The sequence below is a fragment of the Pseudomonas sp. Eth.TT006 genome, assembly GCF_054456575.1.
Genome location: NZ_JBTJEN010000025.1, coordinates 1 through 55,307 on the forward strand (window position 1 = coordinate 1; position 55,307 = coordinate 55,307).

Here is a 55,307-nt window from a genome sequence, read left to right on the forward strand (position 1 = left end):
AAACAAGATCAAAAGATCGCAGCGTGCCGCAGCTCCTACAGGGATTTGTGGTTAGAAGGCTTCCGGTTCGATGCCGGTGAAGCTGTCGACGGTGACGTGGCCTACCAGTTCGCCACCTTCGCGGGCCAGGCCGCAGGTTTGCAGGCCGGCCGATTGAGCGGCATCCAGCTCTTCGACGATGTCGGAGAGGAACAGAATTTCCCCGGGTTCAACGCCGATGGCTTGCTGGATATTGGTATAAGACTGTGCCTCACGCTTCGGCCCCGACGTGGTATCGAAGTAGCCGCTGAACAGCGGCGTCAGATCCCCCGCCTCGGAGCAACCGAAGATCAGCTTCTGCGCCTGGATCGAACCCGACGAGTACACAAACAGTTGATAACCGGCCTGATGCCAGCGCTGGAGTGCTTCAACGGCATCCGGGTACACGTGGCCCTTCAACTGCCCGGCCTGATAACCCTGCTCCCAGACCATGCCTTGCAGCGCTTTGAGCGGTGTGGCCTTGCGGTCTTCGGCGATCCAGTTCAGGAGGATTGCAACCACCCGTTCCACATCGGCCTGCGGCTCGTTGCTGTCGCGGCGCACGGCGGCGAGCTGCTCGGCAACATCGGCGCGCTCGGCGTTGTGCCGCACGAAGTCGGGCAGGTGTTTGGCCGCATACGGAAACAGCACGTCAAACACGAAACTCACCGCGCTGGTGGTGCCTTCGATATCAGTAAGGATGACTTTGATCGACATCGACTCAGTCCTCCAGACGCGGGAAGCGCCCGGCGATGTCTTCGCCGGTGAAGTTCGCAACCCAGCCTTCCGGGTTGTTGAACAGGCGGATCGCCACGAAGTGCGGGTTTTCGCCCATGTCGAACCAGTGTTTGGTACCGGCCGGCACCGAGATCAGGTCGTTCTTCTCGCACAGGACCGCGTAGACGTAATCGTCGATGTGCAGGGTGAACAGACCACGACCGGCGACGAAAAAGCGCACTTCGTCTTCGCCGTGGCGGTGTTCTTCGAGGAACTTGGCGCGCAGTTCGGCTTTTTGCGGATGATTGCTGTTGAGGCTGATCACGTCGACGGTGATGTAGCCGCGCTCAGTCATCAGCTGGTCGATCTGCGTTTGATAGGCGCTGATCACTTCTTCCTGGCTGGCACCGGGCTGGATCTTCGCTGCGGCTTGCCAGCGGTCGAAACGCACGCCCTGCTCGGCGAGCGTCGAGGCGATGTCTTCGAAATGGGTCAGCACCTTGTTCGGCAGGTCAGGGCTGGAAACGTGATATACGGACAGGCTGCTCATGGGCAATTCCTCGGTATCGGCCTTGCCGTCCGGCTCTTGCAGACCGGTCGGGCAGTGCATTTCATCAGGCGAATAGGCTGCTTCTGTTGAAGTCAGCCCTGGCGGTTCATGACGCTGCGGGTTTTCAACTCGCATTCAAACAGAAATTCGAAGGCCTCGATCTGCCGCAAGGCGTCGCTCATCTGCGCGCCCCAGGTGTAGAGGCCGTGGCCGCGAATCAGATATCCGACGCAATCGGGATGGGTGTCGAGCCAAGGCTGCACCTTGGCGGCGAGGCGCGCAATGTCCTGATCGTTGTCGAAAATCGGCACGCGCACCCGGGATTCGTGGGTCGAGATGCCGCTGAAGGCTTTCTGCAGTTCGTAATCTTCGAACTCGATAAAGTCTTCCGCAGTCAGGCGCGACAGCACCGTGGCGTTGACCGAATGGGTGTGCAGCACCGCGCCAATCTCTGCGCGCCAGCTGTAAAGCTGGGTGTGCAGCAGGGTTTCGGCGGACGGCTTTTTGCCCGGTTCCAGGCTGTTGCCGGACAGGTCGGTGACGAGCACATCGTCCAGACCCAACTGGCCCTTGTGCTTGCCGGACACCGTCAGAAGCGCTGCGCTCGGCGACAGGCGTGTCGAGTAGTTGCTGCTGGTGGCCGGCGACCAGCCGCGACCATAAAGGAAACGCCCGGCGTCGACGATTTGCTGGGCGAGCTGTTCACGGGTAAGGCTCATGGCCTGTCCTCTTGCATACGTGTGGCAATGATAACGGCCGCAGCGAGCGCTGCGAGACTGGCAATACTAAAGGTCAATGTGGCGCCGAGGGCATTCCAGCTGTAACCGGCATATAACGCCCCCATCGCGCCGCCGGTGCCGGCCAGCGCGGCGTACAGCGCCTGGCCTTGCCCTTGCTGGCGCGCGCCGAAGCTACGTTGCACGAACGCGATGGCAGCCGCATGAAAGCTGCCGAAAGTCGCCGCGTGCAGCACTTGGGCGAACAACAGCACCCAGAGGAATTCGGCGAACGAACCCAGCAACACCCAGCGCAGCGCCGCCAGCAGAAAACTCGCTATCAGCACCCGGCGCAGGGAAAAGCGCGTGAGGATCCGGCTCATGAACATGAACATCAGCACTTCGGCGACCACCCCCACCGCCCAGAGCAAGCCGATCACCCCACGGCTGTAACCGAGGCGTTCGAGGTGCAGGGTCAGAAAGGTGTAATACGGGCCGTGGCTCATCTGCATCAGCGCGACGCAGCCATAAAACGCCAGCACCCCGGGGTTGCGCAGTTGCTTGAGGAAGCCCTCGCCGCTCGGCCGATTGCCTTGCGGCGGCTGCGCATTCGGCACCCACAAACTGCTCAGGACGATACCGGCCATGATCAGTACCAGCGCCGCCGGGTAGATATCCAGGCTCAGCCATTCGAACAGGCGGCCCAGCGCGACCACGGTGATGATGAAACCGATCGAGCCCCACAGGCGGATCTGGCTGTAGCGCGAAGTCTGCCCCTGCAAGTGCGCGAGGGTGATGACTTCGAACTGCGGCAGCACCGCGTGCCAGAAGAACGCATGCAGGGCCATGACCATCGCCAGCCAGGCGTAGGTCTTGCTGACGAAAATCAGCGAAAAGGTCAGCAGCGTGCACACCGCGCCGAAACGCACGATGGCCAGGCGTTTGCCGGTGTAGTCGCCGAGCCAGCCCCAGATGTTCGGCGCCACGCAGCGCATCAGCATCGGGATCGCCACCAGTTCGCCGATACGCGCGGCACTGAATCCGAGGTGATCGAAGTACAGCGCCAGAAACGGCGCGGTCGACCCGAGCAAGGCGAAATAGAAAAGATAGAAACTGGACAGCCGCCAGTACGGGAGCGCCGCCACGCCCGTTATGCCGCGACGGCTTGGCGAGCAACCATCAAAGCTGACCCAGCACCGGAGTGCTGACGCGCACGTCGGCGTTCTGCCCACGGTGACGCAGCAGGTGGTCCATCAGCACGATGGCCATCATCGCTTCGGCAATCGGCGTGGCGCGGATGCCGACGCACGGGTCATGCCGGCCCTTGGTGATCACATCCACCGGGTTGCCATTGACGTCGATCGAACGGCCCGGGGTGGTGATGCTCGAGGTCGGCTTCAGCGCCAGATGCGCGACGATCGGCTGGCCGGACGAAATGCCACCGAGAATGCCGCCGGCGTTGTTGCTGAGGAAACCTTCCGGGGTCAGCTCATCGCGGTGCTCGGTGCCGCGCTGCGCCACGCAGGCGAAACCGGCACCGATTTCCACGCCTTTCACCGCGTTGATGCTCATCAGCGCATGCGCCAGCTCGGCGTCGAGACGGTCGAAAATCGGCTCGCCGAGGCCGGGCATCACGCCTTCGGCCACCACGGTGATCTTCGCTCCCACCGAGTCCTGATCGCGGCGCAACTGGTCCATGTAGGCTTCCAGCTCCGGCACCTTGTCCGGATCCGGGCTGAAAAAGGCGTTCTCTTCCACCGAATCCCAAGTCTTGAACGGGATTTCGATCGGCCCGAGCTGGCTCATGTAGCCACGGATGACGATGCCTTGGGTGGCGAGGAATTTCTTCGCGATCGCCCCGGCCGCCACGCGCATCGCGGTTTCCCGCGCCGAGCTGCGGCCGCCGCCACGGTAATCGCGCTCGCCGTATTTGTGGTGGTAGGTGTAGTCGGCGTGGGCCGGGCGGAACAGGTCCTTGATCGCCGAGTAGTCCTTGGACTTCTGGTCGGTGTTGCGGATCAACAGGCCAATGGAGCAACCGGTGGTGCGGCCTTCGAACACGCCGGAAAGGATTTCGACTTCATCGGCTTCCTGGCGTTGGGTGGTGTGGCGGCTGGTGCCCGGCTTGCGGCGATCGAGGTCGCGCTGCAGGTCTTCGAGGGAAATTTCCAGGCCCGGCGGGCAGCCGTCGACAATGGCGACCAACGCCGGACCATGGCTTTCGCCCGCGGTGGTGACAGTGAACAACTTGCCGTAGGTATTGCCGGACATGCAGGACGCTCCGTGAAATCAAACCCGAATTCGTGATGCGCGCCAGTATACGCAGGCTAACCGAGTAGTTCATCCTCGAACCTTAGTGGTGTGGGTGAGTCCAACCGGCACCTTGGCGAATGATGGCGTGATGATGCTGCGAGTTCTGATCTTGAGTCTTACCCTGTTTACCGGCTTTGCCCACGCGACTGTTCTGCAGCGCCCGATCTCTCTGGACACCGGTCACGGTGAACTATTCGGCTCGTTGTTGCTGCCAAAATCCGACAACCCGGTGCCGGTTGTCCTGATCCTGGCGGGCTCCGGTCCTACCGACCGTGACGGCAATAACCCCGATGGCGGGCGCAACGACAGCCTCAAGCGCCTGGCCTGGGTGCTGGCCAAACACAACATCGCCAGCGTGCGTTACGACAAGCGCGGGGTGGCCGCGAGCCTCGCCGCCACGCCCGACGAGCGCAATCTGTCGGTGGAGGCCTACGTCGATGATGCCGTGGCCTGGAGCCAGAAGTTGAAAAGCGACCCGCGTTTCGGCCCGTTGATTCTGCTCGGTCACAGTGAGGGCGCGCTGATTGCCACCCTCGCCGCCCCGCGCACCGACGCCGCGGCGTTGATTTCCCTGTCCGGCAGCGCACGACCCGTCGATCAGGTGATCCGCGAGCAACTGGCGCGCAGCCTGCCACCGCCGTTGATGCTGCGCAGCAACGAACTGCTCGACAGCCTCAAGGCCGGCCACACCGATGCCAACGTGCCGGCGCCGCTGCAGCCGATTTTCCGCCCGAGCGTGCAGCCGTACCTGATTTCGCTGTTCCGCCAGGACCCGGCCAAAGCCTTTGCCCAAGTGCAGATACCCACGCTGATCGTTCAGGGCAGCAACGACATGCAGGTCGGCGTCGGCGATGCCCAAGCATTGAAAGCCGCCAAACCGGACGCCCACCTGGCGGTGATCGACGGCATGAACCATGTCATGCGCATCGTCCCTGCCGACGTGAAACGGCAATTGGCCTCCTACAAGGACCCGCAATTGCCACTGGCGGCCGAGCTGGGCAGCACGCTCATCGCCTTTATTGACGGACTTCGCACCCGTTGAAGGCATTTTGCCCTCCAGTCCTGACAGAAACGGCCGATAAGCCTTTGTCGCCCGCGTACCGGCTGGCGACAAGCAGCGCATGGACAGGATCTCGCCGTTATGACTGATACCCAGAATTCACCCGACACCACCGCTGAAAAAGACGCACCGCCAGCGGTCGAGCTGCCTTGGGCGGACGTCAGCGCCGAACACCACAAGATGCTCCGTCTGGCGCCGCTGCAGACGGACCGTAACACCGGTGGCCGGCCGCTGCGCTTTGTCGAATTCGGCTACGCCGAGCGCAACGGTAAAGAACACAGCCTGATGCGCATGGCGATCAAACTGCCCGGCCAGCGCGTACGCAAAGAGCAGAATCATCTCGATGTGTGGGTCAATCACACCACCAGGCGCGTGCACTTCGGCCCCGACAGCGGCTTGCAGATCGAACCGCTGAACCGTGGCATCGGACGTTTCATGGCGGCGCAAGGCATCAATTGGGCAAAGAAACGCTGGCCCGCCTACACCGTCGACGGCATGGACCTGAACAACAAGGACGCGCTGAACGAAGACACCCGCCTGCGTCGCGATCACTTCTTGCGCGTGCATGGGTTTGATGTGGCGTACGCCGATGCCCAGCATTTGAAGGGCAGCGTCAAAGAAGTGCAGGTCGGTGACTTGCTCGGCGACTGGAACAGCGAAAAGTTGCAGATCGTTGAAATCCTCGAAGCGGCGCAGATGCTGCAACAGGCCGAGCAGAATCTGGCCGAGCAGGAAGTGAAACTGAAGAAGCAGGAAGAGAAAGTCAGCAAGTTCAAGCGTGAAGACGCCGGGCTGCGTTTCACCATTACTTGCCTAGTGGCGTTTGCGGTGTTTCAGGCGGGGTTGTTGATCTGGATTGCGACGCACCGGTAACAGATTGAGACCGAGGCGCCCCCATCGCGGGCAAGCCACGCTCCCACAGAATTTTTGTGTCGTACACGAAACCTGTGGGAGCGGGCTTGCTCGCGAAGCTTTTAAGACTTAAACGCGGGAAGCGAACAGCGCCTGATGCGCGCGGCACTGCTCCGCGGTCAACATGAACACGCCATGCCCGCCGCGCGCGAAATCGAGCCAGGCGAAATCGACTTCCGGGTACAGCGCTTCGACGTGTACCTGGCTGTTGCCCACCTCGACGATCAACAAGCCCTTCTCGGTCAGATGATCCGCCGCTTCGGCAAGCATCCGGCGCACCAGGTTCAGACCATCCTCACCGCAAGCCAGGCCCAGCTCCGGTTCGTGCTGGTATTCGTCCGGCATGTCGGCGAAATCTTCCGCGTCGACGTAGGGCGGGTTCGAAACGATCAGGTCGAAGCGCTGCCCCGGCAAGCCATCGAAACCATCGCCCTGCACGGTATACACGCGCTCGTCGACGCCGTGGCGCTCGATGTTCTGGTTGGCGACTTCCAGCGCTTCGAACGACAGATCCGCCAGCACCACTTCGGCGTTCTGAAACTCGTAGGCGCAGGCGATGCCGATGCAGCCGGAGCCGGTGCACAGGTCGAGAATGCGTGCCGGCTCGTCGCCGATCCACGGCGCAAAGCGGTTCTCGATCAGCTCGCCGATCGGCGAACGCGGGATCAGCACGCGCTCATCGACGATGAACGACATGCCGCAGAACCACGCCTCGCCCAGCAGGTAGGCTGTCGGAATGCGTTCTTCGATGCGGCGCTTGAGCATCCGTTGCAGATTGACCAGCTCGTCGTCTTCCAGCGCGCAATCGAGGTAGCTGTCGGCGATTTCCCATGGCAGGTGCAACGCACCGAGCACCAGTTGCCGGGCTTCATCCCAGGCGTTGTCGGTGCCATGGCCGAAAAACAGATCCTCCCCATGGAAGCGGCTGACGGCCCAACGGATGTGGTCGCGCAGGGTACGAAGTCGGGAAGTGATCACGGGGCAGAACTCCAGAAAAAACGACTGGCGATTCTAGCAGCCAAAACGCGCGCCGACGACGCAGGAAAATCAGCCGGGCGACGGTAGGACCTTTCTGTTTTTTGCATCAGCCATTGAACAGAACGTGTAACTTGACAAGGCTGCAGGCCAATAACGACGGCCCCTGCGATGGTAGCGATTCACAGAAGCGCTCAGCCAGAGGAGAATGTCGCAAAAGCCCCACTCCAAGGAGCCCCAGAATGTCCGTTCCAAAAACGATGTTTCAACTCAGCGGCCGCGGTTACGCAGCGGCCACACTGAGCCATGCCACCGTGGTCATCATCGATGCCCAGAAGGAATACCTCAGTGGCCCGCTGGCCCTGAGCGGCATGGACGCGGCCGTCGCGAACATCAAACAATTGGTCGCTGCGGCCCGTGCAGCCGGTCGGCCGATCGTGCACGTGCGTCATCTCGGCACCGTCGGTGGCCTGTTCGATCCGCAGGGCGAGCGTGGCGAGTTCATTCCCGGCCTGGAGCCGCAGGGTGACGAGACCATCATCGGCAAACTGCTGCCGAGCGCCTTTCATGGCACCGAACTACTCGACCGCCTGCAGAACCTCGGCTCGCTGGACCTGATCGTCTGCGGCTTCATGAGCCATTCCAGCGTCAGCACCACCGTGCGCGCGGCGAAGAACCTGGGCTTCCGTTGCACTCTGGTCGAAGACGCCTGCGCTACCCGTGACCTGCCGTTCAAGGGCCGCGTGCTCAGCGCCGCCGTGGTGCAGGAAGCGGAGATGGCAATCATGGCCGACAACTTCGCCACCCTCGCGCTGACCCAAGACCTGATCTGATTGGCGTCGGTGAGCGGCTTGCGGCGCCGCTCATCTGCAAAAGCCTCGCATTTGCTGCAATTGCCTTAGCCTCAGGAACAACCCGGTCAACTCCCGGTCGAAGGGCCGATACCCATTGAGGAAGGTCGGAATGAAGTTATCCGATGGATTTGACGCACGCCGCTTGCGGCCCAAAGGCCAAAGCAACTGGCGTTTTCGATTCGGCGCAGCGATCGCCGCCATTCTGGCGACGTTCGGGGTGCTGCTGGCGATGGCCGGAGCCGCCAGCCTGCTCGGGCGCCCACCGGCGCTCGGCGATTTGAATGCCACACCGATGGGTTCAGCGATCATACTGGCCGTCGGCTTGTTGTTCCTGTACTTCGGCGTGGCGCTGTGGCGTCGTTGCCGGCGCCGCGCACGGCAATCGCGGGAACTGAACATGTCCCCGCATCTGATGAAAAAACACGACTGACACGACGGCCTGGCTTTTAGCCGGGCCGTTTTGTTTCGACTTGGGTAAACTGGCCGCCCTTCGCGGAGGCTGACATGCAAGACGACGATTTTTCCCTGTTCAAAAGTGCGATCCAAGGCGTCAAGCCGATCAAGCACGACCGCGCCGACACCGGCAAACCCAAGGCTGACCGCGCGCAGATCGCCAAGCTGCGCCAGTCCGCCACCGTGCGCACCGATGCCACGACCGTCGATGGCCTGTCCGATCAGTTTGTGATCGACGTCGGCCCGGAAGACGAGTTGATGTGGGCGCGCGACGGGGTGCAGGAAAGCCAGATGCGCAAGCTCAAGATCGGTCAGATCCCGTTCGAAGGCAGCCTCGACCTGCACGGCATGAGCGTGGAAAAAGCCCGCGAAACCCTGTGGGCGTTTCTCGCCGAAGCGACCAAATTCGAAATCCGCTGCGTGCGCGTCACCCACGGCAAGGCCGTGCGCCTGGACGGCAAGCGGCCGATGATCAAAAGCCACGTCAACACCTGGCTGCGCCAGCATGCGCAAGTGCTGGGTTTCTGCTCATGTCAGGCGAAACACGGCGGCGCCGGCGCGGTGTACGTGATGCTCAAACGCACCATGATGGAAGGTCGCGACGAATAATCGCGTTACATCGAACTGGCAGGGTGGTGTCCGCCCTCGCGCCTTTACGATGGCTTGAGCACGACTCGAATGGCAACCGTCGGCCCTGTCTGCCCGTTTTGCCGACGGCGCTCGAAGTCTGGCCACTGATCCGCCACGCGTCCCTCACCGCACTTTACGCAATAATACAGGTCGGGCTGTTTACCCAAGTAATAACCTCTTCGTATATACACGTGGATGCATCGTGAGGATTTCGAATGATCGATATTTTCTTCAGGCACGAGACAGCACTCCAAAAAAATCCCGCACAGAGTGCGGGCAACCTGGAAACATCTATACCGACTTAACGCCCGACGTTTTTTATTGAGATGGCTTGCAAAAGCGTCAGTTTTATTTAGTTCTGGCGCACCGACAAACGGTGACGTTATTTCGAAGACAGTCCTGCATGGCTCGTACCACTATTAAGCTGTCGCAGTTAATAACAAACTTATACCAAAGTCCGGTATAACTTTTCAGTCTGATAGTGACTTTAGAAGCAGGATGAAATACCCAGCAACTTCCAATCCTTGGGCCTTCGTACTGTTTACACTTATTGAGGCAATTACAATATGCCATCATTTACAACGCGTACAAAGCAACTAGCCTAAGCATCTGTCATTCAGTTGGGGCTTGCCCCGACGTCGAGGACAAAGCTGGCATCCGCTTGCCGGATGCAGACATTAGCGCTATCGCGCTGACACGATGACTTTTACAATCCTGCCCAATGGGAACGCAAGTCAGACGATCAAACAGGATTTAGAGATGAAACCGACACCGAAGCGCCAACCGTCACTGCCTCAGCGGGCCGGTGTAACGCCTAGTCATTTATCCTTCCCGGTCGTCGGAATCGGCGCTTCAGCAGGTGGCCTGGATGCGCTGAAAACCTTTTTCGAACAGATGCCAGCCGACAGCGGCATGGCATTTGTGATTGTGCTGCACCTGTCACCGGATCATGAAAGTGTCGCCGACAAGATTCTCCAGGACTGCACCGCAATGCCGGTCCGGCAGGTGACGGATGCCTGCCCTATCGAGCGCAATCATGTCTATGTCATATCACCCGCCAGCCAGCTATCGATGAATGATGGTTACCTACGGGTTATCCCTGCCAGCCGTCCCGTCGGTAGCCACATTGCCATCGACTTGTTCTTCCGCGACTTGGCAGATGTGCACAAGGAGCATGCTTTCTGCATCGTGTTGTCGGGCACCGGCAGCGACGGTGCGGTCGGACTGTCGAGAATCAAGGAACAAGGAGGCGTGACGATCGTGCAGGCACCATCGGACGCCGAGTTCGATGGCATGCCACAAGCGGCGATCGCCACCTCGATGGTCGACGTGGTGTTGCCCGTTGCTGAAATTCCGCAGAAGCTCCTCGAACTGTGGCGAAACTCGCAAAGCATCACTTTGCCCGAACCCAACGACATGCAGGTGCCTTCGGATACACCGGAGCGGGAGCGGGTCGTGGCGGAGCAGACCTTGCAAGACATCCTGCTGCTTTTGCGCAATCGCACAGGGCACGATTTCAAACACTACAAACGCGCAACGGTCTTGCGCCGTATCGAGCGCCGTCTGCAGGTAACCGCGCAACCGGATCTGCCCACTTATTTCAGTTATCTGGAAAACACCCCCGAAGAACCCAGCAACCTGCTCGGCGACATGTTGATCGGTGTCACTAACTTCTTTCGTGACCGCGAAGCGTTCGAGGCACTTGAGCGACACGTGCTGACACCGCTGATGGGTAACGAGCAGGAAAAACCCAAGCGTGAAGAAGTGCGCATCTGGTCGGCAGGCTGCTCCACCGGCGAAGAAGCCTACAGCCTGACCATCCTCTGCACCGAGCATCAGAAACTTGAATCCAATCCGGTCAAGGTGCAGGTGTTCGCCACCGACATCGATGAGCGAGCCATTGCCACCGGACGCGCCGGGCAGTACCCGGAAGCCATCCTTACGGATGTGCCGCCGACACGACTGCGTCAGTACTTCGTGAAAGAAGGCGAACGTTACAAGGTACGCAAGGAGATCCGCGAAAAAGTCCTGTTCGCCAATCACAGCCTGTTGTCTGATCCGCCGTTCTCGCAGATTGACCTGATCGTCTGCCGTAATCTGCTGATCTACCTTGAGCGCGAGATTCAGCGCGACATTCTGCAAATGTTCCACTTCGCCTTGCGTCCCGGTGGCTACTTGTTCCTCGGCTCATCGGAGTCGGCGGATGCCTGTCCGGATCTGTTCACCCCGGTGGACAAACGCAACCGTATTTTCCGCGCCAAGGCGGGCACCGCCAACCGCCGCACGCCGACCATGCCGCGAGGCGGATTCACGTCATTCAATATGTCAGTGCCGCCGCCCATGGTGCCAGTGACGCGCAAAGTGGCTTACGCGGATATCCATCAGCGCGCCCTCGAGCAGCGCCTGCCGCCGAGCCTGATCGTCGACGGCAATGCCGACATTCTCCACATGAGTGAGGGTGCGGGTCGCTTCCTGCGCTATATCGGCGGCGAAATGAGCCGCAACGTGCTAGGGCTGGTCATGCCGCCCTTGCGCCTTGAGTTGCGTACTACCCTGTTCCAGGCGCAACAGAGCGGTAAAGCGACCCTTTCGAGAAAAATCCGTATTCAGGACTCCCAGGGCGATTACTACGTCGATATCACGGTTCAGCCCTACAAGGACGAGATGTCCGAGCAGGACGTGCGCCTGATTGTGTTTGGTGTGTCGCCCATCGAAACCGGGCCGGACAACGAATTGAGCCTGCAAACCGAAAACCAGGTGCTCGCCAGCCTGGAAAACGAGCTGCAGCGCACTAAAGAACATCTGCAGGAAACCATCGAGCATTCCGAGACGTCCAGCGAAGAACTCAAGGCGTCCAACGAAGAAATGCACGCGATCAACGAGGAGTTGCGCTCGGCGACCGAGGAGCTGGAAACCAGCAAGGAAGAGTTGCAATCGATCAACGAGGAACTGTTGACGGTCAACTACGAGCTGAAAACGAAAGTCGAAGAAACTGACAAGATCAACGACTATCTGGCCAACCTGATCGCCTCCACGGATATCGCCACGGTCTTCGTGGATCGCAACATGCACATCCGCTGGTTCACCCCGCGTGCGACCGATATTTTCAGCATGTTGCCGGTAGACACCGGGCGCTCGTTACTCGACATCACTCATCGTCTCAACTATCCACAACTGGCGGATGACGCGACCTCGGTATTCGAATCATTGAACATGATGGAGCGCGAAGTCAGCAGCATTGATCACCGCTGGTACATCGCCCGGCTGCTGCCTTATCGCTCCAGTGAGAGCCATATCGACGGCACGGTGCTGACCTTCATCGACATCACCAAACGCCGTGAAGCCGAGGAAGATTTGCGTCTGGGCCAGGAACGCATGCGCCTGGTGGCGGAAAGCACCCATGATTTTGCGATCATCATCCTCGACGAGCAGGGCCTCATCACTGACTGGAACACCGGTGCCGAGCTGATCTTTGGCTACAAGAGCACTGAGGTCATGGGCGTCTATTACGACTTGCTGTTCTCGCCTGAAGACCGCAAAGCCGGCGTTCCGGAAAAAGAGCTGCGTCAGGCCCGGGAACATGGACGGGGTGAGGACGAACGCTGGCATGTGCGCAAGGACGGCAGCCGTTTTTATTGCAGCGGCGAAGTCACGTTGTTGCGCGCGGAGACGGATGTGGGCTACGTCAAGATCGCCCGCGACCTGACCGGTCACAAACGCTTGCACGAAGAGCAGAGCAAGAAACTGGCGGAGACTCAGGTCAGCAGTCACATGAAAGACGAGTTTTTCGCCGTCATGTCGCACGAGTTGAAGCATCCGCTCAATCTGATCCAGCTGAACACGGAAATCCTTCGTCGCCTGCCCTCGGTACGCAGTGCAGAGAAGGCCAGCAAAGCGGTTGCAACCATCAGCGAAGCGGTCGCCAGCCAGGCACGTATCATCGATGATCTTCTGGACGTGGCGCGGATCCGCACCGGCAAATTGAAACTCAAGACCCGCTTGCTTGATCTGGGCGTCCTGGTTCGCGACATTCACGCGGTCGTCACTGAAGAATACCCGGACGCCGAAATCATCCTTGATGCGCCTGCAGCCGATGTATCCGTTCCGGTCGATGGTGATCCGACGCGCCTGGAACAGATCATCTGGAATCTGTTGCATAACGCGCTGAAGTTCAGCCACGCATCCGCGCGGGTGCAGATCATTTTGGGTACGAACGACGGTCACGCCCGGCTGCAGATCATCGACAACGGCATCGGTCTGGCACCTGCGGACATCGAACATGTTTTTGACCTGTTCAGCCAGGCTAAACCGAGAAACGGCATCCACCAGCGTGATGGTTTGGGAATTGGATTGTCGCTGGTCCGGCAACTCGCCCAGGCCCATGGTGGCACGGTCAGCGTCAAGTCGGCGGGACTTGGCCACGGCTGTGCATTTACCGTGCTGCTACCGCTTTCCGATCAGGTGCTCGACACCGATCAGGATGAACCAAAAGCGCAGCAGAAAGGCCGGCTCAAGGGATTGAAAGTATTGCTGGTAGACGACTCCGCCGAGGTCGTTGACGTCATGCGCATGCTTCTGGAGATGGAAGATGCACTTGTGAAGTCTTTCATCGAACCAGTGCTCGCCCTGCAAAATGCTACGACCGAACATTACGATATTATCCTGTCGGATATCAGCATGCCGGTAATGGACGGGCATGAGCTGATTCAATCACTGCGCCAGACCAAACTGCACAAGTTCACACCGGCCATCGCATTGACCGGGTACGGCGTCGCCATCGAAGCACAGAAAGCGAAAAACGCCGGCTTTGATCGCCATATATGCAAGCCTGTCCAATACGAGGAACTGGTGGATACCATAGAAACCCTGTGCAGCAGCATGCTCGAAGGAAACGATTGAGGGGGGCGCAAAATTCGGTGGAAAACCGGCCCGGATGCACAGTGCTTTGGGCCATCATTCATCGACGCAGGCCCGAACGCGGGGTGTTCCTCGGTCCATCGCAGATTGATCCCGTACAGGAAATGCGAAGCGCCGATCGATAAGCCGAAGCTTCATGTATTTCTATGATCAAGTGCGCCAGACCTCGCGAAAAGGCGAGGCCTGGCGGCTTACGCTGCTTTACGATTTATGATTCCCCCCGTGGCTGTGCTGACCGCCTTTTTTGCCGGCTTCTGACGCTTTTTCCGGGTCATTGGCAAAATTCCCGCCCTGACCAGATCCGCGACTTTGCTCTCCCGATGCAGACTCGCTGGCCTGTCGGCCACCGCCATGGCTGTTCTCGCCACCTTTCTTGCCCGCTTCGGACGCGCGTTCCGGATCGTTGGCAAAATTTCCGCCAGAGGCGTGACCTCCTTTGCGTCCTGCCTCGGACGCTTTTTCAGGGTCGTTTGCGAAATTGCCCGGATTGTTATTTCCGCTATTAGCCATTTTATTTCTCCTGGAAATAGGATCGCAGACTTTATTGCCCGCCAGATTACGAAACGCAAACACGAGCCAAAGTTGTAAAAAAAAGCGGGCATCACGACCGGCGGATCAGGGAAATTAGTTCAAAAACTTAGCCGAACCTCCGACCATTGGAAAACATTCACGTTAATTTTCTAAAGACTTCGCGCTATAACTTTTTACTCTATTACATATAAGTTGCAATCAAGCCACGCAATACTGGAATGACGCAAAAGCGCCAGGAACTCGGCATCCTCAGCCCATAACTTTATGATTGTCAGAATTGACATTAATGCAGCAGTTGATAAAGAGTAATCAGCGCGACGTTTCCGGTGGCAACTTTCAACGGATCGTCGCCGTTTCAGGCCAGATTGAATCCTTCGTAAAAGTAATTCCTGGATTTGAACGATTAAAAGCTGTTGATGATCACCAGTCCCACAAACCGGCTTGGCCCTGACCTGCTTGTGCGGGTCACCTGAGAACGGCCATCCGGAACCCCAAAGCATGCGCCCCCGGCACCGCGATTTGCGTTGGGTGGCGCCGTCAAATAAAGGATTCACCTCTCGCCCAATACAACTGCCGACACACATACGCTACCATGTGCCCCATGGCGGGTCTGAACCCTGCGTTTATTGCCACTCAACTGCGTCATAGCATTCAGATTTTGCTATCGACCTGCGCCCGATGGGTCAACCAGCACCAGCGGTTGACGTCGGTAGCCCGAAAACAGCTTGATTGGTTCAACATTGGTACGGACAGAACCAGTACCCTTCTGAAACCCTTATGGAATCAGCCCCTGTGACACTGGAACAGAATTACACCGCGATTCTCGGCCAATTGGGCGAGGACGTGTCCCGCGAGGGCCTGCTCGACACGCCAAAGCGTGCCGCCAAAGCCATGCAGTACCTCTGCCGCGGTTATGAACAGACGCTCGAAGAGGTCACCAACGGTGCCCTGTTCAGCTCCGACAACAGCGAAATGGTGCTGGTCAAGGACATCGAGCTGTACTCGTTGTGCGAACACCACCTGCTGCCGTTTATCGGCAAGGCGCATGTTGCCTACATCCCGAGCGGCAAGGTGCTGGGGCTGTCCAAGGTCGCGCGGATCGTCGACATGTACGCCCGCCGCCTGCAGATCCAGGAAAACCTCAGCCGCCAGATCGCCGATGCTGTGATGCAAGTCACCGGCGCGCTGGGCGTGGCTGTGGTGATCGAGGCCAAGCACATGTGCATGATGATGCGCGGTGTCGAGAAGCAGAATTCGTCGATGATCACTTCGGTGATGCTTGGTGAGTTCCGCGAAAACGCGGCGACGCGCAGCGAGTTCCTCAGCCTGATCAAGTAATCGGCTGCAGAAAAGAACCGGCGTTGATCGCCGGTTTTTTTTGCCCGTGAAAAATCGGGTAAGCTGCGCGCCTTTCTCCATTTGTACCGTGAGGCTTTCAACGTGTTCGTAAAAGCGCTTCGTGTCGGCCTTGGCCAACTGATCATCTTCATCGACTTCATCACCCGCCCGAGCAAGAAACAGCGCCCCGCCGCTGCCCAGGCTCAAGTGGATGCGGCCGCGAAGGAGTTGACGCTGTATCAGTTCCACGCCTGCCCATTCTGCGTGAAAACCCGCCGCACCCTGCGCCGCCTGAACGTACCGGTGGCGCTGAAGGACGCGAAGAACAACGCACAGGATCGCCAGACCCTGCTGGATCAGGGCGGCAAAATCAAAGTGCCGTGCCTGCGGATTGAAGAGAATGGGCAGACCACGTGGATGTATGAGTCCAAGGTGATTATTGATTATCTGGATAAGCGGTTTGCGGCGGTTTGAAATTTCTGTTTTGGGGCTGATGGCCCTATCGCGAGCAGGCTCGCTCCTACAAGGGAACGCATTCCAACTGTAGGAGTGAGCCTGCTCGCGATGAGGCCATTACAGGCAGCAAAAATCCCAGACAAAAAAACCGGCCCTCAAGCCGGTTTATTTGTTTTCAGGCCGCTTTTTCTAGCTGCGCCTGCCGCACCACCGCCGCCAATCGCTTCAATCCTTCATCCAGTCGCGCCGGATCGATGTGGCTGAAATTCAGCCGCAGATGCCCAAGATGCTTATCCGGTTCCGGGAAAAACGGCTCGCCCGGCATGAACGCCACGTCATTGGCCAACGCCTGGTTGAGCAAGGTGCGGGTATCCAGCGGCTGCTTCAGCGTCAGCCAGAAAAACAATCCGCCCTGCGGCATGTTCCAGTCGGCCAGATCGGAAAAGTGCGTTTCCAGCGCGGACTGGAAAGCATCGCGGCGCTGCCGGTAGAAGCCGCGCAACTCGCTCAAATGCTGCTGATATTGTTCCGTACCGATCCACTGCAGCGCCTGCCACTGACCGATGCGGTTGGTGTGCAGATCCGCCGACTGCTTGAGCTTGAGCAAGTGCGGGAAGAGGTCCGGGCTGGCGATCAGATAGCCGACGCGCAGCCCCGGCAGCAGGGTTTTCGACACCGTGCCGGTGTAGATCCAGCTGGCTTTCTGCAAGCGCCCGGCAATCGGTTTGGCACTGCCGCCATCGAAGGTCAGTTCGCGGTAAGGTTCGTCCTCGATCAGGGTCACGCCGAATTCATCCAGCAGCGCGGCGACGGCCGCACGCTTGGCTTCGCTGTAGCGCACGGCGGACGGATTCTGGAACGTCGGGATCAGGTAGATGAACGCCGGGCGATGCTGTTCAAGGCGGCTGCGCAGTTGCTGCAGATTCGGGCCGTCGGCCTCTTGCGGGACGGTCAGGCAATTGGCGCCGAACAGCTGGAAGATCTGCAGCGCGGCGAGGTAAGTCGGAGCTTCCAGCAGGATCTCGGTGCCTTGATCGATGTACAACTTGGCCGCTAGATCAAGGGTTTGCTGGGAACCGCTGACCACCAGTACCTGACTCGCCTCACAGGCCAGACCCAGCGCCCTCGCCTCGGCCGCCAGCGCTTCACGCAACGCCGGTTCGCCTTCGCTCATGCCGTATTGGCCAAGGGACAGCGGCATGTCGGCCCATTCGACTTTCGGCAGCATGGCTTCGGCGGGCAAGCCGCCGGCAAACGACATCACCTCCGGGCGCTGGGCGGCGGCGAGGATTTCTCGGATCAGAGAACTTTTAAGGCGCGAAACACGTTCGGAAAAAGCCATGGGAGTCACCGCTAGCGAGGTCTGGGAAAAATGAGTCAAACTGGTTGACTGAAACTACGACAGCTTGAGCGAGTACGTCAACATGCTTGACCTTAAAAACCCCGCGAGCCAGCAACAGGCGATGGAAGCGTTTTTCTTCGGCTACCAGGCGTTCACCGCCAAGGCCGATGAAATGCTCGAACGTCGCGGCCTGTCCCGGGTGCATCAGCGGATTGTGTTTTTCATCGCGCGCTACCCGAATCTCAGCGTGAAGGAATTGCTCGGGTTGCTCGGGGTGAGCAAACAGGCGCTGAACATGCCGCTGCGCCAGTTGCAGGAAATGCATCTGGTGGACAGCGTGGCGGCGGAGACGGACAAACGTAAGCGTCTGCTGGAACTGACCGCTGAGGGCGCGAAGTTCGAGCAGGCGCTGCGCCGCGAGCAGGTGAAGTTGCTTGAGCGGGTGTTTGCCGAGGCTGGGGAGGCGGCGGTGAATGGGTGGTTGGCGGTGAATATGGCGTTGGGGAACAGTCAGGTAGCTGTCGATTGAGCCGACTGGCCTCTTCGCGAGCAAGCCCGCTCCCACATTAGAACGCATTCCCTTGTGGGAGCGGGCTTGCTCGCGAAGGCGTCCGCAAAAACGATATATCCCTATCAATGGAGCTTTCGTAAACAAAATCAAAAACAATATTTGCTTTATTTGTACACAAAAGCATAATCCACTGCGTGCGAGTTCCTGACTGCATGGTCAACAAATTCGCGTATGCCTCAAAGGGCTGCTGCCACCCCCTCATGGGTCCAGCCCTGGAAATAACAATAAAACTCTTGAGGAGTACTCGCTGTGGAAAGCCGCAAATCCGAAGCATCGACGCTGGAACTCTCGCCGCCCCTGCGCTCTGGGGTGCTGGAGCGCCTGTTCAAACTCAGCTTGCATGGCACCACGGTGAAGACCGAGCTGATTGCCGGTCTGACTACCTTCATCACCATGGCCTACATCATCTTCGTCAACCCGAACATCATGGCCGATGCCGGGATCGATCACGGTGCAGCCTTCGTCGCCACCTGCATCGCCGCCGCACTCGGCTGCCTGCTGATGGGCCTGTACGCCAACTGGCCGGTGGGCCTGGCCCCGGGCATGGGCCTCAATGCCTTTTTCACCTACACCGTGGTCGGCACCATGGGCTACAACTGGGAAACCGCGCTCGGCGCGGTGTTCGTCTCCGGTGTGCTGTTCATGATCCTGACCTTCTCGCGCATTCGCGAATGGCTGCTCAACAGCATTCCGGTCAGCCTGCGCTTTGCGATGGGTGCCGGTGTCGGGCTGTTTCTCGGGCTGATCGGCCTGAAAACCGCAGGCATCGTGGTCGACAGCCCGGCCACCCTGATCAAGCTCGGCTCCCTGCGCGAACCCGGCCCGCTGCTCGCGGCGATCTGCTTTCTGATGATCGCGATCCTCAGCTACCACAAGGTGTTCGGCGCGATTCTTATCAGCATCATCACCGTGACCCTGGCCGGCTGGGGTCTGGGCATCGTGCACTACGAAGGGATCATGTCGACCCCGCCAAGCCTGGCACCGACCTTTATGGCGATGAACGTGGCCGGCGTGTTCAACGTCAGCATGATCAGCGTGGTGCTGGCCTTCCTCTTTGTGCACATGTTCGACACCGCCGGCACCCTGATGGGCGTCGCCCAGCGCGCCAATCTGGTCAACGCTGACGGCCGTATCGAAAACCTCTCCCGCGCGATGAAAGCCGACAGCGCCTCCAGCGTGTTCGGCGCGGTGGTCGGTGTGCCTCCGGTGACGAGCTATGTGGAAAGTGCCGCGGGCGTAGCCGCTGGTGGTCGGACTGGTCTTACCGCTGTCACCGTAGGTGTGCTATTTATAGCCGCGATGTTTTTCGCACCGCTGGCTGGCATGATTCCCGCTTATGCCACTGCCGGTGCGCTGATTTACGTGGCGATGCTGATGATGGGCGGCATGGCTCACATCGAGTGGGACGAAGCCACCGATGCCATTCCGGCGATCGTCACCGCGATCATGATGCCGCTGACCTTCTCGGTCGCCGACGGCATCGCGCTGGGCTTCATCACCTATGTGGCGCTGAAGGCCGGTACCGGCAAGTACAAGGAAATTTCCGTCAGTCTGTGGGTGCTCTGCGCGATCTTCATCGCCAAGTTCATCTTCCTGTAAACGGCACGCGGTTCCGGCGTCAAAACAGCCTCACCCTCGCGGGTGGGGCTTTTGCACATTCTTGAGTACAACAAAAAAAGGAGCGAAGTGATGAGTCTGGAAACCTGGCTGCTGTTCAGCGGCGCGGCATTGGTGGTGATCCTGATTCCGGGGCCGCTGTCATTGCTGATGATCAGCAACAGCCTGAACTACGGTTTGCGCCGTTCGTACCCGGCGTTTCTCGGCGGCGTGATCGCTTCGATCTGCCTGCTCAGTGCATCGGCGCTCGGGCTTGGCGCGCTGCTGCTGGCGTCGGAACAGCTGTTCAGCGCACTGAAAATCGTCGGTGCGCTGTACCTGTTCTACCTCGCCTGGCAGAGCTGGCAGCAGTCGCGTCAGCCGTCGGTCGGCGCCGAAGTGCCGCAAGCCGCGCCGGTGCCGCGTTTCCGCACCTTGTTTGGTCGCGCTTTTGTCCTGGGTGCGAGCAATCCGAAAGACATCCTGTTCTTCGCCGCGTTTCTGCCGCAGTTCCTCAGCGCGCAACAGCCGTTCCTGCCGCAGTTGCTGATCATGATCGCCACCTGGGTGGTGCTCGATCTGTGCTGCAAACTGGCTTACGGTTTGGGTGCGCATGGCGCGGCGCATTATCTGCGCAGCGGCAAGGGGCAGAGCTGGTTCAATCGGGTGAGTGCCGGGTTGTTTGGGGGTGCTGGCGCCGCTTCTCTGTTGAGTCGTTAAAAGCATCGCTGGCAAGCCAGCTCCCACAGGTTGCGGGGTGTGCACATATTTTGTGTACGACGCGGACACTGTGAGAGCTGGCTTGCCAGCGATGGCGTCAGACCAGACACCACTTTCCTCCAGACGAAAAAAAGCCCGCAGTGTGAGCGGGCGAAAGACCAAAGAAGCTATATGCGCAGTCGCTTCCCGGGTGGGGGCTGCTGCTTGGGGGTCAGCTGCCCCGGTAGGTGGAATAGCTGTAAGGCGAGATCAGCAGGGGCACGTGGTAGTGATCCTGTTCGGCAGAGATGCCGAAACGCAGCACCACCACGTCGAGAAACGCCGGCTCCGGCAACTGCACGCCACGGGCGCGGTAGTAATCGCCGGCGTGGAACTGCACCTGATAGACCCCGGTGCGGTAGTCATCGCCTTGCAGCAGCGGCGCATCGACCCGGCCATCGCTGTTGGTGATCGCGCTGGCAACCAATTCCAGTTGCGAGCCTTCAACGCGGTACAGCTCGACCTTGATCGAACTGCCCGGGCAACCGTGTGCAGCGTCCAAAACGTGTGTTGTCAAACGTCCCATTGATTCTGCGCGCCTGCCTGCCCACAGCAGTCAGACTTCGCGCCTCCCGAAGTCAGGTAAAAAGGAGACCGCACCGATTCGGAGCACGAAAAGCTGCGGCGAGCGACTGATTAAGACACTTTTCAAAAAAATTGTACACAATAAAAACGACATTTTTCACCTCACCCCCGCCATTCGGGTGTTTACCCCTGATCTACCCTCCAAGTGCCTGGAGATTGAACCTGCGATCCATTAGCTGACTGATCAGGCAGGTTTCTTGCAGGCTCAGCGCATTAACAACAAAAGATGACAGTCGGTGAAAAATGCGAAAATTCAGGCTTACAAATTGCGAATGAAGTTGTATACAATCAGCCCATCGCTGTGACGCCAGCCTGCTGACTCACCCTCAGGCCGCCACACCTCTGTCAACGAATAAGAAGGAAGACTGCAGTGAGCGCTGACTACCCACGCGACCTGATCGGTTACGGCAGTAACCCTCCTCACCCACACTGGCCGGGCAATGCCCGCATCGCCCTGTCGTTCGTGCTCAACTACGAAGAAGGTGGCGAGCGCAACATTCTGCACGGCGATAAAGAATCCGAAGCCTTCCTCTCCGAAATGGTTGCCGCCCAGCCGCTGCAGGGCGCGCGCAACATGAGCATGGAATCGCTTTACGAGTATGGCAGCCGTGCCGGCGTCTGGCGGATCCTCAAGCTGTTCAAGGAATTCGACATTCCGCTGACCATCTTCGCCGTGGCCATGGCCGCCCAGCGCCACCCGGATGTAATCCGCGCGATGGTCGCGGCCGGTCACGAGATCTGCAGCCACGGCTACCGCTGGATCGACTACCAGTACATGGACGAGGCGCAAGAGCGCGAGCACATGCTCGAAGCGATCCGCATCCTCACCGAACTCACCGGCGAACGCCCGCTGGGCTGGTACACCGGCCGCACCGGCCCGAACACCCGGCGTCTGGTGATGGAAGAAGGCGGTTTCCTCTACGACTGCGACACCTACGACGACGACCTGCCCTACTGGGAACCGAACAACCCGACCGGCAAGCCGCATCTGGTGATCCCGTACACCCTCGACACCAATGACATGCGCTTCACCCAGGTCCAGGGTTTCAACAAGGGTGACGATTTCTTCGAATACCTCAAAGACGCGTTCGACGTGCTGTACGCCGAAGGTGCCGAAGCGCCGAAGATGCTCTCGATCGGTCTGCACTGCCGCCTGATCGGCCGTCCGGCGCGTCTGGCCTCGCTCAAGCGCTTTATCGAATACGTCAAAAGTCATGAACAGGTGTGGTTCAGCCGCCGCGTCGACATCGCGCGCCACTGGCATGAAACCCACCCGTACCAAGGGGCCGCCCAATGAGCCGCTTTCAGACCCTGCAACCGTCGAGCCTGAGCCGCGACGCTTTCGTCAACGCCTTCGCCGACATCTACGAACATTCGCCATGGGTGGCCGAGAAGGCCTATGACCTCGGTGTGAACGCTTCGATCGACGAGATCGAAACCCTGCACCAGCGCATGAGCGACATCCTGTTGAGCGCCGATCACGCCAGCCAACTGGCGCTGATCAACGCTCACCCGGACCTGGCCGGCAAGGCTGCCGTCCAGGGCCAACTGACCGAGGCCAGCACCAATGAACAGGCTGGCGCCGGTATTCACCAATGCACGGCCGAAGAGTTCCAGCGCTTCACCGAGCTGAACGATGCCTACAAGGCCAGGTTCAAGTTTCCCTTCATCATGGCGGTAAAAGGCAGCAACCGGCATCAGATCCTCGCGGCGTTCGAAACGCGCATTCACAACTCGGTCGACACCGAATTCAAATGCGCGCTGGCGGAGATCAACAAGATCGCCCTGTTCCGTTTACTGACTCTTTAAGCGAGCCTGACCCGAGCGCGTCAAACGCGGAGAGCGCCCAGGGTCTTGCAAGCATCCCCAGCCACTTATTCAAAGGCAGACAAGAAGAATGAAAGCTTACGCCGTACCTTTCGAGAAGTTCGTCAACCTGGCCGATGCCCGTCTGGGCACCAAAATCATCTCGGTCACCGATGACTGGTTCGCCGACGCCAACCGCCTGTTTCAGCCGACCCCGGCCGTGTGGAAGGAGGGTGTGTTCGACGACAACGGCAAGTGGATGGACGGCTGGGAGTCGCGTCGCAAGCGCTTCGAAGGCTACGACAGCGCGGTGATCCGCCTGGGCGTACCAGGCTCGATCAAAGGCGTGGACATCGACACTTCATTCTTCACCGGTAACTACCCGCCATCGGCCTCGCTGGAAGCGTGCTTCCTGGCCTCCGGCGAGCCGGACGAAGACACCCAGTGGACTGAAGTGCTGTCGGCCGTCGAGCTGCAGGGCAACAGCCACCACTACCACGAAATCAGCAACGACCAGGCGTTCAGCCACCTGCGCTTCAACATCTACCCGGACGGCGGCGTGGCCCGTCTGCGCGTGTACGGCATTCCGTTCCGCGACTGGTCCGCGGTTGGCGACAACGAGCAAGTGGATCTGGCTGCAGCGCTCAACGGTGGCCGCGCCCTCGCCTGCTCCGACGAACACTTCGGCCGCATGAGCAACATCCTCAACCCGGGCCGTGGCATCAACATGGGCGACGGCTGGGAAACTGCACGCCGTCGCACCCCGGGCAATGACTGGGTGATCGTCGCGCTGGGCCATCCGGGCGAGATCGAAAAAATTATCGTCGACACCCTGCATTTCAAGGGCAACTACCCGGACAGCTGCTCGATCCAGGGCGCGTTCGTCAAGGGCGGCACCGACAGCCAGATCGAAACCCAGTCGCTGTTCTGGCGTGAACTGCTGCCCAGCCAGAAGCTGGAAATGCACGCCGAACACACCTTCGTCGAGCAGATCAAGGCACTCGGCCCGATCACCCACATTCGCCTCAATGTGTTCCCGGATGGTGGTGTGAGTCGCCTGCGCGTATTGGGCAAGGTCGCGAAATAAGCGGTGAAGCCATTCGCGAGCAAGCCCGCTCCCACAGGGGAATGCATTCCAAATGTGGGAGCGGGCTTGCTCGCGAAGGCGTCATAGAAATCAACACAGAATCCGGATAAGAACAGCATGCGCACACTACAGATTGAACCGCTGACCAAAGAAGCCTTCGCCCCCTTCGGTGACGTGATCGAAACCGACGGCAGCGCTCACTTCATGATCAACAACGGTTCGACCATGCGCTTCCATAAACTGGCGACGGTCGAAACCGCTACGCCTGAGGACCACGCGATCATCAGCATCTTCCGCGCCGACGCGCAGGACATGCCGCTGACCGTGAGCATGCTGGAACGCCATCCGCTGGGCAGCCAGGCTTTTATACCGCTGCTCGGCAACCCCTTTCTGATCGTGGTCGCGCCACTTGGCGATGTACCTGTATCAGGCTTGGTCCGCGCCTTCGTCACCAACGGCAGGCAGGGCATCAATTACCATCGCGGCGTCTGGCACCACCCGGTGCTGACGATCGAAAAGCGGGATGACTTCCTGGTGGTTGATCGCAGTGGCACAGGCAATAACTGCGATGAGCATTTTTTCAAAGAGGATGAGCGTTTGATCCTCGCCCCCCACCAATAAGAGAAGGTCCGATCACTCGACAACAAGAGTGACGGGCGAGAGGTAAAGACTGTGGAAGCACATCTGTTGGAATGGCTGAACCTGAGCGTGCGCTGGGTGCACATGATCACTGGCGTGGCCTGGATCGGCGCGTCGTTCTACTTCGTCTGGCTGGAGAACAACCTTAACCGCGTCAACCCGAAAACCGGTCTGGCCGGTGATCTGTGGGCGATCCACGGCGGCGGTATCTATCACCTGGAAAAATACAAACTGGCGCCACCGTCGATGCCGGAGAACCTGCACTGGTTCAAATGGGAAGCCTATTTCACCTGGATGTCGGGGATCGCGCTGCTGTGCGTGGTGTTCTACTCCAACCCCGTGCTCTACCTCGTGGCACCCGGCAGCGGCCTGACCGGCCCTGAAGGCGTGGCCATCGGCATCGGTTCGCTGATCGCCGGCTGGTTCATCTACGACTTCCTTTGCGATTCGCCACTGGGCAAGAAACCCGCCCTGCTCGGCTTCATCCTGTTCGTACTGATCATCGGCGCGGCGTATGGCTTCAGCAAGGTGTTCAGCGGTCGCGGTGCGTACCTGCACGTCGGCGCGATCATCGGCACCATCATGGTCGGCAACGTGTTCCGCATCATCATGCCGGCGCAACGTGCGCTGGTCGCCGCGATTGCCGAAAACCGCACGCCAGACCCGGCACTGCCCGCCAAAGGCCTGCTGCGTTCGCGGCACAACAACTACTTCACCCTGCCGGTGCTGTTCATCATGATCAGCAACCACTTCCCGAGCACTTATGGCAGCCAGTACAACTGGTTGATCCTGGCCGGGATCGCGGTGTTGGCGGTGTTGGTGCGTCACTACTTCAACACCCGTCACGACAGCCACAAGTTTGCCTGGACTCTGCCGGTGGCAGCGGTGGGCATGATCACCCTGGCGTACGTCACCGGCCCCGCGCCGATGCCAACCGCGCCGGACGTGGCCAAGGCACCGGCAAAAATCGAGTACCAACCGCTGCCGGAAACGGCACTGGGCGGTGGCGCGAAACCGGCGGCAGCGGCGGCACCTGAAGCGCCAGCAGCCCCTGCTGCAGCACCGGCGCAAGCGTCCAACGCACCTGCGTTCGACAAGGTGCACAACGTGATCCAGGAACGCTGCGCGGTCTGCCATTCGGCCAAGCCGACCAGCCCGCTGTTCAGCGCGGCGCCCGCCGGTGTGATGTTCGACACCCCCGAACAGATCCGCCAGAACGCGGCGCGGATCCAGGCGCAAGCCATCACCACGCAGATCATGCCGCTGGGCAACGTCACCCAGATGACCCAGCAGGAACGTGACCTGATCGGTGCCTGGATCGCCCAGGGAGCGCAGACCAACTAAGCCGTAAAAGCATCGCTGGCAAGCCAGCTCCCACAGGGTTTTGCACTGCCTGTGTGGGAGCTGGCTTGCCAGCGATTGGCCGCAACGCGGTTTACCTGATGCAAAGAAACAGCTGTGAGCAACCCAACAGCTGTTAATCACAAGAATAAAAAAGATCCGAGGTGTTGCATGTCCGAGCTGTCCAAAGCGCGCATCCCCGACGCACCCGCCATTCAGCGATTGCCCCTTTTGCAACTGATCCTGGTCGGTTTGCAACATGTTCTGCTGATGTACGGCGGTGCCATCGCGGTGCCGCTGATCATCGGACAGGCCGCTGGCCTGAGTCGTGAAGAAATCGCCTTCCTGATCAACGCCGACCTGCTGGTCGCCGGTGTCGCCACCATCGTTCAGTCACTCGGCATCGGCCCCATGGGCATCCGCATGCCGGTGATGATGGGCGCCAGTTTTGCCGCGGTCGGCAGCATGGTGGCGATGGCCGGCATGCCCGGCATCGGTCTGCAGGGGATCTTCGGCGCAACGATTGCCGCCGGGTTCTTCGGCATGCTGATTGCGCCGTTCATGTCCAAGGTCGTGCGCTTCTTCCCGCCGCTGGTGACCGGCACGGTCATCACCTCGATCGGTTTGTCGCTGTTTCCCGTGGCCGTGAATTGGGCCGGTGGCGGCGCCGCCGCTGCGCAATTCGGTTCACCGATCTATCTGGCGATCGCCGCGCTGGTGCTGGCGACCATTCTGCTGATCCACCGTTTCATGCGCGGTTTCTGGGTCAATATTTCCGTACTGATCGGCATGTGCCTCGGCTACGTGCTGTGCGGCGCGATCGGCATGGTCGATCTGAGCGGCATGGCCAACGCACCATGGATTCAGTTCGTCACCCCGTTGCACTTCGGCATGCCGACATTCGAGCTGGCGCCGATTCTGTCGATGTGTCTGGTGGTGGTGATCATCTTCGTCGAGTCCACCGGGATGTTTCTCGCGCTGGGCAAAATCACCGGTCAGGAAGTCTGCCCACGCATGCTGCGCCGCGGTCTGCTGTGCGACGCCGGCGCCTCGTTCGTGGCCGGTTTCTTCAACACTTTCACCCACTCCTCGTTCGCGCAGAACATCGGCCTGGTGCAGATGACCGGCGTGCGCTGTCGTTCGGTGACCATCGTTGCCGGTGGCTTGCTGATCGTGTTGAGCCTGCTGCCGAAAGCCGCGTTCCTCGTCGCCTCGATTCCGCCGGCGGTGCTGGGCGGTGCGGCGATTGCGATGTTCGGTATGGTCGCCGCGACCGGGATCAAGATCCTCCAGGAGGCCGACATCGGTGACCGGCGCAATCAACTGCTGGTGGCGGTGAGCATCGGCATGGGTCTGATTCCGGTGGTACGTCCGGAGTTCTTCGCGCATCTGCCGCTGTGGATGAGCCCGATCACCCACAGCGGCATCGCCATGGCCACCCTCAGCGCGCTGACGCTGAACCTGTTGTTCAACATCCTCGGCGGCGCCGAACGCGCGGCGATCAATGACTGCCATGCGCATCAGCATTAATTAAGTCATCACAAAACCCTGTGGGAGCGAGCTTGCTCGCGAAAGCGCTGTGTCATTCAACAATGATGGCGACTGACACGCCCTCTTCGCGAGCAAGCCCGCTCCCAAAGGGGATGTGCAACACCCTGCCTCAACAATAAAAACAACAGGGAGCAACCGATGATTCGCACGCAAACCAACGCTCTGTTGATTGGCCATTCCGACCTGCTGATCGACGGCTATCTGCACTGGGTGGTCGACCCCCACCGGAACACCGCCAGCCTGTTGGTCAAGGTGCATTTCTGAGATGGCCCGCATCCGTGCCCCATACCTGTCGTCGGTGCTCTGTTGCGGGGCACTTGAGACCTGGCCGAGGAGTCAGTATTCTCCGCGGCCTCTTGAATTCGGTCTAAAAAAAAGCCCGAATCTGATTCCTGACCAACGGGCCAACTTACCCCGGCCCCGGTCAGTACCGAGGCATCCCGAAAACACGCGCAATCGACTGTTTTTCAGAGCAGCCGAACGGGCGTTTTTTGGCTTTTCGAAAGCCTTGGCGCAGCTCTTGCTAACAGCATTAAAGCTGACCGGTCGGATGACTTTTGCAGCAACGAAAAAAGGCGCCACACCAGAGCGCCGATCTTAAAAAAATAAACGTGGAACACCTACTTTGGGAGCAACCGAATGAAACGTATGTGCACCAGCCTGATGCTCGCAGGATCGATGTTGGCCGGCGGCGAGGCCATGGCCGACGGCCTGCTGCAATGGCAGAACAACAGCCTGACCTATCTCTACGGCAAGGACTTCAAGGTCAACCCGGCGATCCAGCAGACCGTCACTTTCGAACATGCCGACGCCTGGAAGTACGGGGATAACTTCCTGTTCGTCGACAAGATTTTCTACAACGGCAAGCCAGACGCCGGCGTCGGCAACAACACCTACTACGGCGAATTCAGCCCGCGCCTGTCGCTGGGCAAGATCCTCGACCAGAAGCTCGAGTTCGGCCCGGTCAAGGACGTGCTGCTGGCGATGACTTACGAGTTTGGTGAAGGCGACGTCGAGTCGTACCTGATCGGTCCGGGCTTCGACCTGGCGATCCCGGGCTTCGACTACTTCCAGCTGAACTTCTACCAGCGCCACACCGAAGGCTCGCGCCCTGGTGACAACGTCTGGCAGATCACCCCGGTATGGTCGTACACCATTCCGGTCGGCGACTCGAACATCCTGATCGACGGCTTCATGGACTGGGTCGTCGACAACGACACCAACAGCAAAGGCACCTACCACGCCAACCTGCACTTCAACCCGCAGATCAAATACGACCTGGGCAAGGCGCTGAATTTCGGCGAGAAGCAGCTGTACGTGGGTGTCGAGTACGACTACTGGAAAGACAAGTACGCGATCGAAGACTCCCGTGCGTTCACCACCAATCAGAACGTGACCAGCTTCCTGGTGAAGTTCCACTTCTGATGCTGGTGTAGATGGCGTTCGTGAGGACGCCATCGCTGGCAAGCCAGCTCCCACAGGTTTTTGGGTGTACGCAAAATTTGTTTGCGTCACAGATCCTTGTGGGAGCTGGCTTGCCAGCGATTAGCCGCAACACACATCTCAAGCCGGAACCACCGCCTCACTGATCCCCAGAAACCGGCACAACTCCTCACGCTTGGCCAACGCATCGCGCCGCCCCAGTTCGATCAACTCGCTGCAATACCCCGCCTCGAACAGCAGATAACTCAGCACCCCGGCACCACTGGTTTTGGTCGCGCCCGGCCCGCGCAGGAACAGGCGCAACGCCGCCGGCAATTCCTGACGATGGCGCGCCGCAATCTCGTCGATCGGCTGACTCGGCGCAATCACCAGCACCTCCACCGGCGCCACTCCCAGCTCGCGAGTCGGTACGCCCTCGGGCATCAGTCGACTGAACTGGTTCAGACGCTGCAGCAACTCGATGTCGCTCTCCAGACTGTCAATGAACGTGCTGTTGAGCATGTGCCCGCCGATCTGCGCCAGCGTCGGCTGTTGCCCGGTGTAGGCGCGTTCCAGCGGTTGCTGTGGATCTAAACCGCGCGGGTTGCCGCTCACGCCCACCACCAGCACCCGGCTCGCGCCCAGATGCAGTGCCGGGCTGATCGGTGCCGACTGGCGCACCGCGCCGTCACCGAAATATTCCTCGCCGATTTTCACCGGGGCAAACAGCAACGGGATCGCCGAACTGGCGAGCAGATGCTCCACTGACAACTGCGTCGGCACGCCGATCCGCCGATGACGCAGCCACGCATCGATCTTGCCGCCGCCCTGATAGAACGTCACCGCCTGCCCCGACTCGTAGCCGAACGCGGTCACCGCCACCGCGTGCAATTGCTTGCGCGCGATGGATTCGGCAATCCCGGGCATGTGCAGTTTTTCATTGAGCAGGTCGCGCAGCGGCGAACTGTTGAGCAGCGCCACCGGCAGTTGCCGACCGAGGCCGAGCAGGCTGTGACTGACAAAACGGCTGGCCTGGCGGATCACCCCCGGCCAGTCGCTGCGCAATACCCGATGGCTGCGAAAGCCCTGCCAGAACAGCGTCAGGCGTTCGATGGCGGCGCGAAAGTCCGTAGCGCCGCTGGCCAGGCTGACCGCGTTGATCGCCCCGGCCGAGGTGCCGACAATCACCGGAAACGGATTGTCCGCGCCCAGCGGCAGCAACTCGGCAATCGCCGCCAGCACCCCCACCTGATACGCCGCCCGAGCCCCGCCGCCGGAAAGAATCAAACCTGTGACCGGTTCAGCTGGGCTCATCGCAACGCTCCATGGTGCTTGAAAGGGGTAAGTGAATCAGCCGCGGCGTTTCGGGTAGAGCTTCGGCTCACCCGGTGGACGGCTCTTGAAGCGCCGGTGTGCCCACAAATATTGCTCGGGGCAGGCGCGCAGCGCACTTTCCACCCACTGGTTGATGCGGATGCAGTCGGCTTCTTCGGTTTCGCCGGGGAAGTCCTCCAGCGGCGGATGGATCACCAGCTTGTACCCGCTGCCATCGGCCAGACGTTCCTGAGTGAACGGCACCACCAGCGCCTTGCCCAGCCGGGCAAACTTGGTGGTCGCGGTCACGGTCGCCGCCTGAATGCCGAACAGCGGCACGAAGATGCTTTGCTTGGCGCCGTAGTCCTGATCCGGTGCGTACCAGATCGCCCGGCCCGCCCGCAGCAGCTTGAGCATGCCGCGCACGTCGTCACGTTCCACCGCCAGCGAGTCGAGGTTGTGCCGCTCGCGGCCACGGCGCTGAACGAAGTCGAACAGCGCATTCTTGTGCTCGCGGTACATGCCGTCGATGGTGTGTTGCTGACCGAGCAGCGCCGCGCCGATTTCCAGGGTGGTGAAGTGCGCCGCCATGAGGATCACGCCCTTGCCTTCGCGCTGGGCTTTTTGCAAATGCTCCAGCCCTTCGACATGCGCCAGTTTCGCCAGGCGCTCGCGGGACCACCACCAGCTCATCGCCATTTCAAAGAAGGCGATACCGGTGGAGGCGAAGTTTTCCTTGAGCAGGCGTTTGCGCTCGGCGGCGGATTTTTCCGGGAAGCACAGCTCAAGGTTGCGCTTGGCAATGCGCCGCCGGTCGCCGGCCACGCGGTACATCAGCGCGCCGAGGACACGACCGATCGTCAGTAACACCGGATACGGCAACTGCACGACCAGCCACAACAACCCCAGACCGCACCAGAGCGGCCAGAAGCGTGGAGAAAGATAGGCTTTTCGAAAACGCGGGCGATCCATTAAAGCTTCCGTAAATACAGTGGCCGCGCATTCTACATCGTTCGACCCGGCTTGCGGCTCGCGGGCGTTCTCGTTATAAGTCTCGGCACTTTTAGTGACAAGCCGTTGTATGCCGATATGAGCCAAAACCAATCGCCAGACCAAGATTCCGTGTTCCAGTTGAAGGGCAGCATGCTGGCCATTACCGTGCTGGAGTTGTCCCGCAACGACCTCGACAGCCTTGATCGGCAACTGGCCGCGAAAGTCGCCCAGGCACCGAATTTCTTCAGCAATGCACCGTTGGTCCTGGCCCTGGACAAACTGCCACCGGGCGAAGGCGCGGTCGACCTGCCGGGATTGATGCGCGTGTGCCGTCAGCACGGCCTGCGCACCCTGGCAATCCGCGCCAGCCGTATCGAAGACATCGCCGCCGCCATCGCCATCGACATCCCCGTGCTGCCGCCGTCCGGCGCCCGTGAACGGCCGCTGGAAACGCCAGAACCGGCCCCGGTGAAGAAGCCGGAAAAACCGCCGGAGCCGACCGTCAAAGCCACCCGCGTGATCACTACGCCAGTACGTGGTGGCCAACAGATATATGCCCAGGGTGGCGATCTGGTGGTGATTTCCTCGGTCAGTCCGGGGGCGGAACTTCTTGCCGATGGCAACATCCATGTATACGGCCCGATGCGCGGTCGTGCACTGGCCGGCGTCAAAGGCGACACCAAGGCCCGGATTTTCTGTCAGCAATTGAGCGCTGAACTGATCTCCATCGCCGGGCATTACAAGGTTTCCGAAGATTTGCGTCGTGATCCGCTATGGGGCGCCGGCGTGCAGGTCAGCCTGTCGGCCGACGTGTTGAACATCATTCGGCTTTAACGGATACTGCCGCATTTTCCAAGCATCTCTAAAACGTAGCGAAAACGGCTCAAACGACGTAGGAAAAAGGCCAAAAGCCAAATTCCAGCCAAGGCTGTCCGACTGCAGTAGTTTTCAAGAGATGTTTTTCAGGGACTCAACTGTCCTTTTTCCTTAGGGGTGAAACACCTTGGCCAAGATTCTCGTGGTTACATCCGGCAAGGGTGGTGTGGGTAAGACCACCACCAGCGCCGCTATCGGTACCGGTCTCGCGCTGCGCGGGCACAAAACTGTAATCGTCGACTTCGACGTGGGCTTGCGTAACCTCGACCTGATCATGGGTTGCGAGCGTCGCGTGGTGTATGACTTCGTCAACGTGGTCAACGGCGAAGCCAACCTGCAACAGGCCCTGATCAAAGACAAGCGCCTGGAAAACCTCTACGTGCTGGCCGCCAGCCAGACCCGCGACAAAGACGCGCTGACCCAGGAAGGCGTGGAAAAAGTCCTGATGGAACTCAAGGAACAATTTGAGTTTGTGGTCTGCGACTCGCCGGCGGGCATCGAGAAAGGCGCACACCTGGCCATGTACTTCGCTGACGAAGCGATCGTCGTGACCAACCCGGAAGTGTCTTCGGTTCGTGACTCGGACCGTATGCTCGGCCTGCTGGCCAGCAAGTCGCGTCGCGCCGAACGTGGCGAAGATCCGATCAAGGAACACCTGCTGATCACTCGCTACCATCCAGAGCGCGTGGAAAAGGGCGAAATGCTGGGCGTTGAAGACGTCAAGGAAATCCTCTCGGTAACCCTGCTCGGCGTGATCCCGGAATCCCAGGCGGTGCTCAAGGCCTCCAACCAGGGCGTCCCGGTGATTCTCGACGACCAGAGCGATGCCGGTCAGGCGTACAGCGATACCGTCGACCGTTTGCTGGGCAAAGAAAAAGCCCACCGTTTCCTCGATGTCGAGAAGAAGGGATTCTTCGAGCGCCTGTTTGGAGGTAGGTAATGAACCTTTTTGACTTCTTTCGTGCCAATAAAAAGCCAAGTACCGCCTCGGTCGCGAAAGAGCGTCTACAGATCATCGTGGCGCATGAGCGCGGCCAGCGCAGCACGCCGGATTACCTGCCAGCCTTGCAGAAGGAACTGGTCGACGTGATCCGCAAGTACGTCAACATCGGCAACGACGACGTACATGTTGCGCTGGAAAGCCAGGGCAGTTGCTCGATTCTGGAACTCAACATCACCCTGCCTGATCGCTGAGTCGATCCGGCAGGAACGACGGCGGCTCAGATCCTTGAAGCCTCTGTAGGAGCTGCCGAAGGCTGCGATCTTTTGATCTTGTTTTGAAAATCAAAAGATCGCAGCCTTCGGCAGCTCCTACAGGAGTGTCAGGGGCTCTGAGCCGCCGTTGGCATTTGTTACGAGGCTGTTTTAATGCCGTTGTCCAACATCCGCATCATTCATCAGGACGCCGCCGTGCTGGTGGTCGACAAACCGACGTTGCTGCTCTCGGTGCCCGGTCGCGCCGACGACAACAAGGACTGCCTGATCACCCGCCTGCAGGAAAACGGCTACCCGGAAGCGCGCATCGTCCATCGTCTGGACTGGGAAACCTCCGGCATCATCCTGCTGGCCCGCGACGCCGATTCCCATCGCGAACTGTCGCGGCAATTTCACGACCGCGAAACCGAAAAGGCCTACACCGCCCTGGCCTGGGGGCAGCCGGAACTCGACAGTGGCAGCATCGACCTGCCCCTGCGCTACGACCCGCCGACCAAACCACGGCACGTGGTCGATCACGAATTCGGCAAACACGCGCTGACCTTCTGGCGCGTGCTGGAACGTTGCGGCGACTGGTGCCGTGTCGAGCTGACACCGATCACCGGGCGCTCGCACCAGTTGCGCGTGCATATGTTGTCCATCGGCCATCCGCTGCTGGGCGACGGCCTCTACGCCCACGAACAAGCCCTGGCCGCCTGGCCGCGCCTGTGTCTGCACGCGAGCATGCTGAGCTTCACCCACCCGCAAACCGGCGAGCGCCTGCGCTTCGAATGCCCGGCACCGTTCTGAGCAACACCGCCGCCCTTATGTAGGAGCTGCCGAAGGCTGCGATCTTTTGATCTTGTTTTAAAATCAAAAGATCGCAGCCTTCGGCAGCTCCTACAGGGGATCCGGTGCGGATTCAATTCCCTGGCCGATGCGTTAAACTCCCGCCCATTGCTGTCTGGAGCTTCTTATGCGCGAAGAGTTGAACCAAGGCCTGATCGACTTTCTCAAGGCCTCCCCTACCCCGTTCCACGCCACCGCCAGCCTCGTTCAGCGTCTGGAGGCCGCCGGTTACGTGCGCCTCGACGAGCGCGAGACGTGGCACACCGAGGCCAACGGCCGCTATTACGTGACCCGCAACGACTCCTCGATTGTCGCGATCAAAATGGGCCGCAACTCGCCGCTGCACGACGGTATCCGTCTGGTCGGCGCGCACACTGACAGCCCGTGCCTGCGGGTCAAGCCGCAACCGGAACTGCAACGCCAGGGCTTCTGGCAACTCGGCGTTGAGGTCTATGGCGGCGCGCTGCTGGCGCCGTGGTTCGACCGCGACCTGTCGCTGGCCGGCCGCGTGACCTTCCGCCGCGACGGCAAGGTCGAAAGCCAGTTGATCGACTTCAAGGCACCGATCGCGATCATTCCCAACCTGGCGATTCACCTCAACCGTGAAGCCAATCAGGGCTGGGCGATCAACGCGCAGACCGAACTGCCACCGATCCTCGCGCAGTTCGCCGGTGACGAGCGCGTCGACTTCCGCGCCGTACTCACCGATCAACTGGCCCGCGAACATGGCCTGAACGCCGACGTGGTGCTGGATTACGAGCTGAGCTTCTACGACACGCAAAGCGCGGCGGTCATCGGTTTGCATGGCGACTTCATCGCCGGTGCGCGTCTGGACAACCTGCTGTCCTGCTTCGCCGGCCTGCAAGCCTTGCTTACCGCCGACACCGAAGAAACCTGCGTGCTGGTGTGCAACGATCACGAAGAAGTCGGCTCCTGCTCGGCCTGCGGCGCCGACGGCCCGATGCTCGAACAGACCCTGCGCCGCCTGTTGCCGGAAGGCGACGAGTTCGTCCGCACCATTCAGAAATCGCTGCTGGTCTCGGCCGACAACGCTCACGGCGTGCACCCCAACTACGCCGAGAAGCACGACGCCAACCACGGCCCGAAACTCAACGCCGGCCCGGTGATCAAGGTCAACAGCAACCAGCGCTACGCCACCAACAGCGAAACTGCCGGCTTCTTCCGCCATCTGTGCATGGCCGAAGAAGTGCCGGTGCAAAGCTTCGTGGTGCGCAGCGACATGGGTTGCGGCTCGACCATCGGCCCGATCACCGCCAGCCACCTGGGCGTGCGCACCGTCGACATCGGCCTGCCGACCTTCGCCATGCACTCGATCCGCGAATTGTGCGGCAGCCACGACCTGGCGCACCTGGTCAAAGTGCTGAGCGCGTTCTACGCCAGCCACGAACTACCGTAAGCCAACTCGCCCCTGTAGGAGCTGCCGAAGGCTGCGATCTTTTGATTTTGTTTTTTTATAGATCAAAAGCAAAGATCGCAGCCTTCGGCAGCTCCTACAGGTCGAAACCGTCCTAGACTCAGATCATTCTTTCCGACAAGGCAGTCACCATGATCTCGATGTCCGCATTCCACGGCATGCTCATTCCCATCCTGTCCGGGATGATTCTGCTGGCCGTTGGTTTCAACTTTCGCGACAAGAACCTCGGGGTGTTCGCCATGTGGATCGGCATGCTGATGATCCTGGCGACCGTGGTCTACAAGATCCTCGCCAAACTCAACGAATAAATCGGCGCCCGGCTCGCATTGATTCTGGCTGCCTCGTACACTCGTTCAATTCGCCCCTTTGCGAGGTTGACCGTCTAGTGTTCGCTCGTCTGTTTGCTCTGCCCTGCCTGTTCCTTGTCTGCCTGATGACCCTGATGCCGCTGGCCCCTGCCCATGCGGTGGGTTTGCCGGGGCTGCTCAACACGCCCAAGGCGCAACCCGAAGCGCAGGAGCCATTGGGCCAGTCGCTGGATGAGGTCATCAAGTCGCTGGAAAACGACAAGCAGCGCGCGCAATTGCTGAGCGATCTGAAAAAACTGCGCGACGCCACCAAAATAGCCCAGGCCTCGCCGGAAGAAGGCGTTCTCGGCCTCATCGGCGGCACGTTGGCCAGTTTCGAGAAACAGTTCTCCGGGGACGACAGTCCGCTGACCCGCTGGTCCAGAGAATTCGATCTGGCCAAGGATGAGCTCAACGCGTTGATGCTGCCGGCCAGTGAATGGCTGCCGATCATCTTCGGCTTCGCCGTGATCCTGATGGTCTGGAGCCTGCTCGCCGCCGCGCTGATCTGGCTCGGGCACCGGGTGCGCATGCGCTTCGGCCTGACCGAAGAACTGCCGCAGCACCCCAAGGCCCTCGACATGCTGCGCTTCGCCCTGCGCAAGCTCGGACCGTGGCTGATCGCGCTGGTGATCACTGTTTACATGAGCTACGCGCTGCCATCGTCATTGGGCAAAAGCCTGGCGATGGTGCTGGCCTATGCGCTGGTGGTCGGCACCTGTTTCTCGGCGATCTGCGTGATCGCCTTCTCGCTGCTCGACGGCCCGCACCGGCACCGCGCGCTGTACATCCTGCGCCATCAGGCATTCCGTCCGTTGTGGCTGATCGGCAGCTTCGCCGCGTTCGGTGAAGCGCTCAACGACCCGCGTCTGGTGGAGAGCCTCGGCGTGCATCTGGCGCACACCACCGCGACCGTCACCAATGTGCTCGCGGCGCTATTCACCGGCCTGTTCATCCTGCGGTTCCGCCGGCCGATCGCGCACCTGATCCGCAACCAGCCGTTATCGCGGCGCCTGACCCGCCGTGCGCTCAGCGACACCATCGATATCCTCGGCACCTTCTGGTACGTGCCGGCGCTGGTACTGGTGGGAATCTCGCTGTTCGCCACGTTCGTTTCTGCCGGCGACACCAGCACCGCCCTGCGCCAGTCGCTGATCTGCACCGTGCTGCTGGTGATGTGCATGGTGATCAACGGTCTCGTGCGTCGTCACTCGCTCAAACCGCAGCGCGGGCCGAAGCGCCACGCGCTGTACTCGGAACGCCTGAAAAGCTTCTTCTACACCCTCGCCCACCTGCTGGTGTGGCTGACCTTTATCGAGCTTGGCCTGCGCGTGTGGGGCAAGTCGCTGATCGGTTTCGCCGAGGGCGAAGGCCACGACGTCAGCGTCAAACTGTTCAGCCTGATCGGCACGCTGATTTTCTCCTGGTTGATCTGGATCCTCGCCGACACCGCCGTGCATCACGCCCTCACCCGCTCGCGCAAAGGCCTGGCGAACGCCCGCGCGCAGACGATGATGCCGCTGATCCGCAACGTGCTGTTCGTGGCGATCTTCATCATTGCGCTGATCGTCGCCCTGGCGAACATGGGCATGAACGTCACCCCGCTGCTGGCCGGTGCCGGTGTCATCGGTCTGGCCATCGGTTTCGGTGCGCAGTCGCTGGTGGCGGACCTGATCACCGGTCTGTTCATCATCATCGAAGACTCGTTGGCGATCGACGACTACGTCGATGTCGGCGGCCACCTCGGCACCGTCGAAGGCCTGACCATCCGCACCGTGCGCCTGCGCGACATCGACGGCATCGTCCACACCATCCCGTTCAGCGAAATCAAGAGCATCAAGAACTACTCGCGGGAATTCGGCTACGCGATCTTCCGCGTGGCGGTGCCGTACAACATGGAGATCGACGACGCGATCAAACTGATGCGCGAAGTCGGCCAGAAGATGCGCACCGATCCCCTGCAACGGCGCAACATCTGGTCGCCGCTGGAGATTCAGGGCGTGGAAAGTTTCGAGTCCGGCAGCGCGATCCTGCGGGCGCGGTTCAAGACCGCGCCGATCAAACAATGGGAAGTTTCCCGCGCGTTCAACCTGTCGCTCAAACGTCATCTCGACGAGGCCGGGCTCGATCTGGCCACGCCGCGCATGAGCGTGCAAGTGATCACTGCCGGCGGTGGCCAGGCCAAGGAATAGCACTTGGGCACGATGTGCGGGTCACAGGCAGGGAAGCCAGAACAACAATAACCATGGAGAAACCCGATGCAACTGACCCGCATAGCTCACGCCCTTCTGCTTACGCTTGTCGCCGGCCACGCCAACGCGGCCACCCTGGACAGCACCCGCGAACAGATCGCGGCGCAAGCCCAGGCCCTTGAACCACAACTGCTGGAAACCCGCCGCGACCTGCACGCTCACCCGGAACTCGGCAACACGGAAAAACGCACCGCTGCCTTGGTCGCCGAGCAGCTCAAGGCGCTGGGCCTTGAGGTCAGAACCAACGTCGCCCGCACCGGCGTGGTCGCCATCCTCAAAGGCGCCCTGCCCGGCCCGACCGTGGCCCTGCGCGCCGACATGGACGCGCTGCCGGTCAAGGAAGTCGCCGACCTGCCATTCGCCTCGAAAGCCAAAGGCACCTACCTCGACAAAGAAGTCGACGTGATGCACGCCTGCGGCCACGACGCCCACACCGCGATCCTGCTGAGCACGGCGAAAGTTCTGACCGGCCTGCGCGACACCCTGCCCGGCACCGTGGTGTTCTACTTCCAGCCCGCCGAAGAAGGCCCAAGCGACTTCATCCCCGACGGCAAAAACACCTGGGGCGCAAAAATGATGGTCGAGGAAGGCGTGATGAAATCCCCCAGACCCGACGCCGTGTTCGGCCTGCACGTCTGGGCCGGTGTCCCCGCCGGCCAGATCGCCTACCGCCCCGGCGCGACCTTGGCCAGCTCCGACGACCTGCGCATCAAAATCCTCGGCAAACAAACCCACGCCGGCCGCCCGTGGGACGGCATCGACCCGATCACCGTCGGCGCGCAAACCATCGTCGGCCTGCAAACCGTGGTCAGCCGCCGCACCGACATCTCTTCTTACCCGTCAGTCGTGAGCATCGGCACCATCAACGGCGGCACGCGCTACAACATCATCCCCGAGTCGGTGGACATGAGCGGCACCATCCGCTCCTACGACTACGGCATCCGCCAGAAACTGCACGCTGACGTCCGCCAGACCATCGAAAAAATCGCCGAAAGCGGCGGCGCCAAAGCCGACGTCACCATCATCGAAAAATACGACCCGACGATCAACAACCCGGCACTGACCGAGAAAATGCTGCCGACGCTGAAGTGGGCGGCCAAGGATGACGTGGTCAATGCACCGCTGGTGGGTGGTGCGGAAGACTTTTCTTTTTTTGCCAAGGAAGTGCCCGGGTTGTTCGTGTTTCTCGGGGTCACGCCACGGGATCAGGACATGAGCAAGGCCGCGCCGAATCATAATCCGGGGTTCTTTGTCGATGAGTCGGCGCTGGTGGTTGGGGTGAGGACCATGGCGTCGCTGGCGACGGATTATTTGTATGGGAATGCTGGGGTGGGCAAATAAGCATTAGGTGACTGTGGGGGGCGCTTTCGCGAGCGAGCTCGCTCCCACATTTGACCGAGTGTAGCTTTGAAGCCGGGATGGCTGTCAGGGCGCTATCGGTGGCACGCCAGCTCCCACAAAATCAAGATCAAAAGATCGCAGCCTTCGGCAGCTCCTACAGGGGATTGGGTATGTTCAGTTGGAGATTGGTCGGCTCGCAGGCCGCCATCGCGAGCAGGCTCACTCCTACAGAAAAGCCAAAGCAGACCGCATCCGCTCTTCACCACTCAACAGGATGAGCGTTAGCTCGGCTGCAGCTTTTGATCTGCAGGCCCCGTCGGCAGGCTGAGTGGAGGGATGCATCCGGGGGTGGGAGCGCAGCGACCGTTTGGCGAAGCCAAACACAGCGAGAGGAGGTGCAGCGAAGCAAACCGTAGGCGCTGCCCCCGGATGTATCCCGGAGCGAAGGAACCCGAGCCACGGCGAGGGCCGAACGTTGGGGCAAGCCTTTTGGGTTACCTTTTCGGCGTCTGGAAAAGGTGACTCGCCGTAAGGGCGAAACCGCCAGCCGCAGCACCCGAAGCAACGGATATACACCCAAAATCCCCACAACCTGGTCGGCCCAGAGGCCGCCAAGACCAACCCTCAAACCACATCTACCCCCACATGAATCGCATCATGCCGCCAAAACTCCAGATCACAATCAATCAACCGCTCATGCTGATCATAATTGACCCGAGCAATCCTCAGCCCCGGACTCCCGACAGAAACCCGTAAAGCCGCCGCCGCATCCACCGACAACGACGTCGGCACAATCTCGAAGCGCACCCGCCCATAATGCAAATCGTAATGCCGCGCATACAGCTCGGTGATCGACTGATTCAGATCAAACTCCAGAATCCCCGGAAAAAACTGCGGATTCAGATAGTGCTCCACATACAGCACCAGCCGCCCGTCAATCCGCCGCGACCGGCAAATCTGAATCACGCTCGACAACGCCGGCAACTGCAACCACGCACACACCGCCGCTGAAGCCGGCAACAAGCGCGCCGAAATCACCTCGGTCGACGGCACCCGCCCCTGCGCACTGACCATCGCGTGAAAGTGACTGCGCTGCATCAGGTTGTACGCCAGACGCGGCGGCGAAACGAACCAGCCGCGCCGCTCCTCGCGATAAATCTGCCCCTGCGCCTCCAGCTGCAACAGCGCCTCACGCACGGTGATGCGCGTGGTGCCGAACAACTCACTGAGCTTGCGCTCGGCCGGCAGCTTGCTGCCCGCCGCCAACAGACCGTGATCGAGCTGCTCCTGCAGCACCTGGCCGATGGCTGTCACCGCTTTTGTTGCCTCATCGCGCATCAACGTTACCTATCTGGACTAGACCAGCACTGTTTCGGGGCACAAACCGCACGGCCCGCGAGCCGTTTGCATGCCTTGCAAGCCTAGGCAGTGCAGATGACCGAGAGATGACAAACCCGCCCAACGGTCGTCCTCATGACTTGCAATACATCGGCCAAGTCCCTTGCCAGCCGGGGCTTTGACCTTGGTCTACGCTTACCGGGCAAGCGCCAGAACCAGGTGCATAAAGGCCGATCCGGGCGAGCGCAGACATCAAAGTGTCATCCAGCCCGCTTAAATTGGCTCAGGTATTGCTGACCTAGACCAACACAAACCGCAATCGCAGCGTTGAACACGACCAAGGAGCTTCGGAATGAAACAGCTTTTCCTGGCAACACTGTTAGGCTCGACCATTGCAATGTGCACCTCCGCCATGGCGGCGGGTACCGATCTGAAAACCCTCGAAGCCGCTGCGAAAGCGGAAGGCGCCGTCAACAGCGTCGGCATGCCCGATGACTGGGCCAACTGGAAAGGCACCTGGGAAGACCTGGCCAAGACCTACGGCCTGAAACACATCGACACCGACATGAGCTCGGCCCAGGAAATCGCCAAGTTCGCCGCCGAGAAAGACAACGCCACCGCCGATATCGGCGACGTCGGTGCTGCCTTCGGCCCGATCGCGGTCAAGCAAGGCGTGGTCCAGCCATACAAGCCAAGCACCTGGGATCAGGTCCCGGACTGGGCCAAGGACAAGGATGGCAACTGGGCGCTGGCCTACACCGGCACCATCGCTTTCATCGTCAACAAGAAGCTGCTGCACGGTTCCGAAGTACCGACCAAATGGGCTGACCTCAAGGGCGGCAAATACAAGGTTTCCATCGGTGACGTGAGCACCGCCGCGCAAGCCGCCAACGGCGTACTGGCTGCCGCCCTGGCCAACGGTGGCGACGAGAAGAACATCCAGCCGGCCCTGCTGCTGTTTGCCGACATCGCCAAGCAGGGCCGCCTGTCGATGGCCAACCCGACCATCGCCACCATGGAAAAAGGCGAGATCGAAGTCGGCGTGGTCTGGGACTTCAACGGCCTGAGCTACAAGGCCAAGATGGCCAACCCGGATGACTACGTGGTGCTGATCCCGTCCGACGGTTCGGTGATTTCCGGCTACACCACCATCATCAACAAGTACGCGAAAAACCCCAACGCCGCCAAGCTGACCCGCGAATACATCTTCAGCGACGCCGGCCAGACCAACCTCGCCCGCGGCAATGCCCGTCCGATCCGCGCCGAGCACCTGCAACTGCCGGAAGACGTGAAAGCCAAGCTGCTGCCAAACGAGCAGTACAAGAAGGTCACGCCGATCAAGGACGCCGACGCGTGGGAAAAAACCTCCAAGGCCTTGCCGCAGAAGTGGAACGAAGAAGTCATCGTAGAGATGAAATAAGGCGGCTGATCACCCTTTTGTGATCTGTTGAAGATCCAAATGTGGGAGCGGGCTTGCTCGCGAATGCGGTGGATCAGTCAAAAAATTGTTGACTGACACTCTGCTTTCGCGAGCAAGCCCGCTCCCACAGGGAGATCCAAGTTGAATCTGAAGTTTCCTGTTTCGCGGAGTTTTTGCCCCTATGAAGCACAACGTCATCCTTGTCGTGCTCGACGGCCTCAATTTTGAGGTCGCGCGTCACGCCATGGGGCATCTGCAGGCTTACGTTGGCGCAGGACGCGCCGCGCTCTACCAGGTGGAGTGCGAGTTGCCGGCCCTGTCCCGACCGCTTTACGAATGCATTCTTACCGGCGTGCCGCCGATTGACAGCGGCATCGTCCATAACAACGTCGCACGCCTGTCCACCCAGCGCAGCATCTACCACTACGCCCGTGACGCCGGCCTGACAACCGCGGCGGCGGCCTACCATTGGGTCAGCGAGCTGTATAACCGTTCGCCGTTCGTAGCGGCTCGCGACCGGCACACCGACGATCCGACGCTGCCGATCCAGCACGGCCATTTTTACTGGAACGATCACTACCCGGACTCGCACCTGTTCGCTGACGCAGAAAGCCTGCGCCTGCGCCATGCACCGAATTTCCTGCTGATTCATCCGATGAACATCGACGATGCCGGACACAAGCACGGCCTCGATTCCTCTCAATACCGCAACAGCGCACGCTCGGCGGACGTCGTCCTCGCCGATTACCTGCAAGGCTGGCTCGATGCCGGTTATCAAGTACTGGTGACCGCCGACCACGGCATGAACAACGACCGCTCGCACAACGGCCTGCTGCCGGAAGAACGCCAGGTGCCGCTGTTCGTCCTCGGTGACGCCTTCAGCCTTAACCCTGACGCTGCGCCCAAACAGACCGACCTTTGCGGCACGGTCTGCGAACTGCTCGGCGTGCCCCACGACAAACCTGTGTGCCGGGAGCTGCTCAAGTGAATGCCATGACTCGCGGAAAATGGCTGGCGGCCCTGTGTCTGGTGCCGTTCGCCCTGTTCTTTATCGCGTTTGAAATCGCCCCGCTGGTGTGGGTGATGATCAACAGTTTGCAGTCGGAAGAGTTCGGCTGGGGCTTCGCCAACTTCAGCAAGATCTTCAGTTCGAAGTTCTACCTGCAGGCGATCCAGTACAGCCTCGAAATCAGTTTCTGGTCGAGTGTGTTCGGCATCATTATCGCCGTGCTCGGTGCCTACTCGCTGCGCCGGGTCGACTCGAAACTGCGCAACTTCGTGAACGCCTTCGCCAACATGACCAGCAACTTCGCCGGTGTGCCCCTGGCCTTCGCGTTCATCATCCTGCTCGGCTTCAACGGCAGCATCACCATCATGCTCAAGCAGGCCGGGATCATTGAAGATTTCAACCTGTACTCGAAAACCGGCCTGATCATTCTCTACACCTATTTCCAGATTCCCCTCGGCGTGCTGCTGCTCTACCCGGCCTTCGACGCCTTGCGTGAAGACTGGCGCGAATCCGCGGCGCTGCTCGGCGCCAACGGCTGGCAGTTCTGGCGCCACATCGGTCTGCCAGTGCTGACCCCGGCACTGCTCGGCACCTTCGTGATCCTGCTGGCCAACGCCCTCGGCGCCTACGCCACCGTGTATGCGCTGACCACCGGCAACTTCAACGTGCTGCCGATCCGCATCGCGGCGATGGTTTCCGGTGACATTTCGCTGGACCCGAACCTGGCCAGCGCGCTGGCCGTGGTGCTGGTGGCGCTGATGACCCTCGTCACCGTCGTGCATCAACTGCTGCTGAAGAGGAGCTACCATGTCTCGCGCTGAATCCGGCCCGGCCGGCGTCTACCACCGCGTCGTGGTCTGTCTGCTGTTCGCGATCCTGCTGCTGCCGCTGGTGGGCACGCTGATCTACTCGATCGCCAGCAGTTGGTCGGCGACCATTCTGCCCAGCGGCTTCACCTTCAAGTGGTACCTGCAGCTGTGGAGCGATCCGCGCTTCCTGCACGCCTTCGGTCAATCGTTGCTGGTGTGCGTCGGTGCGCTGCTGCTGTCGGTGGTGCTGATTCTGCCGCTGCTGTTCGTGGTGCATTACCACTTCCCGAAACTCGATGCGCTGATGAACATTCTGATCCTGCTGCCCTTCGCGGTGCCGCCGGTGGTGTCGTCGGTGGGGCTACTGCAACTGTATGGTTCCGGGCCGCTGGCGATGGTCGGCACGCCGTGGATCCTGATCGGTTGCTACTTCACCGTGGCGCTGCCGTTCATGTACCGGGCGATCACCAACAACCTGCAGGCGATCAACCTGCGCGACCTGATGGACGCCGCGCAACTGCTCGGCGCCAGCACCTTTCAGGCGGCGATTCTGGTGGTCCTGCCGAACCTGCGCAAAGGCCTGATGGTCGCGCTGCTGCTGTCGTTCTCGTTCCTGTTCGGCGAGTTCGTGTTCGCCAACATTCTGGTCGGCACGCGCTACGAAACCCTGCAGGTGTACCTGAACAACATGCGCAACAGCAGCGGGCACTTCACCAGTGCGCTGGTGATCTCGTACTTCTTTTTCGTGCTGGTCCTGACCTGGATCGCCAACATCTTGAACAAGGACAAAAGCGAATGAGCTATGTCAGCGTCCAGAACCTGAAGAAAAACTACGCCGGCACCACGGTGTTCAGCGACATCAACTGCGAAATCAACAAGGGCGAATTCGTCACCCTGCTCGGCCCGTCGGGTTGCGGCAAGTCCACGCTGCTGCGCTGCATTGCCGGGCTGACGCCGGTGGATGGCGGCAAGATCCTGCTCGATGGCGTCGACATCGTGCCGCTGAGCCCGCAGAAACGCGGGATCGGCATGGTGTTCCAGAGCTATGCGCTGTTCCCCAACATGACCGTCGAACAGAACGTCGCCTTCGGACTGCGCATGCAGAAGGTCAATCCCGACGACAGCCACAAGCGCGTCACCGAGGTGCTGAAACTGGTCGAACTCAACGATTTCGCCAGCCGCTATCCGCACCAGCTCTCCGGTGGTCAGTGCCAACGCGTGGCCCTCGCCCGTTCGCTGGTCACCCGTCCGCGCCTGTTGCTGCTGGACGAACCGCTGTCGGCGCTGGATGCACGGATTCGCAAACACCTGCGCGAACAGATTCGGCAGATCCAGCGCGAACTTGGCCTGACGACAATTTTCGTCACCCACGACCAGGAAGAAGCGCTGACCATGTCCGACCGGATTTTCCTGATGAACCAAGGGAAAATCGTCCAGAGCGGCGACGCCGAAACCCTGTACACCGCGCCGGTGGATCTGTTCGCCGCCGGCTTCATCGGCAACTACAACCTGCTCGACGCCGATGCCGCCTCGAAGCTGTTGCAACGGCCGATCAACCACCGCATCGCGATTCGTCCGGAAGCCATCGAACTGAGCCTCAACGGCGAACTCGATGCACAGATCCGCAGCCACAGCCTGCTGGGCAACGTGATCCGCTATCGGGTCGAAGCGCGCGGCGTGGAACTGGTGGTCGACGTGCTCAACCGCTCGGCGGCGGATCTGCACCCCGACGGTCAGCGCCTGGCGCTTTCCATCGATCCGACGGCCCTGTGTGAAGTGGCTTGAAAGCAGCTGCAAGCTTCGAGCTACAAGCCTCAAGCGGTAGACTGCGGCGTGACTGATTTCAATTCTTGCAGCTCGACGCTTGTAGCTCGCAGCTGTTCTCGGAGAGAACCGATGGCTTTGGCAATTTTTGATCTGGACGAAACCCTGATCCACGGCGACTGCGCCACCCTCTGGAGCGAGCAGATGGGCCGTCTGGGCTGGGTCGATCCCGAGTCGTTCATGCGCAAGAACAACGAGCTGATGGACGCCTACAGCCATGGCAAATTGCGCATGGAAGACTATATGGAGTTCAGCCTCGAACCACTGATCGGCCGCACCCCGGAAGAAGTCGAACATCTGGTAGGCCCGTGGGTGGAAGACTTCATCGAACCGATCATCTTCAGCGACGCAACCAAAACCATCGCCGCCCACCGCAAGGCCGGCGACCGGATTCTGGTGATCTCGGCCTCGGGCACACACCTGGTCAAACCGATTGCCGAGCGTCTGGGCATCGACGAGATTCTCGGGATCGAACTGGAAGTCGCGCATGGCGTTTACAGCGGCCACACCGTCGGCACGCTGACCTACCGCGAAGGCAAGATCACCCGTTTGCTGGAATGGCTGGATGCCGAGGAAGAAAACCTCGAGGGCGCGAGTTTCTACTCCGATTCACGCAATGATCTGCCGTTGTTGCTGAAGGTGGATTTCCCGCACGTGGTGAATCCGGATCCAGTGCTGTTGGAGCATGCTGAAAAGGCCGGCTGGCCGATCCACCTCTGGAAGTAACCATGGATTCAAATGTGGGAGCGGGCTTGCTCGCGAAGGCGGAGTGTCAGTCAAGAACTCATCGACTGACACTCCGCCTTCGCGAGCAAGCCCGCTCCCACAGGTTTTAATGATCTGCCGTTGTTGCTGAAGGTGGATTTCCCGCACGTGGTGAATCCGGATCCGGTGCTGCTGGAGCATGCCGAAAAGGCCGGCTGGCCGATCCACCTCTGGAAGTAACCATGGATGCAAATGTGGGAGCGGGCTTGCTCGCGAAGGCGGTGAATCAGTCAAGAACTCATCGACTGACACTCCGCCTTCGCGAACAAGCCCGCTCCCACAGGTTTTAATGATCTGCCGTTGCTGCTGAAGGTGGATTTCCCGCATGTGGTGAATCCGGATCCGGTGTTGCTGGAGCATGCCGAAAAGACCGGCTGGCCAATTCATCTCTGGAAATAAAAGCAAAAGATCGCAGCCTGCGGCAGCTCCTACATTGGAATGATGTACACCCTGTAGGAGCTGCCGAAGACTGCAATCTTTTGATCTTGCCCTTGTAATCAGCTCAGACTTTCGTCAATCACCAATACCAACTTCCCGGACACGGTATTACTCGCCAGCTCGGCAAACGCCGCCTCGGCATCCTTCACCGCAAACGCCTTCGCCAGTTGCGGCTTCAACCGCCCTTCGGCAAACAACGGCCAGACCTGCTGCCCCAGGTCGCTCAACAGGTCCGCCTTGAACTGATCGTCGCGACTGCGCAAGGTCGAGCCGAGCAATTGCACGCGCTTGCCCAAGACCTGTCCCAGATCGAGTTTCGCCTCGCGCCCACCCATCAGACCGATCAGCGCCCAACGTCCATCCAGCGCGATCAGCTTGAGATTCAGCGCCGCATAGTTACCACCGACCGGGTCGAGAATCACGTCGAAAGGGCCGAAGTCGCGCAGGCTTTCGAGATCATCGGTGCGCACCACGCCGCCCTGAGCCCCGAGCGCTTCACAGTAAGCCAGACGCTCCGCCGAACCGACGCTGACCCAGCACGGGTTGCCGAACGCCCTGCACAACTGAATGGCCGCTGAACCAATGCCACTTGCCCCGGCGTGCAACAACACTTTTTCTCCCGGCTTGAGCGCCGCCAGTTGAAACACGTTCAACCAGACTGTTGCATAAACCTCGGGCAATGCTGCAGCCTCGATCAGCGAAACGCCTTCCGGTACCGGCAGCACATGCCGAGCGTCAACCACCACCTCTTCGGCCATGCCGCCCCCGGCCAGCAAGGCGCACACCCGATCCCCCACCTGCCACGAACTGCCGGCACCGACCTCGCTGATGACCCCGGAGCACTCCAGACCGAGCACCTGACTGGCGCCGGGCGGCGGTGGATACAGCCCGGCTTTCTGTAATAAATCGGCGCGATTGAGGCCGGCTGCCGCCACGCGAATGCGTACTTGTCCTACATCACACGCCGGACTCGGCTCTTCAACCCATGCCACTTGACCTTCAACGCCTTGCAATGCCTTCACAGTGCCTCCATAGTGAGTCTGGACTGAGCCCGAAGCTGTAGCGCCGGGCTTTTTGCATTATGCGACCGGCTCTCGTAGAACCGGCGACTTCAAAGACGGCCTAATATGCGTTATCAATTGTCCCCGCGTCGAATCAGCATGAAGCATCTGCTCCCCAGCACCGCCCTCGCTCTTTTCATCGGTATCGGCCTGTTGCCGATGTCGGGCAAAACATTCGCAGCCAACAGCTGGGACAACTTGCAGCCTGATCGCGACGAAGTGATCGCCAGTCTCAACGTCGTCGAGTTGCTCAAGCGTCACCACTACAGCAAGCCGCCGCTCGACGATGCGCGCTCGGTGATCATCTACGACAGCTACATCAAGCTGCTGGATCCGTCGCGCAGCTATTTCATGGCCAGCGACATCGCCGAATTCGAAAAGTGGAAAACCCAGTTCGACGATTTCCTCAAGAGCGGCGACCTCAACGCCGGGTTCACCATCTACAAGCGCTACCTGGACCGCGTCAAGGCGCGTCTGGATTTCGCCATTGCAGAGCTGAACAAGGGCGTCGACAAGATGGACTTCACCACCAAGGAGACCTTGCTGATCGATCGCAAGGATGCGCCTTGGCTCAAATCCACCGCTGAACTCGACGACCTGTGGCGCAAACGCGTCAAGGACGAAGTGCTGCGGCAGAAGATCGCCGGCAAGGATTCCAAGCAGATTCAGGAAACCCTGACCAAGCGCTACAAGAATCAGCTGGCGCGTCTGGACCAGACCCGCGCCGAAGACATCTTCCAGGCGTACATCAACACCTTCGCCATGTCGTACGACCCGCACACCAACTATCTGTCGCCGGATAACGCGGAGAACTTCGACATCAACATGAGCCTGTCCCTGGAGGGCATCGGCGCCGTGTTGCAGAGCGACAACGATCAAGTGAAAGTCGTGCGCCTGGTGCCGGCAGGCCCGGCCGACAAGACCAAGCAGGTCGCACCGGCCGACAAGATCATCGGCGTTGCCCAGGGCAATAAAGAGATGGTCGACGTGGTCGGCTGGCGTCTGGACGAAGTGGTCAAGCTGATCCGCGGCCCGAAAGGCACCGTGGTGCGTCTGGAAGTGATTCCGGCGAGCAATGCGCCGAACGACCAGACCAGCAAGATCGTACCGATCACCCGTGAAGCGGTGAAGCTTGAAGATCAGGCGGTGAAAAAATCCGTGCTGAACCTGAAACAGGACGGCAAGGACTACAAGCTCGGCGTCATCGAGATTCCCGCGTTCTATCTCGACTTCAAGGCGTTCCGTGCCGGTGATCCGGATTACAAGAGCACCACCCGTGACGTCAAGAAACTGCTGACCGAACTGCAGAAAGAAAAAGTCGACGGCGTGGTCATCGACCTGCGCAACAATGGCGGCGGCTCGCTGCAGGAAGCCACCGAGCTGACCAGTCTGTTCATCGACAAAGGCCCGACGGTGCTCGTGCGTAACGCCGATGGCCGCGTCGACGTGCTGGAAGATGAAAATCCGGGCGCGTTCTACAAAGGTCCGATGGCGCTGCTGGTCAACCGTCTGTCGGCCTCGGCTTCGGAGATTTTCGCCGGCGCCATGCAGGACTACCATCGCGCACTGATCATCGGTGGCCAGACCTTCGGTAAAGGCACGGTGCAGACCATTCAGCCGCTGAACCATGGCGAACTGAAACTGACCCTGGCCAAGTTCTACCGGGTTTCCGGGCAGAGCACCCAGCATCAGGGCGTATTGCCGGACATCGATTACCCGTCGATCATCGACACCAAGGAAATCGGCGAAAGCGCCCTGCCGGAAGCCATGCCATGGGACACCATCAAGGCCGCCATCAAGCCTGCGGTCGATCCGTTCAAGCCGTACCTGGCGCAGCTCAAGTCCGAGCATGACGTACGCTCCGCCAAGGACGCCGAGTTCGTGTTCATCCGCGACAAGCTGGCCCTGGCGCAGAAGCTGCTGGAAGAAAAAACCGTCAGCCTCAACGAAGCCGACCGCCGTGCCCAGCACGCGGACATCGACGCCAAGCAACTGGCGATGGAAAACATCCGTCGCAAAGCCAAAGGCGAAGAGCCGCTCAAAGAGCTGAAGAAAGAAGACGAAGACGCCCTGGCGGCCGCTGAGCCGGACAAGGTCAAGCCAGAGGACGATGCGTACCTGGCCGAAACCGGGCGCGTGCTGCTCGACTACCTGAAGCTGAGCAATCAGGTGGCCAAAAAGTAAGATGATGGCAATTTAGTGCTGACGCTCCTCGGAGCGTCATCAAACAGTCATCATTCTGTCGTGAAATAAAGGACCGGGAGCCTCTCTCCATCGAGAGCGCTCCCGGTCCTTTTTTTATCGCCAGAGATTGCCATGACCACGACCGAACAGCTGAGTGCCTTGAGCTCGATCCTGACTCAAAGCGGTTTGCACAGTCTGTTCCAGCCGATCATCAGTCTCTCCGAACGGCGCATTCTCGGCTACGAAGCCCTCACCCGCGGCCCGTCCAACAGCCCGCTGCATTCGCCCATCGCACTGTTCGCCGTGGCGCGTCAGGCCGGACGCCTGAGCGAACTGGAAATCGCCTGCCGCCAATCGGCCTGCCGCCGTTTCAACGAACAGCAACTGCCGGGCAAGCTGTTCCTCAACGTCTCCCCGGAATCCCTGCTCGAAGCCGCGCATCAGCCGGGGCGTACCCTGCAGCTGCTGCAGGATTTCGGCATTCCGCCAAGTCAGGTGGTGATCGAACTCACCGAACAGACACCGATCGACGATGTGCAGTTGTTGCGAACCGCGCTGCATCACTACCGCGCGATGGGCTTTTCGATTGCGCTGGATGATCTGGGCGCCGGCTATTCGAGCCTGCGTCTGTGGTCCGAGCTGCGTCCGGATTACGTGAAGATCGACCGCCATTTCATCGACGGCATTCACCAGGATGCGCTGAAACGCGAGTTCGTCGGCTCGATCCTGCAAATCGCCAAAACCTCGCGGGCGCAGGTGATCGCCGAGGGCATCGAACTGCCGGAAGAGCTGGCGGTGTTGACCGAGATGGGCGTGGATCTGGTGCAGGGTTATCTGCTCGGTCGCCCGCAAGAAAATCCACTGCGCGATGCCCGCACCCTGATGCCGAAACACGACAGCAGCGCCGTCGCGCTGAACGACGAAGGCAGCGACCTCAGCGCCCTGCTCAACGAGCAACCCGCCGTGCCTCGCAACACCCCGACCGCGACCGTGCTGGAGGCGTTTCGCCGCCAGGCCAACCTCAACTCGCTGGCGGTGCTCGACGAACAGGGCCAGCCGTGCGGCATCGTCCATCGCCATTCGCTGTCCGACGCGCTGCTCAAACCGTTCGCCACCGACCTGTTCGCGCGCAAACCGATCAGCCGCCTGATGAACGACGACTTCCTCGCCGTGGAGATGAGCCAGTCGCTACAACAGGTCAGCCGCCTGATCACCAGCCGCGCCCGCCAGCGCATCGAAGAAGATTTCATCATCACCCTCAACGGCAGCTATCTGGGCCTGGGTCGGGTGATCGACGTGCTCAAACTGATCACCGAACTGAAAATCCAGCAGGCCCGCTACGCCAACCCGCTGACCCTGCTGCCCGGCAACGTGCCGATCCAGCAATGCCTGACCCGCTTGCTGCAACAGGGCCGCGAATCAGTCATCTGCTACGTCGACATCGACAGCTTCAAACCCTTCAACGACATCTACGGCTACGGCCGTGGCGACGAAGTGCTGCTGTGCCTGGCGCAATGCCTGAACGAACGCGTCGACCCGTCCCGCGACTTCGTCGGCCACATCGGCGGCGATGACTTTCTGCTGGTGCTGGGCCCGGAAGACTGGCGCAAACGCCTCAACCAATTGCTCGACGACTTCCAAAGCCAATGCCGCCGCTTCTACCGCCCCGAACACCTCGACGCCGGCTGCTTCATCGCGCCGAACCGACAGGGGGTGCGACAGGAGTTTCCCCTGCTGTCACTGTCCATCGGCGTCGTCCACCTGCATCCCGCCGCCTGCGCCGAACTGGATGCCAGCCAGTTGGCGGAGATGGCTTCGCAGGCGAAGCATCATGCGAAGAATGTTCCGGGGTATAGCGTGCATGTGATTGATAGTCTTGCCGTAGCTGATGTTCATGTTCCGCAGTTAATGGGCCAACGCTGAACATCCAGACGACACATTTCCCTGTGGGAGCGGGCTTGCTCGCGAAGGGGGCGGTAAAAGCAATGTAGATTCAGCTTCTAGTGTCGACTACCACGTTGAGCAATCCTCCTGGCTGGCGAGATATAACTCGTCAATCCACACTTCGGACAGAATAGAGTACACATGTTCAAAAAAACCTCTCGGATCTTTCATCTCGTTCCAGCCAACTGGAAGTAATGAATGGGAGAAGGGATCATGTTTAAAAGCCTCACAGAGCTCACGCGTCTCACCATTCAAAGCCTCACCCAGCGCAAAAAACAAGACAAACTTGTGCCGATGGCTCAGTCCCGAAAATCTTTTCACAATGAATTTATGAATCAGATCCTCACGATCGACGGGACACTCAGGATCGTAGTCCGCCAACTCCGCGCCAAGCGTCTCTTCGCGATCATATATATCGAAGCCTCCGAGAAAATGCTTTAGTTGAGGGCTATACGGCACATCAAGATAAGGGTGCATCAACATCAAACATGCTCCACTGGATACAGGGCAAATGGCTGCAGTGTTTCAAAGTCGAATTTCATTTCAAATCCGTTCATCTTTTTAATGAAGCGAGGCTCCGACGGATCTAAAGGGTTAGGCTCGTATCCTTCCCCCACATTTTCTGCAGGCATTCTTACAACCAAGTTACCCATACTGTCCTCGCCTGTGAATCGCGGCATCTTCCTTGCCTCCCTTGTCATCGCTTCGTTGTAAGCGTTCAACTGTGCTCGATGGGATAAAAACCGCGAACTATAGACACCTCTGAACATCATTACCACCACTCCACAAAAACATAATTAGACATTGCATTTACCACGTAGCTTGGTCTTCCAAGCTAGCTTTCTCCAATTCTACAGCCCACTCAATCGAAGCTATTCGATATATATCCTCAAAAAAGACTCTTGAATCGACCATTGCATCCCAACCATCCGGAAATGAAGAGCAAGCTTCAGGGTCATATTGAAATAGAGCTTCAAAATCGTACTCCTCGTCTTGCAGCGCACACTTCAGACACTCCACAAGTAAGAATTTCTGCCGATACGTCCGCCTCATAGGCATGCAATATTTTAAAATAAGCTCCTCCCTATCTATCGCCACATTCGGATTATACTTTTCAAGTTCATCACCCAAAGTTTCTTCACGATCATAAACATCAAAACAACACAAAAAATATGCAGGACTCGGCAGGTAAGGCTTAGACGTTTCAGGATCAATATACATAAGACTACTCCGTCGGATATAGAGTGAATGGTACATTTGTGATAGGGTCAAATTTCATTTCGAACCCTCCCATATTAGTAACCAATCTAGGATTTTCTTTATCCCTCCTATTTGGCTTGTAACCTTCACCTGTTTGAGGAAGCCTCATCTTCACAATATTAGCTCCCTGACTATCGTGCCCAGTAAAACGAGGCAGCCCGCGTTCAACCCTAGTTGTTGCAAGGATGTACGCTTCAAGCATTATTTCCCAACTATAAAATCTTGAGCTCGGATTACCGACACCCGCATTTCGACCTCTTCGTTGTTGACCCGTTATCGGATCCGTACCATCAATAGCCCTTTTTTTAAATTTTTCATCTGGTAGCTCCGGGCCATGCTTGCCAACCATATGCATTCCCTGAGTATCATTTAGCCTAACAACCTCTTTCTTCGCAGCTTCACTTGCGCTTAATTTTGGCGCTGGTAGTTCTGGCTCCCCCTCATCGACCTTAATACCATCACTTCCACCCGGTACCTTACAACCAGGCTTATTCGGCGGCGGACAATTAGACGTCAACCCCAACGGATCCACCCAACCCGTCGGATTCGGCACATACCGATACTGATTCAGCCCACCCGCCAGCTTCACCGGATCCGGCGTCAGATACCGTCCCACCCTCGGGTCGTAATACCGATGCCGGTTGTAATGCAGCCCGCTTTCCGCGTCGAAGTACTGCCCCTGAAAGCGCAGCGGCTGGTCCAGATAGTCTTCGCCGGCGAGGGTGAGTGCCGAGACCTTGCCGTAGGCGTCGTATTGCGCCGACCAGACGATTTCGCCGCTGTAGTCGGTGAGTTCCTGCGGGGTGCCGAGGTGGTCGAGTTGGTAGTAGAAAGGGCAGGCGCGTTTCGGGCCTTTGCCGTCGAGCAGTGCCAGCGGGCGGAAGGTGCCGGGTTCGTAGATGTAGCTGCGGTGGTGGTCGGGGCCGCTTTCGGCGACGAGGTGGTCGCCTTGCCAAAAGAACTCGGTGGTCTGGCCGTCGACGGTTTTGCGGATACGCCGACCGAAGGCGTCGTACTGGTAGGACGCGGTCTGGCCGTCGGGGCGGGTCAGGCCGATCAGGCGGTGCTGGCAGTCGTAGCGGTATTCGGTGACGAGTTGCTGATCGCGACCACGGCGTTCGCGGATCAGGTTGCCGAAGGCGTCATAGTCGTAATGCCGGTCGCCCTGCAGCAGCAGGCGGTTACCCTTGATCCGCGTCGGGCCGGGGCGGTCCTGCATCAGCAGGTTGCCGGCCGGGTCGTGGGCGAAGGATTCCGGCAGTTCATCGCGCGAGTGGCGTACGCGGATCAGCCGGTCGAGCGCATCGTAGGCGTAGGTGCGCTGGCCGTGGCGGCTGTCGGCAATGTGCTGCAGATTGCCGTTAGCGCTGTAGGCATAATCGCGGCGGTACAGCGAAGCGTGCTGATGGCCTACCGCATGGGCCAGTAAACGGCCCTGATCGTCGTAGGCATAATCGCTGCGCAACAATCCTTGCTGGCGTTGCTGCTCGCGACCGGATTGATAGACATGGCTGC

Annotated in this window: 51 protein-coding genes and 3 pseudogenes; 36 read left to right on the top strand and 18 right to left on the bottom strand. The window is 59.8% G+C overall.

Translation table 11 applies throughout. The features are described from left to right. Positions 1–51: 51 nt before the first annotated feature. The 5 genes from mtnC to aroC form a co-directional block, all read right to left on the bottom strand. Positions 52–735 carry an acireductone synthase gene (gene mtnC / locus ACXR0M_RS25765; protein WP_458834441.1) on the bottom strand — a complete coding sequence of 228 codons (684 nt, stop codon included), beginning with the start codon at positions 733–735 and terminating at the stop codon, positions 52–54. Between the two features lie 4 nt (positions 736–739). Beyond that, complete coding sequence (locus ACXR0M_RS25770) at positions 740–1,285, bottom strand: 1,2-dihydroxy-3-keto-5-methylthiopentene dioxygenase (protein WP_458834442.1); 546 nt, start codon at positions 1,283–1,285, stop codon at positions 740–742. A 92-nt stretch (positions 1,286–1,377) separates the two neighbouring features. Further along, on the bottom strand, positions 1,378–2,004 hold the full coding sequence (locus tag ACXR0M_RS25775) for a methylthioribulose 1-phosphate dehydratase (RefSeq protein WP_458834443.1): 627 nt from the start codon (positions 2,002–2,004) through the stop codon (positions 1,378–1,380). Beyond that, entirely contained in the window at positions 2,001–3,146 is a 1,146-nt protein-coding gene (locus ACXR0M_RS25780) for an MFS transporter (protein WP_458834444.1), read from the bottom strand. The genes ACXR0M_RS25775 and ACXR0M_RS25780 overlap by 4 nt, the downstream gene beginning before the upstream one ends. 34 nt (positions 3,147–3,180) lie before the next feature. Next, complete coding sequence (aroC, locus tag ACXR0M_RS25785; RefSeq protein WP_458834445.1) at positions 3,181–4,272, bottom strand: chorismate synthase; 1,092 nt, start codon at positions 4,270–4,272, stop codon at positions 3,181–3,183. Positions 4,273–4,402: 130 nt separating this feature from the next. Here aroC and ACXR0M_RS25790 point away from each other — a divergent pair, with 130 nt between their 5' ends. Both ACXR0M_RS25790 and ACXR0M_RS25795 read left to right on the top strand, forming a co-directional pair. Next, complete coding sequence (locus ACXR0M_RS25790) at positions 4,403–5,356, top strand: alpha/beta hydrolase (RefSeq protein WP_458834446.1); 954 nt, start codon at positions 4,403–4,405, stop codon at positions 5,354–5,356. 99 nt (positions 5,357–5,455) lie between these two features. Then, complete coding sequence (locus ACXR0M_RS25795; RefSeq protein ID WP_458834447.1) at positions 5,456–6,247, top strand: hypothetical protein; 792 nt, start codon at positions 5,456–5,458, stop codon at positions 6,245–6,247. A 108-nt stretch (positions 6,248–6,355) separates the two neighbouring features. Here ACXR0M_RS25795 and prmB read toward each other — a convergent pair whose 3' ends face one another. After that, entirely contained in the window at positions 6,356–7,264 is a 909-nt protein-coding gene (gene prmB / locus ACXR0M_RS25800) for a 50S ribosomal protein L3 N(5)-glutamine methyltransferase (RefSeq protein WP_458834448.1), read from the bottom strand. Between the two features lie 239 nt (positions 7,265–7,503). Between prmB and ACXR0M_RS25805 the strand changes: the two genes are divergently transcribed. The 4 genes from ACXR0M_RS25805 to ACXR0M_RS25820 all read left to right on the top strand — a co-directional run bounded on the left by ACXR0M_RS25805 (position 7,504) and on the right by ACXR0M_RS25820 (position 14,097). After that, entirely contained in the window at positions 7,504–8,094 is a 591-nt protein-coding gene (locus ACXR0M_RS25805) for a cysteine hydrolase family protein (protein WP_003223193.1), read from the top strand. Between the two features lie 130 nt (positions 8,095–8,224). Next, a complete protein-coding gene (locus tag ACXR0M_RS25810; protein WP_007914024.1) occupies positions 8,225–8,545 on the top strand; it encodes a hypothetical protein in 321 nt (106 codons plus the stop codon). 74 nt (positions 8,546–8,619) lie between these two features. Further along, positions 8,620–9,177, top strand: a complete 558-nt coding sequence (locus ACXR0M_RS25815) for a Smr/MutS family protein (RefSeq protein ID WP_103303797.1) — start codon at positions 8,620–8,622, stop codon at positions 9,175–9,177. 780 nt (positions 9,178–9,957) lie between these two features. Next, positions 9,958–14,097 (top strand): CheR family methyltransferase, encoded by a 4,140-nt coding sequence (locus tag ACXR0M_RS25820; RefSeq protein ID WP_458834449.1) that lies wholly within the window; start codon positions 9,958–9,960, stop codon positions 14,095–14,097. Between the two features lie 219 nt (positions 14,098–14,316). Here the strand turns inward: ACXR0M_RS25820 and ACXR0M_RS25825 are convergent. Together ACXR0M_RS25825 and ACXR0M_RS25830 are read right to left on the bottom strand one after the other, a co-directional pair. Continuing rightward, a pseudogene (locus ACXR0M_RS25825) lies at positions 14,317–14,397 on the bottom strand (con-10 family general stress protein); the annotation flags it as partial. A gap of 63 nt (positions 14,398–14,460) precedes the next feature. Continuing rightward, a pseudogene (locus tag ACXR0M_RS25830) lies at positions 14,461–14,625 on the bottom strand (con-10 family general stress protein); the annotation flags it as partial. An 813-nt stretch (positions 14,626–15,438) separates the two neighbouring features. On the opposite strand from ACXR0M_RS25830, the gene folE reads away from it, so the two are divergent. Then, positions 15,439–15,984, top strand: a complete 546-nt coding sequence (folE, locus tag ACXR0M_RS25835; RefSeq protein WP_019826593.1) for a GTP cyclohydrolase I FolE — start codon at positions 15,439–15,441, stop codon at positions 15,982–15,984. Between the two features lie 102 nt (positions 15,985–16,086). Beyond that, on the top strand, positions 16,087–16,458 hold the full coding sequence (locus ACXR0M_RS25840; protein ID WP_458834450.1) for a glutathione S-transferase N-terminal domain-containing protein: 372 nt from the start codon (positions 16,087–16,089) through the stop codon (positions 16,456–16,458). 157 nt (positions 16,459–16,615) lie between these two features. Here the strand turns inward: ACXR0M_RS25840 and ACXR0M_RS25845 are convergent, their stop codons facing one another. Beyond that, a complete protein-coding gene (locus ACXR0M_RS25845; RefSeq protein WP_458834451.1) occupies positions 16,616–17,782 on the bottom strand; it encodes an aminotransferase-like domain-containing protein in 1,167 nt (388 codons plus the stop codon). Positions 17,783–17,864: 82 nt separating this feature from the next. Here ACXR0M_RS25845 and ACXR0M_RS25850 point away from each other — a divergent pair, with 82 nt between their 5' ends. From ACXR0M_RS25850 to ACXR0M_RS25860, 3 genes are all read left to right on the top strand, one after another. After that, on the top strand, positions 17,865–18,311 hold the full coding sequence (locus tag ACXR0M_RS25850; protein ID WP_458834452.1) for a MarR family winged helix-turn-helix transcriptional regulator: 447 nt from the start codon (positions 17,865–17,867) through the stop codon (positions 18,309–18,311). A gap of 291 nt (positions 18,312–18,602) precedes the next feature. Beyond that, positions 18,603–19,952, top strand: a complete 1,350-nt coding sequence (locus ACXR0M_RS25855; protein WP_458834453.1) for an NCS2 family permease — start codon at positions 18,603–18,605, stop codon at positions 19,950–19,952. 90 nt (positions 19,953–20,042) lie between these two features. Next, positions 20,043–20,669 (top strand): LysE family translocator, encoded by a 627-nt coding sequence (locus ACXR0M_RS25860; RefSeq protein ID WP_458834454.1) that lies wholly within the window; start codon positions 20,043–20,045, stop codon positions 20,667–20,669. Positions 20,670–20,880: 211 nt separating this feature from the next. Here ACXR0M_RS25860 and uraH read toward each other — a convergent pair whose 3' ends face one another. Beyond that, positions 20,881–21,234 (bottom strand): hydroxyisourate hydrolase, encoded by a 354-nt coding sequence (gene uraH / locus ACXR0M_RS25865; protein ID WP_008031462.1) that lies wholly within the window; start codon positions 21,232–21,234, stop codon positions 20,881–20,883. A 429-nt stretch (positions 21,235–21,663) separates the two neighbouring features. Between uraH and puuE the strand changes: the two genes are divergently transcribed. The 8 genes from puuE (at position 21,664) to ACXR0M_RS25905 (ending at position 29,142) form a co-directional block, all read left to right on the top strand. Further along, positions 21,664–22,590, top strand: a complete 927-nt coding sequence (gene puuE, locus ACXR0M_RS25870; RefSeq protein WP_458834455.1) for an allantoinase PuuE — start codon at positions 21,664–21,666, stop codon at positions 22,588–22,590. Then, positions 22,587–23,102 (top strand): 2-oxo-4-hydroxy-4-carboxy-5-ureidoimidazoline decarboxylase, encoded by a 516-nt coding sequence (gene uraD, locus ACXR0M_RS25875; protein ID WP_458834456.1) that lies wholly within the window; start codon positions 22,587–22,589, stop codon positions 23,100–23,102. Before puuE ends, uraD begins: the two co-directional genes overlap by 4 nt. A gap of 88 nt (positions 23,103–23,190) precedes the next feature. Next, complete coding sequence (gene alc, locus ACXR0M_RS25880) at positions 23,191–24,186, top strand: allantoicase (RefSeq protein WP_458834457.1); 996 nt, start codon at positions 23,191–23,193, stop codon at positions 24,184–24,186. A 117-nt stretch (positions 24,187–24,303) separates the two neighbouring features. Next, the gene (locus tag ACXR0M_RS25885) at positions 24,304–24,807 is read left to right on the top strand and encodes an ureidoglycolate lyase (RefSeq protein WP_458834458.1); all 504 of its coding nucleotides are present in this window, start codon (positions 24,304–24,306) and stop codon (positions 24,805–24,807) included. Between the two features lie 51 nt (positions 24,808–24,858). Next, positions 24,859–26,169: a urate hydroxylase PuuD gene (locus ACXR0M_RS25890; protein ID WP_458834459.1), complete on the top strand. Its 1,311-nt coding sequence runs from the start codon at positions 24,859–24,861 to the stop codon at positions 26,167–26,169. A 168-nt stretch (positions 26,170–26,337) separates the two neighbouring features. Next, the gene (locus tag ACXR0M_RS25895) at positions 26,338–27,696 is read left to right on the top strand and encodes a nucleobase:cation symporter-2 family protein (RefSeq protein WP_458834460.1); all 1,359 of its coding nucleotides are present in this window, start codon (positions 26,338–26,340) and stop codon (positions 27,694–27,696) included. Positions 27,697–27,855: 159 nt separating this feature from the next. Then, positions 27,856–27,981 (top strand): hypothetical protein, encoded by a 126-nt coding sequence (locus tag ACXR0M_RS25900; RefSeq protein WP_458834461.1) that lies wholly within the window; start codon positions 27,856–27,858, stop codon positions 27,979–27,981. A gap of 375 nt (positions 27,982–28,356) precedes the next feature. After that, positions 28,357–29,142, top strand: coding sequence for an outer membrane protein OmpK (locus ACXR0M_RS25905; protein ID WP_458834462.1), 786 nt, complete (start codon positions 28,357–28,359; stop codon positions 29,140–29,142). Between the two features lie 138 nt (positions 29,143–29,280). On the opposite strand, the gene ACXR0M_RS25910 is transcribed toward ACXR0M_RS25905, so the two are convergent. Together ACXR0M_RS25910 and ACXR0M_RS25915 are read right to left on the bottom strand one after the other, a co-directional pair. After that, entirely contained in the window at positions 29,281–30,453 is a 1,173-nt protein-coding gene (locus tag ACXR0M_RS25910) for a patatin-like phospholipase family protein (RefSeq protein ID WP_458834463.1), read from the bottom strand. Between the two features lie 36 nt (positions 30,454–30,489). After that, positions 30,490–31,425 (bottom strand): lipid A biosynthesis lauroyl acyltransferase, encoded by a 936-nt coding sequence (locus ACXR0M_RS25915; RefSeq protein ID WP_458834464.1) that lies wholly within the window; start codon positions 31,423–31,425, stop codon positions 30,490–30,492. Positions 31,426–31,542: 117 nt separating this feature from the next. On the opposite strand from ACXR0M_RS25915, the gene minC reads away from it, so the two are divergent. The 8 genes from minC to ACXR0M_RS25955 all read left to right on the top strand — a co-directional run bounded on the left by minC (position 31,543) and on the right by ACXR0M_RS25955 (position 39,740). Beyond that, positions 31,543–32,280: a septum site-determining protein MinC gene (minC, locus tag ACXR0M_RS25920; RefSeq protein ID WP_458834465.1), complete on the top strand. Its 738-nt coding sequence runs from the start codon at positions 31,543–31,545 to the stop codon at positions 32,278–32,280. Between the two features lie 169 nt (positions 32,281–32,449). Then, a complete protein-coding gene (gene minD / locus ACXR0M_RS25925) occupies positions 32,450–33,262 on the top strand; it encodes a septum site-determining protein MinD (RefSeq protein WP_458834466.1) in 813 nt (270 codons plus the stop codon). Then, on the top strand, positions 33,262–33,516 hold the full coding sequence (minE, locus tag ACXR0M_RS25930) for a cell division topological specificity factor MinE (RefSeq protein WP_003223146.1): 255 nt from the start codon (positions 33,262–33,264) through the stop codon (positions 33,514–33,516). The genes minD and minE overlap by 1 nt, the downstream gene beginning before the upstream one ends. Positions 33,517–33,690: 174 nt before the next feature. Continuing rightward, the gene (locus ACXR0M_RS25935) at positions 33,691–34,326 is read left to right on the top strand and encodes an RluA family pseudouridine synthase (RefSeq protein ID WP_458834467.1); all 636 of its coding nucleotides are present in this window, start codon (positions 33,691–33,693) and stop codon (positions 34,324–34,326) included. Positions 34,327–34,492: 166 nt separating this feature from the next. Further along, positions 34,493–35,782 carry a M18 family aminopeptidase gene (locus tag ACXR0M_RS25940; protein ID WP_458834468.1) on the top strand — a complete coding sequence of 430 codons (1,290 nt, stop codon included), beginning with the start codon at positions 34,493–34,495 and terminating at the stop codon, positions 35,780–35,782. 149 nt (positions 35,783–35,931) lie between these two features. Then, positions 35,932–36,108 (top strand): hypothetical protein, encoded by a 177-nt coding sequence (locus tag ACXR0M_RS25945; protein ID WP_458834469.1) that lies wholly within the window; start codon positions 35,932–35,934, stop codon positions 36,106–36,108. Between the two features lie 77 nt (positions 36,109–36,185). Next, a complete protein-coding gene (locus ACXR0M_RS25950) occupies positions 36,186–38,339 on the top strand; it encodes a mechanosensitive ion channel family protein (RefSeq protein ID WP_458834470.1) in 2,154 nt (717 codons plus the stop codon). A gap of 66 nt (positions 38,340–38,405) precedes the next feature. Continuing rightward, the gene (locus ACXR0M_RS25955; protein ID WP_458834471.1) at positions 38,406–39,740 is read left to right on the top strand and encodes an amidohydrolase; all 1,335 of its coding nucleotides are present in this window, start codon (positions 38,406–38,408) and stop codon (positions 39,738–39,740) included. A 624-nt stretch (positions 39,741–40,364) separates the two neighbouring features. Here the strand turns inward: ACXR0M_RS25955 and ACXR0M_RS25960 are convergent. Continuing rightward, on the bottom strand, positions 40,365–41,078 hold the full coding sequence (locus tag ACXR0M_RS25960; RefSeq protein WP_458834472.1) for a UTRA domain-containing protein: 714 nt from the start codon (positions 41,076–41,078) through the stop codon (positions 40,365–40,367). A 352-nt stretch (positions 41,079–41,430) separates the two neighbouring features. Here ACXR0M_RS25960 and ACXR0M_RS25965 point away from each other — a divergent pair, with 352 nt between their 5' ends. The 7 genes and pseudogenes from ACXR0M_RS25965 to ACXR0M_RS25995 all read left to right on the top strand — a co-directional run. Continuing rightward, positions 41,431–42,498, top strand: coding sequence for an ABC transporter substrate-binding protein (locus tag ACXR0M_RS25965; protein WP_027613356.1), 1,068 nt, complete (start codon positions 41,431–41,433; stop codon positions 42,496–42,498). A 181-nt stretch (positions 42,499–42,679) separates the two neighbouring features. After that, positions 42,680–43,486 (top strand): alkaline phosphatase family protein, encoded by an 807-nt coding sequence (locus ACXR0M_RS25970; protein ID WP_458834473.1) that lies wholly within the window; start codon positions 42,680–42,682, stop codon positions 43,484–43,486. A 5-nt stretch (positions 43,487–43,491) separates the two neighbouring features. Beyond that, entirely contained in the window at positions 43,492–44,328 is an 837-nt protein-coding gene (locus ACXR0M_RS25975) for an ABC transporter permease (RefSeq protein ID WP_458834474.1), read from the top strand. After that, a complete protein-coding gene (locus ACXR0M_RS25980; RefSeq protein WP_458834475.1) occupies positions 44,315–45,115 on the top strand; it encodes an ABC transporter permease in 801 nt (266 codons plus the stop codon). The genes ACXR0M_RS25975 and ACXR0M_RS25980 overlap by 14 nt, the downstream gene beginning before the upstream one ends. Continuing rightward, on the top strand, positions 45,112–46,101 hold the full coding sequence (locus tag ACXR0M_RS25985; RefSeq protein WP_458834476.1) for an ABC transporter ATP-binding protein: 990 nt from the start codon (positions 45,112–45,114) through the stop codon (positions 46,099–46,101). Before ACXR0M_RS25980 ends, ACXR0M_RS25985 begins: the two co-directional genes overlap by 4 nt. 111 nt (positions 46,102–46,212) lie before the next feature. Next, positions 46,213–46,866 carry an HAD family hydrolase gene (locus ACXR0M_RS25990; RefSeq protein ID WP_458834477.1) on the top strand — a complete coding sequence of 218 codons (654 nt, stop codon included), beginning with the start codon at positions 46,213–46,215 and terminating at the stop codon, positions 46,864–46,866. A gap of 327 nt (positions 46,867–47,193) precedes the next feature. Continuing rightward, a pseudogene (locus tag ACXR0M_RS25995) lies at positions 47,194–47,304 on the top strand (HAD family hydrolase); the annotation flags it as partial. A gap of 98 nt (positions 47,305–47,402) precedes the next feature. Here ACXR0M_RS25995 and ACXR0M_RS26000 read toward each other — a convergent pair. Beyond that, positions 47,403–48,365 (bottom strand): zinc-binding dehydrogenase, encoded by a 963-nt coding sequence (locus ACXR0M_RS26000; protein ID WP_458834478.1) that lies wholly within the window; start codon positions 48,363–48,365, stop codon positions 47,403–47,405. Between the two features lie 138 nt (positions 48,366–48,503). On the opposite strand from ACXR0M_RS26000, the gene ACXR0M_RS26005 reads away from it, so the two are divergent. Continuing rightward, a complete protein-coding gene (locus tag ACXR0M_RS26005) occupies positions 48,504–50,588 on the top strand; it encodes a carboxy terminal-processing peptidase (protein WP_458834479.1) in 2,085 nt (694 codons plus the stop codon). A 132-nt stretch (positions 50,589–50,720) separates the two neighbouring features. Further along, a complete protein-coding gene (locus tag ACXR0M_RS26010) occupies positions 50,721–52,511 on the top strand; it encodes a bifunctional diguanylate cyclase/phosphodiesterase (RefSeq protein ID WP_458834480.1) in 1,791 nt (596 codons plus the stop codon). Positions 52,512–52,598: 87 nt separating this feature from the next. On the opposite strand, the gene ACXR0M_RS26015 is transcribed toward ACXR0M_RS26010, so the two are convergent. The 4 genes from ACXR0M_RS26015 to ACXR0M_RS26030 form a co-directional block, all read right to left on the bottom strand. After that, positions 52,599–53,015: a hypothetical protein gene (locus ACXR0M_RS26015; RefSeq protein ID WP_458834481.1), complete on the bottom strand. Its 417-nt coding sequence runs from the start codon at positions 53,013–53,015 to the stop codon at positions 52,599–52,601. Beyond that, positions 53,015–53,254 carry a hypothetical protein gene (locus tag ACXR0M_RS26020; RefSeq protein WP_458834482.1) on the bottom strand — a complete coding sequence of 80 codons (240 nt, stop codon included), beginning with the start codon at positions 53,252–53,254 and terminating at the stop codon, positions 53,015–53,017. The genes ACXR0M_RS26015 and ACXR0M_RS26020 overlap by 1 nt, the downstream gene beginning before the upstream one ends. 88 nt (positions 53,255–53,342) lie before the next feature. Further along, complete coding sequence (locus ACXR0M_RS26025; RefSeq protein ID WP_458834483.1) at positions 53,343–53,753, bottom strand: hypothetical protein; 411 nt, start codon at positions 53,751–53,753, stop codon at positions 53,343–53,345. 4 nt (positions 53,754–53,757) lie between these two features. After that, positions 53,758–55,307: RHS repeat domain-containing protein (locus ACXR0M_RS26030; RefSeq protein ID WP_458834484.1), on the bottom strand; the 1,550-nt coding region annotated here is incomplete at its 5' end.

Coding starts and splice junctions, on each gene's coding strand:
- mtnC (WP_458834441.1), bottom strand. CDS start 735: ATGTCGATCAAAGTCATCCTTACTGATATCGAAGGCACCACCAGCGCG.
- ACXR0M_RS25770 (WP_458834442.1), bottom strand. CDS start 1,285: ATGAGCAGCCTGTCCGTATATCACGTTTCCAGCCCTGACCTGCCGAAC.
- ACXR0M_RS25775 (WP_458834443.1), bottom strand. CDS start 2,004: ATGAGCCTTACCCGTGAACAGCTCGCCCAGCAAATCGTCGACGCCGGG.
- aroC (WP_458834445.1), bottom strand. CDS start 4,272: ATGTCCGGCAATACCTACGGCAAGTTGTTCACTGTCACCACCGCGGGC.
- ACXR0M_RS25790 (WP_458834446.1), top strand. CDS start 4,403: ATGATGCTGCGAGTTCTGATCTTGAGTCTTACCCTGTTTACCGGCTTT.
- ACXR0M_RS25795 (WP_458834447.1), top strand. CDS start 5,456: ATGACTGATACCCAGAATTCACCCGACACCACCGCTGAAAAAGACGCA.
- ACXR0M_RS25805 (WP_003223193.1), top strand. CDS start 7,504: ATGTCCGTTCCAAAAACGATGTTTCAACTCAGCGGCCGCGGTTACGCA.
- ACXR0M_RS25810 (WP_007914024.1), top strand. CDS start 8,225: ATGAAGTTATCCGATGGATTTGACGCACGCCGCTTGCGGCCCAAAGGC.
- ACXR0M_RS25815 (WP_103303797.1), top strand. CDS start 8,620: ATGCAAGACGACGATTTTTCCCTGTTCAAAAGTGCGATCCAAGGCGTC.
- ACXR0M_RS25820 (WP_458834449.1), top strand. CDS start 9,958: ATGAAACCGACACCGAAGCGCCAACCGTCACTGCCTCAGCGGGCCGGT.
- ACXR0M_RS25845 (WP_458834451.1), bottom strand. CDS start 17,782: ATGGCTTTTTCCGAACGTGTTTCGCGCCTTAAAAGTTCTCTGATCCGA.
- ACXR0M_RS25850 (WP_458834452.1), top strand. CDS start 17,865: ATGCTTGACCTTAAAAACCCCGCGAGCCAGCAACAGGCGATGGAAGCG.
- ACXR0M_RS25860 (WP_458834454.1), top strand. CDS start 20,043: ATGAGTCTGGAAACCTGGCTGCTGTTCAGCGGCGCGGCATTGGTGGTG.
- uraH (WP_008031462.1), bottom strand. CDS start 21,234: ATGGGACGTTTGACAACACACGTTTTGGACGCTGCACACGGTTGCCCG.
- uraD (WP_458834456.1), top strand. CDS start 22,587: ATGAGCCGCTTTCAGACCCTGCAACCGTCGAGCCTGAGCCGCGACGCT.
- alc (WP_458834457.1), top strand. CDS start 23,191: ATGAAAGCTTACGCCGTACCTTTCGAGAAGTTCGTCAACCTGGCCGAT.
- ACXR0M_RS25885 (WP_458834458.1), top strand. CDS start 24,304: ATGCGCACACTACAGATTGAACCGCTGACCAAAGAAGCCTTCGCCCCC.
- ACXR0M_RS25895 (WP_458834460.1), top strand. CDS start 26,338: ATGTCCGAGCTGTCCAAAGCGCGCATCCCCGACGCACCCGCCATTCAG.
- ACXR0M_RS25900 (WP_458834461.1), top strand. CDS start 27,856: ATGATTCGCACGCAAACCAACGCTCTGTTGATTGGCCATTCCGACCTG.
- ACXR0M_RS25905 (WP_458834462.1), top strand. CDS start 28,357: ATGAAACGTATGTGCACCAGCCTGATGCTCGCAGGATCGATGTTGGCC.
- ACXR0M_RS25910 (WP_458834463.1), bottom strand. CDS start 30,453: ATGAGCCCAGCTGAACCGGTCACAGGTTTGATTCTTTCCGGCGGCGGG.
- ACXR0M_RS25915 (WP_458834464.1), bottom strand. CDS start 31,425: ATGGATCGCCCGCGTTTTCGAAAAGCCTATCTTTCTCCACGCTTCTGG.
- minC (WP_458834465.1), top strand. CDS start 31,543: ATGAGCCAAAACCAATCGCCAGACCAAGATTCCGTGTTCCAGTTGAAG.
- minE (WP_003223146.1), top strand. CDS start 33,262: ATGAACCTTTTTGACTTCTTTCGTGCCAATAAAAAGCCAAGTACCGCC.
- ACXR0M_RS25935 (WP_458834467.1), top strand. CDS start 33,691: ATGCCGTTGTCCAACATCCGCATCATTCATCAGGACGCCGCCGTGCTG.
- ACXR0M_RS25940 (WP_458834468.1), top strand. CDS start 34,493: ATGCGCGAAGAGTTGAACCAAGGCCTGATCGACTTTCTCAAGGCCTCC.
- ACXR0M_RS25945 (WP_458834469.1), top strand. CDS start 35,932: ATGATCTCGATGTCCGCATTCCACGGCATGCTCATTCCCATCCTGTCC.
- ACXR0M_RS25955 (WP_458834471.1), top strand. CDS start 38,406: ATGCAACTGACCCGCATAGCTCACGCCCTTCTGCTTACGCTTGTCGCC.
- ACXR0M_RS25960 (WP_458834472.1), bottom strand. CDS start 41,078: ATGCGCGATGAGGCAACAAAAGCGGTGACAGCCATCGGCCAGGTGCTG.
- ACXR0M_RS25965 (WP_027613356.1), top strand. CDS start 41,431: ATGAAACAGCTTTTCCTGGCAACACTGTTAGGCTCGACCATTGCAATG.
- ACXR0M_RS25970 (WP_458834473.1), top strand. CDS start 42,680: ATGAAGCACAACGTCATCCTTGTCGTGCTCGACGGCCTCAATTTTGAG.
- ACXR0M_RS25975 (WP_458834474.1), top strand. CDS start 43,492: ATGACTCGCGGAAAATGGCTGGCGGCCCTGTGTCTGGTGCCGTTCGCC.
- ACXR0M_RS25980 (WP_458834475.1), top strand. CDS start 44,315: ATGTCTCGCGCTGAATCCGGCCCGGCCGGCGTCTACCACCGCGTCGTG.
- ACXR0M_RS25985 (WP_458834476.1), top strand. CDS start 45,112: ATGAGCTATGTCAGCGTCCAGAACCTGAAGAAAAACTACGCCGGCACC.
- ACXR0M_RS25990 (WP_458834477.1), top strand. CDS start 46,213: ATGGCTTTGGCAATTTTTGATCTGGACGAAACCCTGATCCACGGCGAC.
- ACXR0M_RS26005 (WP_458834479.1), top strand. CDS start 48,504: ATGAAGCATCTGCTCCCCAGCACCGCCCTCGCTCTTTTCATCGGTATC.
- ACXR0M_RS26010 (WP_458834480.1), top strand. CDS start 50,721: ATGACCACGACCGAACAGCTGAGTGCCTTGAGCTCGATCCTGACTCAA.
- ACXR0M_RS26015 (WP_458834481.1), bottom strand. CDS start 53,015: ATGTTGATGCACCCTTATCTTGATGTGCCGTATAGCCCTCAACTAAAG.
- ACXR0M_RS26025 (WP_458834483.1), bottom strand. CDS start 53,753: ATGTATATTGATCCTGAAACGTCTAAGCCTTACCTGCCGAGTCCTGCA.